This is a genomic window from Bacteroides sp. OF04-15BH, from assembly GCF_003477995.1.
GTDB lineage: Bacteria > Bacteroidota > Bacteroidia > Bacteroidales > Bacteroidaceae > Paraprevotella.
The window spans coordinates 115,343-173,013 of the sequence record NZ_QUEM01000002.1 but is presented as its reverse complement, the minus strand read 5'-3'; the positions used below and the strand labels follow the sequence as shown (position 1 = coordinate 173,013).

The following is a 57,671-nucleotide window of genomic DNA, read 5'->3' as shown; positions in this document are numbered from 1 at the left end:
ACCGGCCAAATGAACAGTCTGTCCCGGACGGTACAAAGAGCGGTCGGTATAGATTTCTCCCCAGGTTTCCGTGGTTTTCGGGGTGGCAAAGCGTTCTTTCCCCCTCGGGTCCAGCCAGATGGAATCACCTTGCCAGCAGGCATAGATCTTATATTGTTTAAAATCGGATATGTCCAAAGAGGCCCGTCCGTACGCATCGGTATAGGAGGTGATACGGAGCTGCCGGTCTTCCTCCAACGAAGGAGACATGACTTCTACCCGTGCCATCGGACGAGGGGCACCGCTGCGCGCATCGGTAACCAGCACATCAAGCATCCGGCCGTCCGGCTCCGCCAAAGAGAAAGCACGCAAAGTGGAAGACTGGAAGAAACGGCACTCCTCTTGTGTGCCCTCGGGAGAGCGGACCGTAAAATATAAGGCATAATAACCGATTTCGGGTACGGTCCAGGAAAGCGTATCACGCACATATTCATAAGGTGAAGGCTCTTCTTTCAAAACCAGCTTGCGTGTTTCCAGCAATTCTCCTTGCTTTTGCAGCATCTTTCCGACCTTTTCAAAAGGCTGACGGGTCAAAGTGTCCTGCAAACTTTGGGTAATCCGATAAATCCGGCACTCCACATCGCGGATATTGCGGTGTGCCAAAGTCCAGGAGATGGTATCACCGGGATAACCGGTCTCATCAACGACCCAACTCAGATAAGGCTGACTCAGGCTTTTCAACTCGTTCTTTAATGCAGAAATGCGTTTATAGCGCGGATAACGATCTAAGGCAGTCTGCAACAGGCGTACTTGCTCCGGAGTACTGAATCCCATCTGCGAAGCGCGCAGATAGGCTTCAGCCACAGAAGGGCGGTCGGCAAAACGCTGCATGATATCGGCATAAGCCCGATATTCCGCACTGGCGAAGAGCAAAGAATCGCGCTGCTCGGAAGATACGGCTCCCCAATTCTTCGGGGGCGTCATTTGAATAGAGTCCAGCAAGAAATATAATTCCGCATCCCGGTTTTTATGTTCCCGGTAAACAGACAATATCTTTCCGACCGACTCCTGTAACAGTGCCGGGTCCGCATTCAGGCTTTTCATGCCTGCCAGAGCACGGCACCCGATCAGATGGAGCAGGTCATGCCCGAACTGACGGTCGGTTTCTCCCGGAAGCACCAAAGGCATATAATCTTTCAAACGGACCTCACCCAATACCGAAACATCGGTCAGGGAGAGCGTATGGTAATAAAGCGCCCGTTTGCGATAATCCTCACGGCTCCAGTATTCTATCGGAAGACTGTCGCCCTCGGCCCAGGCACGCCATTGTCCACGGTACTGGTTATTCTGACAGACTTCCGCCGCAAAAGACGCATACACAGCCCGTTCGGCCGGCGTTTCTGCCTGAAGCACACGCCGTTCCAACTCTTGAAAATCAATATAAAAGCTGTCCGGAGAAATCTGTTGCCGGAAAGACGTTGCGGCCAGAAAGGCTGCCATCTCCTGATTCCGGTTATTCTCCCGCAAGGCTTTGACCTGAATCTTGTCCACAACCTTACCGGCAGAAGCCGAATAGCCCTGCTCCTGATAACGGAAAGCCTGCTTCCACAGCCTGTCGTAGCGGCGTGCCTCTACGGGCTGACACAAAAGGAATGACAGCAAAAGCGCTCCTGAACAAAAGCGCAGTCTGATATTTTTGTATGTTTTCATGGGCAAGAATTTTTATAATTACAAAAATACTCCTGAAAGAAACAAAGGTATCTTATTTTTTCTGCTAAATGCGGATTTTAATATTTTTTTATGAACAGGAAAAAGAAGGAGCCTACTTTAAAAAACAAAACCCAATGTAACTGTTTTTGATCTATCTGATAAGAGCCATACTTTCACCTTTTTCGGTTCTGTCTAAGAGAATGAATCTAAAATGATGAAAAACCGTTTCATGATTTACAGCACCGTAAGAAACCAAGAAGCAAGTTTCGAATACATCTGCATTACCAGCCCTAAGAAACATATAAACATGGGTCATGCAAACAAAAAACGTACACACCACATTTCTCCATTTGCCTATCAAACCACTCTTACATACAAGAAATAAAGGTGGTCCTTCAAGCAGATTCGCTTTGGACCACCTTTATTTCTTATGATAATCATTTCAACAACGGAACATCATAAGGCTAATTGCCCTCTCAGAATGTTCCTTTATCCAACTACTGAATAAACTTCTTATAAGCACGAAGATCGTGACGCAGACAGCTGATCAACTCCTGACTCTCCTGCAGGATATTCAAATAAACCAAGGCAACCTTGAGGTACTGGCTGTTTTCTGTCTGCAAGCGGTCAAACTGCTTTTTGCGGATTACGGAAAGCTTGTCTTTGTAATTCTCCGTTTCGAGCAGGAAAGCCTCAACAATCTCCAGGTTCTGCTCCTCGATGATAGCACCACCGCGGGCAATAAATTCCAGAACCTGCTGTTTTACCTGTTGCAATTCGGCAATGCACTCCTCGTTCAACGGATTGAAGTTATTGTCAACATGCTCCTGACACGGGTCGTTCATACGCTTCAAACAGTAAATCATCTGCTGGTCGCTGTTGGTACTCAAATGGAACCAGGTGTTCTTTTCCAAAGACAATTGTGTGTCGATTCTTCTCATACCAACCAGTTCTCTCTGACGCAGCTTCTTGATTATGCGCTTCTCCTGATCCAGTTTTCGGGATACCTTTCTCAAGGTTTTCAGGTTTTCGCCGGTGAATCCGTCAATCACACGTTCATAAGAGGTAGCCACAAAATCAAGCACTTCTTTCTGAGTGATGGATACATGTTTCTTGAGATAACCCCAGCACTCGGCCTTGTCGCGGGTTGCCATCATTTCTTGGAACACCACATCGCGTGCACCGCGTTCGTCCTTCTTTCCGGCACCGATGTTGTTCTTCAGCAATATATATATGGACAGGATAACAAAGGCAAACATCACAATCATACCACCATAATACATCAGGATGGTTACGAAAGCGCAGGAAATAAAGGCTACGGCTGCTGTCAGGAACCAACCACCAATCACATTGAGCACTCCGGTGATACGGAATACGGCACTCTCACGGCTCCAGGCTCTGTCGGCCAAAGAAGAACCCATGGCCACAATGAAGGTCACGTAAGTGGTTGACAAAGGTAATTTCAAGGAAGTACCCATGATAATCAGCAGACCGGCTACCACAAGATTAACCGAAGCACGTACCAGGTCAAAAGCGGCTCCATTCTCCAAAATGACTTCGTTCTTGTTAAAACGCTTGTCGCACCAGCTGCTCAATCCTTTCGGAGTGTAGTTGGAAAGGAACTCACCAATAGAGGTCGAACCGCGGACAATGCTACGGGCCACACGTGACGAACCGAACATTTCCTCACCCTCATCCTGACGAGACAGGTCAACCGAAGTTTTGATCACGTTGTGTGCTTTCTTTGAGAAAGCCAGAGCAAAGACCATGATGATACCGGCAATCAGAAGGAATACAAACGGAGTTTTGGCACTCTCGTTCAGAGAAGACATCATAAATGTGTCGGCGTTTCCGGCTCCGTTGGCCACAAAATCCTGAAAAGCGGAATAGGCAGCCAAAGGAACTCCGATAAAGTTCACCAAGTCATTGCCGGCAAAAGCCATAGCCAGGGCAAAAGTACCCATCAGGATGATAATCTTGAAGACATTAACCTTCAGGAAGTGCAGGATCTGCATCAGAATGGTAAATATAACCAGGCTGGCAATAAGGGCAGTAGAGATATTCTGATTGATGTATTCCAACCAGGGAGCACCTGCGAAAGCAGATCCCTTCAGACCTTTAACCAAAGTAAAATAAAGAATTGCCGTTACAGCTATACCGCCAAAAATACCGACGGTATAGTTCAGATTCTTGCGATAGTTGAAAGTAAAAATCAATCGGGATATCCACTGCACAATGACTCCGACCACAAAGGCGATAGCTACGGACAGGAAAATACCCAAAATCACGGAAAGTGCCTTTTCGGTGTTCATCAGTTCGGCAAATCCAAGGGTACCGGTTTCGTCGAAAGCAATCTTCAACAAAGCCAGAATAAAGGTACCTCCGAGGAGCTCAAACACCATGGATACGGTAGTTGATGTCGGCATTCCCAAAGAGTTAAAGATATCCAACAACACGACATCGGTCACCATGACTGCCAGGAAAATACACAGCAAATCATTGAAAGAGAACATCTGAGGCTGGAAAATACCGTGACGGGCGATGTCCATCATACCATTGCTGACTACAGCACCAATCAATACTCCGGCCGCTGCCACAATAAGAACGGTACGGAAGCGGGCCACTTTTGAACCGATTGCGGAGTTCAGAAAGTTCACCGCATCATTACTGACTCCGACTACCAGGTCGAAAATAGCCAGCACAAAAAGGAATAGAATTAATCCTAAATAAACTGTTTCCATAAAATATAATTGATTATTAATTTCAACTTTCAGCAAGCGCGAAAATAAAAATAGATTTTCAGTTTGACATTTCAATTGTGTTACAAAGGTGTTAAATCCGTTTTTTAGTATTATTTTTTGCCGGGAGTTCTACTGGTCATGCCGCATTTGTAACATCATCGTAACAACCGGGAACATTTCAGAAGCCTCTGTTTTGCCCTTGCCGGCGTAATTCCATTCCTGCTTTCTTTCGGTAAACAAACAGCCCCAAAGCACTGTCAGTACCTTGGGGCTGCTATCTTTTTATCCGCTTTTGCGGAAAATCATTTCCTTTTTTACTCTTTTACGGGAATCTGCTCCAGCAAGTGTTTCAGGAAAATCCAGAACTTCTCTACTGAAGGAATGTTACAACGCTCGTTTGGAGTATGCGGTGAACGGAGTGTCGGACCGAAGCTGATCAGTTCCATATTCGGATAAACCTGTCCGATGATACTGCACTCCAGACCGGCATGTACGACCTGCACAACCGGAGTCTCCTCAAATACTTTCTGATATACCTCTTTCATCACACTGGTGATCTGGGCATCGAAGTTTGGTTGCCATGCTCCGTAATGTCCGTCTGTTGTCACCTTCATACCGGCCATACCGAAGCAGCTTTCCATCATTGTGGTGATGTATTCCATCATACCTTCGTTTGAACTGCGGGCCAGAATCAGGATTTCGGCCTTGCCTTCACCGATCTTGATAATAGCCAGATTTGAAGAAGTCTCTACAATATGTGGAATAGACGGGATGTTTCTCAGCACTCCGTCGTGACATGCCAGAATTGCAGAAATCAGATTGTCCTGGATTTCCTCTGGAACCTCATGTGCCGGAAGTTCCACTTTCTCCACAGTCATCGTGATATCTTCCTCTACGCCCTGATATTCTGCCTGGAACAGACGCTCGCAGTAGGCTACCAGATCTGTCAGGTCGTCCAGATTCTCAGCCGGAATGGTCAGCACCACTTCACACTCGCGTGGAATGGCATTGCGCATGTTGCCACCAATCCATGAAGCCAGACGTGCGTCGTCATCGGCAATGGCCTGCTTTACGAAGCGCGCCATCAGCTTATTGGCATTTCCGCGTCCCTGGTTGATTTCCAGTCCGGAGTGACCGCCGCGCAGTCCCTTGAGCGATACCTTCACGGCAATATCCTCTGTATCTGTTTCTGCGGCATTGTATTGCAGCTGGGCAGTGATATTCACGCCACCGGCACTTCCTACCACAAATTCGCCCATAGTCTCGTTATCAATGTTCAGCAGGATGTCGCCGCTCAGCACATCATTTGCCAGATGGTTCACACCATACATGCAAGTTTCTTCGTCGGCAGTAATCAAGGCTTCCATCGGGCCATGCTTCAAATCCTCGTCCTCGAAGGCAGCCATAATCGCAGCCACGCCGATACCGTCGTCGGCTCCCAGAGTAGTACCCTTGGCACGTACCCATTCTCCGTCTACGTAAGTCTGAATCGGATCGTTTTCAAAATCGTGAACCGTGGTTTCCAGTTTCTGCGGCACCATATCCATGTGGGCCTGCAACACCACTTTCTTTCTGTTCTCCATACCCGGAGTGGCCGGTTTCTTGAAAACGATATTCTCACCACCGTCCTTAAATGCCTCTATATGATGCTCTGCAGCCCAGTCCAACAAAAAGGCCTGCACCTTTGCGAGATGTCCGGATGGACGTGGAACCTGAGTCAAAGCATAGAAATTCTTCCAAACAATTTGTGGATTTAGATTCTTGATTTCGCACATAGTTTTATTCGTTATTAGGGTTTAACAAAAATCATTTATGGATGGGACACGGCCTGTCTCGGTATCCTGCGGATGAACTGCAGGCGCACAATGGCATAAAGTCCCAGCACCAGCACCAGCAGTGTCTGCAAGGTATGCACGGTGAGTACAAACATCACTCCGTCTTGTGCCTGAACGCCATAGAGCAGCAACACGGTCTTTACAGCGAAATGCCACGGTCCGGCTCCGTTTGGTGTAGGCACCAGCACGGCAAAGCATCCTACGACAAAGGCCACCAGAGCGGCCGACATTCCCAAAGATGAGGTAGACTCAAAGCAAAAGAACGTGAAATAGAAATGCAGATAATAAGAAAGCCAGATGCCTATCGTATAAAATAGGAATAAAGGCACGCTTTTGATTTTGCGCAAGGAAATCAGTCCGTCGCGCAGATCGACAAACACATTCCGTGTTTTCTTAAACACCGACAGCCGCTTAACGAGCCATGCCAGCAACAGAATAAAAGCCAGCACGCACACGATGGTCACAATATATCCCGTGAGCGAAAAGCCTTGCAGCACACCGACCACACTCACCCCCGTCTGCCGGAAGAAGGTGACAAAGACAGGCATTTGAAACAGAATGGTAAAACCGGCGAGCAGCACCACAAACACGGAATCCACGATACGCTCCGTCACCACTGTGCCCAGAGATTTGGAAAAGGAAGTACCGTCGTAGCGGCTCAACACGCCGCAGCGCAACACCTCGCCGATGCGGGGGATAACCAGGCTGGCGGCATAAGAGAGATAGACAGAATTGATACAAACCGTGGTGCGGGGATGCTCCTGCACCGGCTCCAGCGCCTGTTTCCAGCGCAAGGCACGGAACACCTGTGCCGTCACTCCGAAAGGCATGGACAGGAGCATCCATGTCCAGTCTGTGTGATAAGTCAAGGCCTCAAAAAACTCATCCCAGTCAAAACCGCGGTACATCCACCATAAAATCAGTCCCGACAGAACCAGTGGGCCTACCACTTGAAATGCATAGTTTATGATCTTATTGTCTTTCAATGTAGTTTTCTTATTAATATTACTTAATATCCCCGAGATATTCATAAGCCACTGCAAAAATAAAGGCTTTGCGCTTGTTCTTTTTGCAGGGGATTATACTATCTTTGCATACACAAAAGTAGTATAAAAAAGCAACAATGAAGTCTGTAAAACCTAAAAAATTTTTGGGCCAACACTTTTTAAAGGATTTGAAAATAGCCCAGGACATTGCCGATACAGTAGACGCATGCCCCAATATTCCCGTTCTCGAGGTGGGTCCGGGTATGGGTGTCATGACTCAGTTTCTTATTCAGAAGGACCGTCCGGTCAAGGTGGTGGAAATTGATTATGAATCCGTTGCCTATCTGAAAGAGGCCTTTCCGGCTCTTCAGGGCAATATACTGGAGCAGGATTTTCTGAAAATGGACCTTCGGGAAGTGTTCGGAGGCTCTTCATTTGTACTTACAGGAAATTATCCCTACAATATCTCGAGTCAGATTTTCTTCAAGATGCTCGACTACAAGGAGCTGATACCCTGCTGCACCGGTATGATTCAGAAAGAGGTGGCCGAACGCATTGCCGCCGGTCCCGGAAGCAAGACTTACGGCATTCTGAGCGTACTGATCCAGGCCTGGTATCATGTGGACTATCTGTTTACCGTGCATGAACATGTCTTCAATCCCCCTCCCAAGGTGAAGAGTGCCGTCATCCGGATGACACGAAATGCCACCGAATCATTGGGCTGCGACGAAGCCTTGTTCAAGAAAATCGTAAAGACCTGCTTCAACCAGCGCCGAAAGACCTTGCGCAACTCCATCAAGCCTCTGTTTGCCGAGGCCGACCAGCGCAGGCAGCAAAAAGGCGAGGCCGTAAAAGACCACAGCGTCTTTTTACAGAATGAAATCTTCAACAAGCGTCCGGAACAGCTTTCCGTGACCGATTTCATTGCCTTGACCAATGCTGTGACCCAAGAATTGTCTTGATAAATTGAGCCTGTTTCTTTAGGATATAAGGAATCTTTTTGTATTTTTGCAAACGGAAAATTCTGGGTCATAACTTATGGACGATTATTACGCGACTTTTTTAAACATTTAGACCTATCGGAGTGCACTTCTGGACTCCGATAAGAAACTTTTTATTGGAGGAAGATGCATGCGAACATACTGGAATACGGCCAACGGCCTGAGAACGATGGAAAACTGGGAGCCTAACTGTTGGGTTCAAGTAACCTGCCCGACGCAGGATGATCTTGACTTTCTGGAAAAGGACCTGAAGATTCCGGATTATTTCCTGATGGACATCGCCGATACCGACGAGCGCGCCCGTTACGAATTTGATGAGGGCTGGATTCTTATTATTTTACGAATCCCTTATGTCAAGGAAGTACGCTCCCGAACCCCATATACCACCATCCCCCTGGGTATTATCATGAACAAGGAAGTGTGTATCACGGTTTGTAATTTTGAAACAAACATGATGATCGACTTCGTGAGCTACCAGCAAAAGCGCGGTGTCGGCTTTACCGACTCCGTAGACCTGGTGTTCCGTCTTTTCCTGTCTTCGGCAGTGTGGTATCTGAAACGGCTGAAGCAGATCAACACGCTTATTGAAAAAGCCAAACAGAATCTGGACCGCAATGTGGACAATGCCGACCTGATCAACCTTTCGCGTCTTCAGGACAGCCTGACCTATTTCATTACCTCCATCAGAGGTAACGAAACCCTGTTGTCGAAACTGAAATTCAAACTCCCCATCGACGAGCTGGACGCCGACCTGATTGAAGACGTCAATATCGAGATGAGTCAGGCGCGCGAAACCACTTCCATCTATGCCAACATCCTGGATTCCACGATGGATACCTATGCCAACCTGATTAACAACAACATGAGCAGCGTCATGAAGATGCTTACCTCTATTTCCATCATCCTGATGTTCCCGACCCTGGTAGCCAGCTTGTTTGGAATGAACCTGGTAAACGGCATGGAGCAGTCGCCTTGGGGATTTCCGTTGGCCATCGGCATCACGGTCATCGTGACAGCCTTGTTTATGTGGTTCTTCAGAAGAAAAACATGGATTTAAAGAGAAAAAAACAGAAAAATCTTAGGACTTAATTTCTTTTTTGTTTTAATTTGTAAAAAATATAGAGACTGAAAACCGAATCAGATACTAAAAGCAAGTAAAATGATGGACTCTCAAGAAACAACTTCCCTGGAAGGATTAGACAACGCATGTATTTCTGCCAAAGACGAAGCAGGAACAGAAACAGTGAAAAACGTCGTGCTGCAATCTAAAGGAGAAATATTGGAATACATAAAGAAACTGGCGCAAAGCAGTGACATCCCCGGCAAACAGGAACTGGACAGCCTCAAACAGAACTTCTACCGCATTCATAAGGCAGAGCTCAACGAAAAGAAGGCCGCTTTTGTAGAAGCCGGAGGAAACCCCGACGAATTTGTTCCGGAAGTGGATGCCGACGAGCAGACTTTCAAGGAGTGGATGCGCATCATCAAGGAAAAGCGTGCCGAGATCATGGCCGAGCAGGAACGCATCAAATCAGAAAATCTGCAGAAGAAATTCGATATCCTGGACAAGATCAAAGCCATGATTTCTTCGCCGGAAGAGGCCAACCAGCACTATAACGAGTTCAAGGAACTGCAAAACGAATGGAAAACCATCACCAATGTGCCGGCCGACAAGGTGAACGAACTTTGGAAAAACTATCAGTTATATACCGAGCAGTTCTACGACCTGCTCAAACTGAATCACGAATTCAGAGAATATGATTTCAAGAAGAATCTCGAAATCAAGACACGCTTGTGCGAGACTGCCGAGAAGCTGGCCGAGGAAGACGATGTGATTTCTGCCTTCCAACAGTTGCAGGCCCTGCATCAGGAATATAAGGAAACCGGTCCGGTTGCCAAGGAACTGCGCGAGGAAATCTGGAACCGCTTCAAGAACGCTTCAACCATTATCAACAAAAGACATCAACAGCATTTTGAGGATCTGAAGCAGAAAGAAGAAGAGAACCTGGCCAAGAAGACCGAACTGTGTGTCAAGATTGAAGAAATCGACCTGTCGAACCTGAAGACCTTTGCCGACTGGGAACAGGCTACTCAGGACATCATCAAGATACAGGCCGAATGGAAGGAAATCGGCTTCGCTCCGCAGAAGATGAATGTAAAAATCTTCGAGCGCTTCAGAGCTGCCTGCGACCGTTTCTTCGAACAGAAAGCCGCATTCTTCAAATATCTGAAAGAAAGCCAGAACAAGAATCTGGAACTGAAGAAGCAGTTGTGCGAAAAGGCTGAATCCTTAAAGGACAGCACCGACTGGAAGGCTACCGGCGATATTCTGACCAAGCTGCAGAAGGAGTGGAAAACCATCGGACCGGTACCTAAGAAGTACTCTGAGTCTTTGTGGAAACGCTTCATCGGTGCCTGCGACTATTTCTTCGAGCAGAAGGGCAAGGCTACTTCGTCTGTACAGAGCCAGGAAAATGAAAATCTGGAAAAGAAGAAGAGCATTATCGAACAGCTCAAGAACATTGCGGTAGAGGAAATCGACTCTTGCGCCGACACAGTACGCAAACTGGCCAAAGAGTGGAACGAAACCGGTCATGTGCCTTTCAAGGAAAAGGACAAGATCTATGCCGAATACCGCGAGCTGGCCGACAAACTGTTTGAAGCCATCAACAAGAGCAACGCCAAGCGCAGAATCAATAACTTCAGAAGCAACCTGAAGTCTTCTGCCGAGAAGGGCGGCAACACGCTGAACCGTGAACGCGACCGACTGATGCGTGCCTATGAGAATATGAAGAATGAAATCAAGACCTATGAGAACAATCTGGGCTTCCTTTCCTTCAATTCTAAAAAGGGCAACAGTCTGGTGAACGAGCTGAACAAGAAAGTGGAGAAACTGAAAGAAGAACTCGCTATTCTGAAAGAGAAGATCAAAGCCATCGACGAGGAAAAGAGCAAATAAGAATATAGCTTGATATTTCAGGAATAGGCTGCGCCGTCAGGGTGCAGCCTATTTTTGTATCTGCCGCGCCGAAATGACGCGAAAAAACCATCCTGATGATTTTTTCAAATCATCAAAATGAAATGATGCATTCATCGAAATGAATTATTAAAGAGCCGGAAAGCAAAAAGAATATGGGGCAGGCTCCCACCCGACAGCGGAAGCGCAGAAAGGAACAAAAACAAAAAAAGATCGCCGGAGCGATCTTCTTCTGTTGGGCTACCTGGATTCGAACCAAGAAAAACAGGACCAGAATCTGTTGTGTTACCATTACACCATAGCCCAAGAAAATAATAAATAATAGTAGAAAAAAGTTGGGCTACCTGGATTCGAACCAAGAAAAACAGGACCAGAATCTGTTGTGTTACCATTACACCATAGCCCATTATCTGTTTCTGGATGCAAAGGTACTACTATTTTTTGTAACTGCAAATTTTTGGGCAACTTTTTTCCAACTTTTTTTTCAGAGAAGCGATATTCATGATTTTTTTTTGCAAAAAAATCCAAAAGTGGAGATATTTTGGCGTGAATATATAGCCTAATGTGAGTTTATCTAGTATCTTTGTCGCGTTCTATTTTATAAATAGGTAAATAACATGTATAGATCACAAAACATTTTAGTAGACAAAATCATTGAAGGAATACAAGAGAAGAAAGGATATGACATCGCTGTAGTCAATCTGGAGAACATAGAAGAAACAATCTGCAATTATTTTATCATCTGTCAGGGTAACTCTCCGTCGCATGTAACCGCCATCACCGAATCTGTGGCAAAATTTGCCCGCGAGCAGGCCGGTGCCAAACCGTCGGCCGTGGACGGACTGCGCAATGCCCAGTGGGTGGCGATGGACTATACCGACGTTATCGTGCATATCTTTACTCCCGACGCACACGAGTTCTATGATCTGGAAAATCTGTGGACCGATGCCGACATCACAAAAATAGAAGACATTCAATAAAAAAAACACATTCACGTTTATGAAAGAAGACAACAAGAAAAGAAACATGCCCCGGTTCAACATCGGTTGGATCTACGGCATTATCATACTCATTCTGGCTTACCTGTTCATTATGGGTAATGACAGCAGCGCCTCGAAAAATGCCACGTACACCGAATTCAAGGAATACGTTACCCGCGGCTATGCCTCAAAAATCATCGCCAACAAGGACGAAGGAGTGCTGCGCATGTATGTGAAACCGGAATTCATCCGCGATATTTTCAAGACCGGTGTCAAGCAAACCGGCAAGAATCCTTATCTGGACATCACCTACCCTTCGGATGACAAACTGGAGGAATTTATCGACCAGCAGCAGCAAAGCGGACACTTCACCGGAAAGCTGGCCTACGAACACTCCAGCGGCTGGGTAGGAAGCCTGCTCTTCAATCTGCTGCCGTTTGTTCTGATCTTCGGCGTGTGGTTCCTGCTGATGCGCCGTTTGGGCGGAGGAGCAGGCAGTGGCGCCGGCAACGTGTTCAACGTAGGAAAGAGCAAAGCCAAACTGGTAGAGAAAGGCGAAGGCACACGCGTCACCTTCAAGGATGTGGCCGGACAGGCCAGCGCCAAGCAGGAGGTGCAGGAAATCGTGGAATTCCTGAAGAATCCGGGCAAGTTTACCGAGTTGGGTGGTAAGATTCCTAAGGGTGCCCTGCTCGTAGGCCCTCCGGGAACGGGTAAGACCCTTTTGGCCAAGGCTGTGGCCGGCGAGGCAGACGTACCGTTCTTCTCCATGTCGGGTTCCGACTTCGTGGAAATGTTCGTGGGTGTAGGTGCCAGTCGTGTGCGCGACCTGTTCCGACAGGCCAAGGAAAAATCGCCGTGTATCATCTTCATCGACGAGATCGACGCCGTGGGTAGAGCCCGCGGAAAGAATCCGGCCATGGGCGGTAACGACGAACGCGAAAACACCCTGAACCAGTTGCTCACCGAAATGGACGGTTTCGGAACCAACAGCGGTGTGATCATCCTGGCGGCCACCAACCGTGTGGATATTCTGGACAAGGCCCTGCTGCGTGCCGGACGATTCGACCGTCAGATTCACGTGGACCTGCCGGATCTGAACGAACGTAAGGAAGTATTCCAGGTACACCTCAAACCGGTCAAGATTGACGACACCGTGGATATCGACCTGCTGGCCCGCCAGACTCCGGGATTCTCGGGTGCCGACATCGCCAACGTATGTAACGAAGCAGCGCTGATCGCTGCACGCCATAACAAGAAATCTGTCAGCAAGGACGACTTCCTGAGCGCCGTGGACCGTATCATCGGCGGTCTGGAAAAGAAGACCAAGGTGATGACCAACGACGAGAAGCGCACCATCGCCCTGCATGAGGCAGGACACGCCACCATCTCCTGGTTCCTGCAATATGCCAATCCGCTGATCAAGGTGACCATCGTGCCGCGCGGACGCGCACTGGGCGCTGCCTGGTATCTGCCGGAAGAAAGACAGATTACTACCAAGGAACAGATGCTGGACGAGATGTGTGCCACTCTGGGCGGACGTGCCGCCGAGGAAGTTTTCGTGGGCCACATTTCTTCTGGAGCCCTGAACGACCTGGAGCGTGTCACCAAACAGGCTTACGGCATGATTGCTTATATGGGTATGAGCGACCGCCTGCCGAACTTGTGTTATTACAGCAATGACGAGTACAGCTTCAGCAAACCGTATTCCGACAAGACGGCCCAGCTGATCGACGAAGAGGTGAAGAACATGATTGCCGAGCAATATGAGCGCGCCAAGAACCTGTTGCTGGAACACAAGGAAGGACATGCACAGCTGGCTCAGCTGCTGGTAGAGAAAGAGGTGATCTTTGCCGAGGATGTGGAAAAGATCTTCGGAAAACGCCCGTGGACCAGCCGCACCGAAGAGCTGCTCACCCTGAATGCCGAACAGGAGCAGCAGGAGGCAGCAAAGGCTTCGGAAAGCGACAGCCCTGCAACGGAAACGGCAGAGGAACCTAAAGCCCTGCCCGCCGACACTGCGGAGCCTGCTGTTTCCGAAACACCGAAAACAGATAACGGTACAGAGGCAGAATCAACAGAAAACAAAGACAACCAATAAAAGGTTACAGCTCCACGCCGCCTGCGGGTGACGTGGAGCATAAAATTTAAACCATCATGACGGATAAAATAAAAAATCTAATATTGCGCACACTGACGGGCATCATCTTCGTGGCCGTTATTATCGGCGGCTTCCTCTACGGACCGCTCACATTCTGCCTGCTCTTTTGCATCATCACGGCTCTTTCTGTATGGGAATATACGCATATTGTGAATAAGCAGGAAAACGTAACCGTAAATGCTTTCATCAGTACTGCCGCCGCAGCTTATCTGTTTCTGGCCTTCTTCGGCTATTGCAGTAACATCACTCCACCGGCTGTATTCATCCCCTATCTGCTTTCCATCATTTATCTGCTCATCAGCGAGCTTTATCTCAAACGGAAATCGCCGATCAATAACTGGGCGTTCACCATGCTGGGACAGATGTATGTGGCGCTGCCTTTTGCCTTGTTGAGTGTGCTGGCCTTCACCACCCGCCCGGACATGCTGGCCACAGAAAGCATCACTTACAACGGATTCATTCCGCTGTCGGTTTTCATTTTCTTGTGGATGAGCGACACCGGTGCCTACTGCTTCGGCTCTCTGCTGGGCAAAAACAAACTGTTCCCCAGCATCTCTCCCAAAAAGTCCTGGGAGGGTTTCTTCGGAGGACTGGTCGTGGCTGTTGGCTGTTCGCAGCTGTTGGCCATGGACACCACACTGAACCGCTGGGAATGGTTGGGTCTGTCACTCGTGGTGGTATTCTTCGGCACTTGGGGTGATCTGGTGGAGAGTCTGCTGAAAAGACAGCTGGGCATCAAGGACAGCGGCAATATCCTGCCGGGACATGGAGGTATGCTGGACCGCTTTGACAGTTCTCTGCTGGCCATTCCGGCTGCGGTGATCTACCTCTACACCATCACCTTATTCTAAGAAAGGTATTAAAGTAAGGAGCTCTGCTCCCGAACCAAAGATTCCCGCTACATGGGGAATCGGAATAAAAAAGGAAAGGAAGCCTCGCATACTCCTTCATGGGGTTCTGCAAGGCTTCCTTTCCTTTTTTTCGTTCTGTAAGATCATTTCTTTTGCAGGAGCTGCACCATCTGCTCTGCGGCACGGTCGGGAGCTCCGGGCTCTCCCAAACGGGAAAGCATACGCTGGTATCCCTGAAGCTGGGCCTCGCGTCCGGCACCTCCTGGCAGAATGGCCTGTAACTCACGGCGAAGACGCTCGGGATTCATCTGGTCGGCAACCAGTTCGGGCACCACTTCCTCGGCGGTAATCAGATTCACCAGCGACACGAACGGCACCTTCAGGAATAGCTTGCGCAACACGGAAACGGCCTTTCCGCAAGCAGTATAATAGCAAACGACCTGAGGCACACGGAACAAGGCGGTCTCCAGAGTGGCCGTTCCGGAAGTGACCAATGCGGCCGCCGAATGCTGCAAAATGCGGTAAGTGCAACCGGAAAGGATATGCACCTGCTCCTTGTCGATAAACTGATGATAGTAAGACAGTTCTATATTGGGAGCACCGGCCAGCACAATCTGGTAATCGGCAGCATGCTCCCGGGCTATCTGTGCCATCATGGGCAGGTTATCCTTGATTTCCTGCTTGCGGCTGCCCGCCAGAAGAGCAATGATCGGACGGTTGTCCAATCCATGTTCCCGACGGAACCCTTCGGGATCGGACGGATGCTGCGCCAGAAACTCGTGCACCTCGTCGAGTGAGGGATTTCCCACATAATGAATGGGATAATGATGCTTCTGCTCAAAGAATTCAATCTCAAAAGGCAGAATGGAAAAGAGCTCGTCCACATCGCGACGGATATTCTTGATGCGGTGTTCCTTCCAGGCCCATATCTTGGGAGCGATATAATAATAAACGGGGATTTGGGTGTTTTTGCGCAAAAACTCCGCTATGGACAGATTAAAACCGGGATAATCAACCAGAATCACCACATCGGGCTGCCACTGCACAATATCCTGCTTGCACAAATCCATATTGCGGAATATCTGACGCAAATGAAGCAACACGGGGATAAAGCCCATATAAGCCGTGTCTTTGTAGTGACGCACCAGCGTTCCGCCCTGACGCTGCATCTCGTCGCCTCCGAAATAACGGAACGCTGCCGCAGCATCGTGCTGTTTCAACGCTTCCATCAGCTTCCCGGCATGCAGATCTCCACTGGCTTCGCCGGCAATCAGATAGTATTTCATGAAATCTCCTCCAATTTTGTTTTCATATTCTCCAGACAGTCATAGGCCGTGACATCCAGACGTATAGGAACCACGGATGCATACCCCTGCGACAAAGCCCAGACATCGGTATCCGTAGCATCGGGCTCCAGATTCTCATATTGGCCTGTCAGCCAATAAGCTGGTTTACCGGCAGGATGCGCGGCCGACTTCCACTCACAGTTCCAGCAGCCCCACCCCATGCGGCAGACGCGCAAACCGCGCAAATTCTTTCCGGCAGGGAAATTGACATTCAGACAGACACCCTGAGGCAGTCCTTCGGCCAGAATCTGGCTCACCAATGTTCTTATATAAGGTTGTAAAGCCGTGAAATCAGCATCCGCACAAGCGTCAGCCAAAGAAAAGCCGATGGAAGGAATTCCCTTCAGGCAGCCTTCAAACACCACTCCCATCGTACCGGAATAATGCACATTAACCGACGCATTGTCTCCGTGATTGATGCCGCTCAGCACCAGATCGGGGCGGCGCGGGAGCACGGTTTCAAATGCCAGTTTCACACAATCCACCGGAGTTCCGGAACAGGAATAGATGCTTACACCCGGCTCTTCGGACACCTTTTTGTAGGTTACCGGGACGATGGAAGTAATCGCCGCAGCCGAACCCGAGCGCGGACCGTCGGGAGCCATAACCACCACATCGGCCATATCCCTGACCCAAGCCACCAGTTCGTTCAATCCTTTGGCATGCACGCCGTCATCGTTCGAGATAAAAATTAAAGGTCTCATTATTATTGTAATAAAATTATATGCTACAAAAATACGAAAAAAGGTTTAAAAAGGCTCTTTATCAAAGAAATAATGCATATATTTGCATTTATTCATGTAGCTTAAGTTATCAACAATAAGCGTGAGTTATCAACAATTTTCAGAAACTCACTCACGATTATTAGGAGAAGAATAAGATTATCCGTTACTTTGTAGCATCAAAGATACATAGAAATGGGAAAGATTATCGCTTTAGCAAATCAGAAAGGTGGTGTGGGCAAAACCACTACCTCTATGAATTTAGCAGCTTCTTTGGCTACTTTGGAAAAGAAGGTTCTTTTGGTTGATGCCGATCCGCAAGCAAATGCCTCATCTGGTCTGGGTGTAGACGTTTCGGAGATTGACTGTTCCATCTATGAATGCATCATAGAACAGGCGGATGTTCGCGAGGCTATCTACACCACCGACATCGACGGACTGGATATTATTCCGTCACACATCGACCTGGTGGGAGCCGAAATCGAAATGCTCAACCTGAACAACAGGGAGAAAGTGCTGATGCACTTGTTGCAGCCCCTGAAATCGGAATACGACTATATATTGATAGACTGTTCACCGTCACTGGGACTCATCACGGTAAATGCGCTCACGGCTGCCGACTCCGTCATTATTCCCGTACAGTGTGAATACTTTGCCCTGGAGGGTATCAGCAAGCTGCTGAATACCATCAAAATCATCAAGTCGAAACTGAATCCGGCATTGGAAATCGAAGGATTCCTGCTCACCATGTACGATAGCCGTCTGCGACTGGCAAACCAAATCTACGATGAAGTGAAGCGCCATTTTCAGGAACTGGTGTTCAAAACCGTAATCCAGCGCAATGTGAAACTTAGCGAGGCACCAAGCCACGGAGTGCCGGCCATTCTGTATGACGCAGAATCTACCGGAGCCAAAAACCACTTGTCGCTCGCCAAAGAAATCATCGAAAAAAACTAAAACTGAAAAAGACACATGGCAGTACATAAAAAATATCCGGCACTGGGACGCGGACTCGATGCCCTGATCTCAACTCGTGAGGTACAGACCGACGGTTCGTCGTCCATCAACGAAATAGAGCTGGATAAGATAAAAGCCAATCCCAACCAACCCAGAAAGGAGTTCAATGAGGACAGCCTGAGAGAACTGGCCGAATCCATTGCCGAAATTGGGGTTATACAGCCGATCACCGTGCGACAAACCGGTGAAGACACTTACGAAATCATCGCCGGAGAACGCCGCTGCAAAGCATCGGCTCTGGCAGGAAGAAGAACCATTCCGGCTTACATCCGTACAGCCGACGACGAAAATATGATGGAAATGGCGCTGATCGAAAACATACAGCGCGAAGACCTGAACGCCGTGGAAGTGGCCCTGGCCTACCAGCATCTGCTGGACACTTACGGACTGACACAGGAGCGCCTGAGTGAACGCATCGGAAAAAACCGAAGCACTATCACCAACTACCTGCGTCTCCTCAAGCTGCCCGCTCCTATCCAGATGGCTCTTCAAAACAAAACGATCGACATGGGACATGCCAGAGCACTGCTTGCCCTGGAAAATACCGCCGATCAGATAAAAATCTTCAAACAGATTGAAACAGAACATCTGTCGGTGAGAAAAGTGGAGGAAATGGTGCGCAACCTGCAATATGGCATGGAAACAGCACCCAAAGCACAGCCTGCCGCCAAAGCCGCACTGCCAGAGGAATTCCATTTGCTGAAGGACAGCCTGAGCCAATTCTTCCAGACAAAAGTGCAACTCACTTGCTCGGACAAGGGAAAAGGCAAAATCAGCATCCCGTTCTCCAGCGAAGAGGAACTTGAACGCATTATTGAATTGTTTGATCGCTTGAAAAGTTGAAAACTAAAAACATAGCATATAAACTGGTCATTATCCTGTTGTGCCTTTTCTATGGGCCCAATGGGATTTCTTCGCTTGCAGCGCAGGAGGCTGATTCGACCCGCATCAATCCGATTGCCCCACTGGATTCCATCAGAACGGATTCCGTGAAGGGTGAAACCATTGTGGCGGACTCTTTAGTAGCCGACTCAATAGAACAGGCCAATCTGAAAAACCTGGAAAAACTGGAAGCAGTGACCGATACGAGTCTTCTCGTCAAAAAAAACGACTCGATAGCCGTACAGAAACCCATGGTCAAGTTCGTACCCAACCCGACACGGGCCCTGTGGCTTTCGCTGATTATCCCCGGCGCCGGACAGGTATATAACCGCAAATACTGGAAAATACCGATTGTGTACGGTGGATTTCTGGGATGTGTCTATGCTCTGACCTGGAACGGACAGATGTATAAGGACTACTCACAGGCTTATCTGGACATTATGGACAATGATCCGAATACGGACAGCTATCTGGACATGTTGCCGATCAACTACGATATCACCGGTAAGGAAGAACGTTTTAAGGAAATCTTCAAGAATAAGAAGAACTTTTACCGGAAATATCGCGACCTGAGTATTTTCTGCATGGTGGGCGTGTACCTGCTTTCTGTGGTCGATGCTTATGTAGATGCGGAACTGTCTTCGTTTGATATCTCTAAAGACTTAGGACTCAAGATTGAGCCTACGATCATGAACAACGGACATCTGTTGAAGAACCAGACAAGTGTGGGACTACAATGCCGTTTAAATTTTTAAATAAGAATATGAAGAAAAGAATAGGAACTTTATGCCTCTCATTATGCCTTGCAGCAGTCTCTATGTATGCACAGGACAATATTACCGTGCATGATGACGAGACCGATCAGGACGAGGTAATTGATCTGCCGGAAGGTATGACCTCCGACATTGACAGCCTGCTTCACGAATGGAATGTCAAGAATTACCTTTCACCCGACGAAAACTGCGAGTCAAGCAACGAGAATCCGGAGTATAGCAAAGAGACCTATATCAACAGACTATCACGTTTGCCGAATGTCATTGAAATGCCTTACAATGAGGTTGTAAGAAAATTCATTGACCACTACTGTACCAAATTGCGGCGCTCAGTATCCTATATGCTGGGGGCTTCAAACTTTTATACACCAATCTTCGAAGAGGCATTGGAGAGCTATCAGCTGCCTCTGGAGTTGAAATATCTGCCGGTTATCGAATCGGCCCTGAATCCGCAGGCTGTATCCAAAGCCGGAGCGGTGGGTTTGTGGCAGTTCATGATTACCACCGGAAAGAAATACGGACTGGAAGTGAACAGTCTTATTGACGAACGGCGCGACCCGATCAAGTCGTCATACGCCGCAGCCCGTTATCTGCGCGATTTGTATAACATATATAATGACTGGCCGCTCGCCATCGCAGCCTACAACTGTGGTCCCGGCAATGTAAACAAAGCCATCAAACGTGCCGGCGACTCCAAGGACTATTGGGAGATATATCCTTATCTGCCTCAGGAAACCCGCGGATATGTCCCCGCATTCATTGCAGCCAACTATGTAATGAATTACTATTGTGAACACAACATCTGCCCGGTAAAGACCAAATTACCGGCAAGCTCTGATACCTTGCAAATCGGCAAACCGCTGCATTTCGAGCAGATTGTAGCGATGTGCAACGTATCCATGGACGAAGTTAAGGCACTTAACCCTCAATACCGTACGGGGCTTATTCCCGGCAATGACCATGAAGAACAGATTCTGCGCCTCCCTACGCACAGCGTCAGCGCCTTTATCAGCGCCGGTGACTCAATCTACCGTTACAATTCTGACGAGCTGTTTACCAACCGCAAGGAAACGGAAGTCAAGAAGGTTGCTTCTACCAAACCGAAAACATCTTATTCAAGAAGCAGCAAAAAGTCTTCCAGAAGCCGTGCCAAGTATGCAACCATCCGCAAGGGAGATACTTTGTCAGAAATTGCCGCGCGTAACCATACAACTGTCAGCAAGTTGCGCAAGCTGAATGGAATTAAGGGCAACAACATACGTGCCGGAAAGAAAATTCGAGTAAAATAACTTGAGAACAAAGGAGGTCAAGATGGAGGAAAGCAAATACAAAGAAATAGAAGACGAGAAACTCGTCCAAGATGCATTCCAGCATTTGGTGGATACCTATCTGGCATCTCGTCACAGAAAGAAAGTAGAGATCATCACCAAAGCCTTTAATTTTGCCAAGCAGGCCCACAAGGGAGTGAGACGACTGTCGGGAGAACCGTATATCATGCACCCGATTGCCGTGGCCCAGATTGCCTGCGAGGAAATCGGACTGGGGTCTACTTCCATCTGCGCCGCTCTGCTGCACGATGTTGTAGAGGACACAGACTACACGGTTGAAGATATCTCAAACATCTTCGGTCCCAAGATCGCACTTATTGTCGACGGACTGACCAAAATCTCAGGAGGTATCTTCGGAAACCAGGCTTCGGCACAAGCCGAATCCTTCAAAAAGCTCCTGCTTACGATGAGCGATGATATCCGTGTGATTCTGATCAAGATTTCAGACCGCCTGCATAACATGCGTACCTTAGGCTCGCAGTTGCCCAACAAGCAATATAAAATTGCAGGAGAGACTCTGTATATCTATGCTCCATTGGCCAATCGCCTCGGACTGAACAAGATCAAAGAGGAGTTGGAAGACCTCAGCTTCAAATACGAACACCCGGAAGAATATGCTGCCATTAAGGAAAAACTGGCACAGACACAAGCACACCGGGACAGTGTGTTCGAGGAATTTACCCTTCCGATCCGTAAGGAACTGGACCGCATGGGCATCAAATATGAAATCAAGGCCCGCATCAAGACCCCATATTCCATTTGGTGCAAGATGCAGAACAAGCATATCTCTTTTGAGGAGATATACGACATTCTGGCCGTACGCATTATCTTTGAACCCAAATCCCTGGAGGATGAAGTCAACGAATGCTTCCAGATTTATGTTTATGCCAGCAAAATCTACCGCCCGCATCCGGAGCGTCTGAGAGACTGGCTGAACCATCCGAAAGCCAATGGCTATCAAGCTCTTCACGTCACCCTGATGAGCAATGCCGGACAATGGATTGAAGTGCAGATCCGCTCTACCCGTATGGACGAAATGGCCGAGCAGGGATTTGCCGCACACTGGAAATACAAGGAAGGAACCAAGACAACCGCCGACAGCGAAAACGAGCTGGAAAAATGGCTGAAGACCATTAAGGAAATTCTGGATGACCCGCAGCCTAATGCCCTTGATTTCCTGGATGCCATCAAGCTGAACCTGTACGCATCGGAAATCTTCGTCGTCACTCCGAAGGGAGAATTCAAAACCATGCCGGCCGACTGTACGGCTTTGGACTTTGCCTTCAGCATCCACACTTTCCTGGGCAGCCATTGTATCGGCGCCAAGGTGAATCATAAACTGGTGCCCCTCAGCTACAAGCTGAAGAGCGGTGACCAGGTGGAGATTCTGACTTCAAAATCGCAGCATGTGCAGAAAGAGTGGATTAATTTTGCCACTACTGCCAAGGCCAAAGGAAAGATTCAGGCAATTCTGCGCCGCGAAGACCGCGAAAACCAGAAACAGGGCGAGGATATCCTTGTCAAATTTCTGGGAGAACACGATCTGGAGGCCAACAGCATGAACGTGGACAAGCTCTGCGATTTGCATAATATCAAATTACGCGAAGAATTGTACATTGCCATCGGCACCGGAAAAGTGATTCTGGGCGAAGATGACCTCAATGTGCTGCGCACCAAGATCAGCGGAACCCGAAGCTGGACCAAGTACATTCCGTTCCTGAACTTCACCAGCAGTCACGAAAGCAACACATCGCACAAAGATGACAAGAAGGAGAACGGACAGATTGAGCAGAAGATCGACAAGAAGAAACCGGTGATTCTCAACGAGGAGAACATCAAGCGCTTCATCATTGCCGAGTGCTGCCACCCGATTCCCGGCGACGACGTTCTGGGTTATCTGGACGAGAACAACAACATTGTCATCCACAAAAGACAGTGCCCGGTTGCCGCCAAACTGAAGACCAGCGACGGAAATCATATTCTGGCCACGCGATGGGACACCCACAAGACCATGTTCTTCCCGGTTACCATCCACATCAGGGGCATAGACCGTGTGGGTATTCTGACCAAAGTAACCCAGTTGCTTTCGGAACAGCTGCACCTGAACATCACGCACATCGACATGACCTGCAAAGACGGTATCTTCGACGGCGAACTGGAATTCGGCGTGCACGACGTGGAAGACCTGAATATGATCTGCAAGACCCTCAAGGAATTTGAACCGATTGAGGAAGTGAGCCGAATCAGCTGATTTGCAAAGACATCCCCTTTCGGCGCTCCGGCAAAAACGGAACGCCAGAAGGAAAGTAAAACCATAAAAAAGAGTCATTTCAAAACCACGGTAATTCATGTTTTGAAATGACTCTTTTCTTTTTATCCGGCGAGAGCATCCTTGCGCCCGATCCGCTTTTTCTTCAATGCCAACGGAACGCACCCTTCTAAACCAGTGTGTCCAGCCCCTTGCGGAGCGCCACCAGTTCCTCGCGCAACTGTTGCAGGCGGTCTATCACTTCCGTCACATTCTGGGCACCTTCCTTATTCTTTTTGATAATCTCGCGCGCAGCGGCAATCTTCAGTCCGCGCACCTTGACCAGATTATGCACCAGGCGCACCGCTTCGATATCCTCCTGCGTGTACTGCCGCACATTTCTGCCGGCTTTTTTGGGGGCGATTGTCGGAAATTCCTTCTCCCAATAACGCAGCAAAGTTTCCGTAACGTCAAACATTTCCGCCACCTCGCTAATCGAATAATAAAGCTTAAGTTTTTTATTGGGATTCAATGCCATATTTATCCTCGTTCCTATAAATCGTTTTCAATTCTTTTCCTTGCAAAAGTAAGCAAAACAAGCTATCTTTGCAACAGAATGTATAAGAATATTAAACACTTTAAGACAAAAATAAGATGACTGCAAATGAAATTCGCGACTCGTTCAAGAAATTCTTCGAGTCAAAAGGACACCTCATTGTCCCATCAGCACCAATGGTCATTAAGGATGACCCGACACTGATGTTTACCAATGCTGGTATGAACCAGTTTAAAGATATCATTTTGGGTAACCGCCCGGCAGTAAGCAAGCGATGCACCGACTCTCAGAAGTGTCTTCGCGTGAGCGGAAAGCACAACGACCTGGAGGAAGTGGGTCACGACACTTATCACCACACCATGTTCGAGATGCTGGGTAACTGGAGCTTCGGCGACTACTTCAAGAAAGAAGCGATTGAGTGGGCTTGGGAGTATCTGGTTGATGTGCTGAAAATCGACAAGACCAATCTTTATGCCACCGTATTTGAGGGAGCGCAGGAAGAAGGCCTGGAAAGAGACAATGAAGCGGCAGCCATCTGGGCACAGTTCCTGCCGGAAGATCATATCCTGAACGGAAACAAGCACGACAATTTCTGGGAAATGGGAGCTACTGGTCCTTGTGGTCCTTGCTCTGAGATCCACATCGACTTGCGTCCGGAAGAGGAAAAAGCCAAAGTTCCGGGAAGAGAACTCGTAAACAAAGACAATCCGCTGGTGATTGAAATCTGGAACCTGGTGTTCATGCAGTACAACCGCAAGGCTGACCAGTCACTCGAGCCGCTGCCTGCCAAGGTTATCGACACCGGTATGGGCTTTGAGCGTCTGTGTGCCGTAATGCAGGGCAAGCGTTCCAACTACGACACCGACGTGTTCCAGCCTATCATCAAAGTAATCGGAGAGTTGTCAGGATGCCAGTATGGCGAGGACCCGAAAAAGGATGTTGCCATGCGCGTTGTGGCCGACCACTTGCGTACCATCGCCTTCTCTATCGCCGACGGTCAGTTGCCAAGCAATGCCAAGGCCGGTTATGTAATCCGTCGTATCCTGCGCCGCGCCGTACGCTACGGCTACACTTTCCTCGGACAGAAGGAAGCCTTCATGTATAAACTGCTTCCGGTGCTGATTCAGGAAATGGGAGGCACTTATCCGGAACTGGAAGCTCAGAAGGTTCTGATCTCCAAGGTGATGAAAGAGGAAGAGGATTCCTTCCTCCGCACTCTGGAAACCGGTATCCGTTTGCTGGACCGCGTGATGGAAGAGACCAAGGCTGCCGGCAGCAATACCATCAACGGTGTGCAGGCATTTACTCTGTTCGACACTTACGGATTCCCGCTCGACCTGACCGAACTGATCTGCCGCGAGAATGGCATGACAGTAGACGAAGAGGCCTTCAACGCAGAAATGCAGAAGCAGAAAGAGCGTGCCCGCAACGCGGCTTCCGTAGAAACCGGCGACTGGGTAGTGCTGAAGGAAGGCGAAACAGAATTCGTAGGTTGGGACTACACCGAATATGAATGTCAGATTCTGAAATACCGTCAGGTAACCCAGAAGAAGCAGACTCTGTTCCAGATTGTGCTCGACAAGACTCCGTTCTATGCCGAGATGGGTGGACAGGTTGGTGACCGCGGTGTGCTCTGTTCAGAATTCGAGACTATTGAAATCATCGATACCAAGCGCGAGAACAACTTGCCGATCCACTTGTGCAAGCAGTTGCCTCAGCATCCGGAAGCTCCGTTCATGGCATGTGTAGATGTTGACCTGCGCAATGCGAGCGCTGCCAACCACACAGCTACTCACCTGCTCGACCAGGCACTGCGCGAGGTGCTGGGCACTCATGTAGAGCAGAAGGGTTCTCTGGTTACTCCGGAATACCTGCGTTTTGACTTCTCTCACTTCCAGAAAGTGACCGACGAGGAGTTGCGCGAGGTGGAAAGAAAGGTTAATGCCAAGATCCGTGCCAACATTCCGTTGCAGGATCACCGCGATATGCCGATTGAAGAGGCTAAGGAACTGGGTGCTATCGCCCTGTTCGGTGAGAAATACGGCGACAAGGTGCGCGTGGTTCAGTTTGCCGACAGCGTAGAGTTCTGCGGCGGTTGCCACGTAAGTGCTACCGGAAAGATCGGTATGGTGAAAATCATGAGCGAAAGCTCTGTTGCCGCCGGTATCAGACGTATCGAGGCCATCACCGGAGAAAAGGTTGAGAATATGCTTTACACCATCGAGGATACTCTGGCCGAGCTGAAGGGTATGTTCAACAACGCACCGGATGTGAAGGCTGCTGTCATCAAGGCTATCGAAGAAAACAGCGCCCTGAAGAAGCAGATGGACGACATGGTACGCGAAAAGGCTGCTCAGGCAAAACAGCAGCTGATTCAGAACTCTACTCTGGCCAACGGCATGCACATCTTCAAGGGAATCCTTCCTCTGCCGGCTGATGCCATCAAGGATATCGCCTTCCAGTTGCGTGCCGAGCAGGAGAATGCCTTGGTAGTTATCGGTAGTGTATTCGACAACAAGCCAATGCTTACTGCTGCTGCATCCGACTCTTTGGTTAAGGAGCAGGGTGTTCATGTAGGCAAGGCTATCCGCGAAGCTGCCAAACTGATTCAGGGTGGCGGTGGCGGTCAGCCTCACTTTGCAACTGCCGGCGGTAAGAATGCCGACGGATTGAGCGCAGCCGTAGACAAACTGATCGAACTGGTTTGCTAAAAATCAAGATATAATCCTCAGGGAGAAAAAGAGAGGGGCCCTGCCGCATGCGGCAGGGCCCCTCTTGTTATTTCAGCACTTCGTACAGACTTTGAAAAATCATCAGGATGACTTTTCAAAAACATCGAAATGAATGCAACCATTCATTGGGATGAAATTCAACACCGGTCACTCTTCTTCAATCATGCGGAACAGACGCGGCGACATGCCGGTTACATTCTTGAAGAAACGCCCGAACTTGCTCTGGTCCACAAAACCCTGTTCCTGACTCACTTCCTTGATACTCTTATTGGTGAAATAAAGCATCTTTTTGGCTTCGGTAATCAAAGGTTCGTCAATCCAATAGGTAAAGTGGCAACCGCTCACCTCTTTGATTACGGCCGAAAGATATTTCGGGGTCAGGTCCAGCTCCTCGGCATAGAACACCAGCTTGCGCTCGTCCAGAAAATGCTTCTCCACCAGTTTCATAAAATCGTAGAACACCTGTTCCTTACGCGTCGGCACCAGCAGGGCCTTGGGATTGTTCACCCAATAGAGTTCCATATCTCGGAGCAGCATCATCTCCAGGATGCGCTGCACCATGCTTTGGTCAAAAGCGTTGGCCGACAAGGCTCGCTGTTTCAAGGAACGATAGAACCCCTGCTGCGCGATATGATGCTCCTCAGAACACAGGGTCTTGTAATATTTGTTGATACGGTCATGCGGACCCAGATTAAAACCGACCTCATCAAACAGGCGTTGCACCATATTTCCGCCTACCACAATGCAATAATATCTTAAATCCTCGGAATGGTCAATCGTCCGGATAAAGCATCCCTGCATCAGTACCAGAAAGTCCTTCGGACCGAGTTCCACCTCATGTCCGTTGATGTCCAAATGACAAGAACCGGACAGGATATGCACGCAATACATTTCTGTGGCTGAGGTCATTCTGCGGAGTTTGTTCCAATTGTCCGTAATATTTCGTTCTGAATTGTCCGCAATGGAGAAATCGTCGTTTATCGTGTAGCGAAAGTAAGCCATCAAACACCTATTGTTTTGAAAATCATTATCATGAGCCCCGAAATAGAATCCGGAAACGGAAATGCAAAGATAATGATTTTATAGAAAAAAACGAGTGAGTGATGCCATATTGTAGACACATTTTTTGCCCTACTGAAGCTGGTTCTTGGGCCAGTTGACCAGATACACGCGTTCGCGGGCTCGCGTCAGGGCCGTATAGAGCCAGCGGGTATATTCCTCGACCGACTGGTCCTCACCCACATAGCCCTGGTCGATAAACACACGCTCCCACTGTCCGCCCTGTGCCTTGTGGCAGGTCATGGCATAGGCAAACTTCACCTGAAGGGCATTGAAAAGCTGGTCGGACTTGATTTTCTTCAGGCGTTCCTTTTTGTTTGTCACCTCGGGATAGTCTTCCCAGACGGAATGAAAAAGATGGTCGGATTCAGTACGTGTCAGAGCCGCAGCCTCACTGGTCAGTGTGTTCAGAATAACGGTGGCTTCAAGTTCAATCTGTCCGTAATCCGGAAACTCCAGAAGCACATCAGCAAAATCAAATCCATAAATATTCCGCTGATGCCGCACCTTGCGCACCGTGGCCACATCGCCATTGGCAATAAAGTCCAGTCCGGAAGTTTTCCGGGTGTCTTCATCCACCCAGAAATAGTTGTTCTTGGCCACCAGCAGACGGTCGCCACTTGTCAATAATTCCTCACGGCCCAGGATACGCCCGCGGATGCCCTGATTGTAAATATTTGCGCGCTTGTTGGAACGGGTCACCACAATGGTTTCCTCGATGCCGCACTGATAGTAGGCCTGCTCCAGTTCTTCAATCAGCGTTTCGCCGGAGATGGACACGATGTCCGGAAATCCGCTCACCCGCAACTGGGGCAAGGCCGACTCTCCCTCCGAAAAAAGAAAGCGGCGCAAGGCACTGGCATTCCACAAAATGCCGGACTCGGACATCTGGCGGTGCACTCCGGTCAGCCGGGCGGGAACAACCGTCAGTCCATATCCTTCCAGACGCGGCACAGATAGGGCCGGACTGTCCAGCACACCCACCGGCGGCAGCTGGGCATCATCTCCAATCAGCACCAGCCGGCATCCCTTGCCCGAATAGACAAAACGCATCAGGTCGTCGAGCAGATGCCCTGTTCCGAACGAGGCTCCTTCCCCGCTCTCGGCATTGGAAATCATGGAAGCCTCATCCACAAAAAACACGGCATTCTGATAAAGATTGACGTTCAGCGAAAAGCCGTCCATCGTGCCGTCGAACGCCTTCTGCCGGTAGATGCGGCGGTGAATGGTATAGGCCGCACAGCCCGATGCCTTGGAAAAGACCTTTGCCGCCCTGCCGGTAGGTGCCAGAAGCACCACCTTCTGCTTAAAATCCTGCAATGCCCGGATGACGGTTCCAATCAGTGTGGTCTTTCCGGTACCGGCATATCCCTTGAGCAGAAACAGGCTGTTTGACTCCGCACCCAGAAGAAAATCCACCAGCAAATGCAACACTTCGCTCTGCTCAGATGTCAACGAGAATGATATTTTATCTTTAATGTAGCATTCCAAATCCCTATTTATCATATTTCAACATAAAAAAATGAGAGAAAAGTCGAATATTAAATTTATTTATTCTATTTTTGCGATGCGAATGTAATAAATAAAAGTATAAATAATCATGAAAAAAGTAATTAATCTTGTTTTAGGTCTCTGTGCCCTTGCACTGCTTTACCTCTGCTACAGCAGTATTATGGAGCCTATAAACTTCAACAAAGAAAAAGAAATGCGTGAAGCTGCTGTAAAAGAACGTCTTATCCAGATCAGAGATGTTGAAGAGCAGTACCGTTTGCAAAAAGGCGAATTCTGTGACAGTTTCCCTGAACTGATTGCCTTTATCAAGGACGGTAGAGTGCCTTTCATCAACAAGGTGGGCGAACTTACCGACGAGCAGATGGAAAAGGGTCTGACTGAAGCAAAAGCTGCCGCTATCGTAAACAGCGGAGACGCTGCTGCCATCGCAGCCAACGGTTTGCAGAACTTCCGTCGTGACACAGTCTGGACCGCACTGGCCGACACTCTCTTCGGAAAAGGCTTCGTAGCAGATTCTATCCAATACATTCCTTACAGCAACGGTAAGAAATTCGAATTGGAAAAGAGCGTTGTTACCAACAAGTCAGGTACAGTACAGAACGTAATGGAATGCCGCGCTACTTATGATGATTATCTGCAGGGCCTGAGCGCTCGTGAAGTAGCCAACCTGAAAGACTTTGCCGACAAGACAGAGCGCTATCCGGGTTTGAAGATTGGTGACCTCTACACAGCAAACAACAATGCAGGAAACTGGGAATAAATCAAACAATCCATATAGCCTATCCATCCGTTTTCACACGGATGGATTTTCTTTTTTTATCTGTAACCCCCAATCGGACAAGAACTTTCTGAGAAAAGATTTTGCGGTCACAGAAAAGGATTCCCTGCCTTCTGCCCTATCGCAGGCACTCGAGGAATATGCCCCGCTGCAGGAACGGAAATACACCATCGTATCGGCTCTGTTCCACGGTCCGGTGAGCCGGGTGCCTTTGGAACTGTTCCATAAAGAACGGCGACAGGCTCTCTTCGAACTCGTATGCCCGCTGCCGCCGGAACACAATATCCATTACAATATCCTGCCTCACCTGGAAGTGGCCGACTTGTTTGCCATCCCGCAAGCCCTGGAACAGATTCTGCTGAGGCATTTCCCCACCATACATTTCTACGCGCGTAACTCCATGATTCTGGAGCGTTCGGTAGCACGCACGGCATTGGAGCAGCCGGCTGCACTGCATGTTTATCTCAACGGCAAAAGTCTGTTCCTGTTCCGCTATCGGGACAAGAAGCTTGAATTTGCCAACGAATATGCCGTATCGGCCGCACAGGATGCCCTGTACTACATTCTGAATGTGTGGAAAATGCTGGGCATGAACGCCCAGACTGATACCTGCGTGGTGATACAGCCGGAAAACGGACCGCAACAAACGGTGGAGGAACTGGCACACTATCTGCGGAACATTCAGGTAGCAGACATGAAGGCCTGGTTCGGACAAGCTCCCCTGGCCTCAATCAAGAACATACCATTTGACATCTTATCATTACTACTAAACGGTTTCTAGCAATGAGAATCATAACAGGAATATACAAAGGACGCCATTTTGACGTGCCGAGAAACTTTAAGGCACGCCCCACGACTGATTTTGCCAAAGAGAATCTGTTTAATGTGCTGAACGGATACTTGGATTTTGAAGAAACAAACCGGGCACTGGACCTGTTTTCCGGCACCGGAAGCATCACTTATGAACTGCTGTCAAGAGGATGCCAGCACGTGACTTCAATCGAAAAGGACCCGATGCACTATAAATTTATCCTGAAGGTTCTGAAAGACCTGAAAGCGGAAAACTGCCAGCCTTGCTGCCTGGATGTGTTCCGATATCTGAATCTCTGCAAGGAATCGTTCGACTTCATCTTTGCCGATCCTCCCTATGCCCTGAAGGAACTGGACAAGCTGCCGGATCTTGTCTTTGAGAAAAAGCTGCTTGCACCCGACGGACTGTTTGTGCTGGAACACGGAAAAGACAAGAATTTCAGCGACCATCCTTGCTTTGTGGAACACCGCACTTATGGCAGTGTAAACTTCTCTTTCTTTAAAGCAAAGGAGACAACAAACGAATAAACGACTCACCCAGATGCCGCCACTTGGACCGCTCTTCCCAGGAATGCAGGTTCAACAGGCGGCATTTGATTTGGTCCTCCAAAAAGATCCGCTTCATCACCAACGCCATCTTGCGGTCGAAAATAAAGGCGTTTACCTCAAAATTATGCTCCAGACTGCGGAAATCCATATTTGTAGAACCGCACGAACTCAACGAGTCATCACTCACCCAGGTTTTAGCATGCAGGAAGGTATCCTGATACAGATACACACGCACTCCGGCCTTCATCACATCCATCAGATAAGAACGTGAAGCCCAGGTGAGCAACTTCGTATCTGCCCGTTCGGGAATCATCAGACGCACATCCACGCCCGACAGGGATGCGGTCTGCATGGCATAAAGCAAACGGTCGGTGGGCATAAAGTAAGGACTCTGGATGAAACAGTATTTCTTGGCCCGGAGCAGAGCCAGCACCATTCCCTGCATGATGTCCTGCCAGGTATTCATGGGCATGGAAGTAACAATCTGCACCAAAGCAGACTTGCCCGATCTCATCATCGCATCGCCCACATAACCTGTAAACTGAAATTCAGAGGGGTAATAGCAGGCATCGGTGATCAGTTCTTCCTGAGCAACATACCAGTCGGCCAGAAACGCACGTTGCAGTCCGCACACGGCACTGCCTTCTATCCGCAAATGACTGTCCCGCCAGGCCAGTCTGTTTCCCTGATTATAAAAGTAGCGGTCTGCCAGATTCATACCGCCCACATAACCTATCCCGCCGTCAATCACAACGATTTTGCGATGATTCCGAAAGTTCACCTTACTGGTAAATTTCGGGAAACGCACCGGCATGAAGACCGCCACCTCAATGCCCTTGGACTTCATGCGCTCAAAAAATGCATTACGCACCTTCCAACAGCCCACATCATCATAGACCACACGTACCTTGACACCCTCGGCCACCTTTCGGGCCAGTTCATCCAAAACAAGGTTTCCCACACGGTCGTCTTCCCAGATATAGAACTCCAGATGAATGTGATGCCGTGCCCTGCGGATATCTTCAATCAGAGCCGACAACAGGTCCTGCCCGCGCACATACAGATTCAGCTGATTCTCGGGATAAGGGAAAGCCATGCTCTGCCGGCGGAACAGATTGATGAGCTGACGGTGCTCCTCGGGAATATCGGGCACCTGCATCCGGAAATAACGATAGGCTGAGCGGCGGGCCAGCTGTATGGCACAGGTCCTGCTGATCAGTACATTCTTCTTATGGTTGCGCCCGAAAAAGAAATAAATGATCAGGCCCAGAACAGGCAAAGAAGACACAACCAGAATCCATGCAATCGTTTTGACCGGTTGCCGATTGTCCAGTACAATCACCAAAACGGTGCTGCATACAATCAGTAAATAGATGACCGTAAAAGTTACATATAGAAATGTTGCCAGCTCCATAAACTTGTGTTTTACCTAGGAAAAGGCAAACTTACAAAAAAAGCCCCACTAAAGAAAAATAATCCCCAAAAAATCCGGCCCGATTCTGAACAGGATTTTTTGGGGATTATCATCGGTTATCAAAACTATCTAGGACCACCGAAACCTAATGGTGCCGGACCTCTGTGTCCGCCAGGACCTCCACCGGGGCCCATAGGCATTCCGGCACGTCCTTCCTTACCTCCCATCAGGTTCAGACGGTAAATGAAGTGAACCATCACATAGCTGTTGATGGCGTTGGTCCAGGAATCCCGGCGCTCCAAAGCCGACAGCGTACGGCTGATGTTGCTTCTCTGGCGCAGGATATCATACCACTGCACACTCACGGTTGCGGCATTTCCTTTCAGGAAGCTCTGTGACAGCTGAGCGTTCCAGATCAGTTCGTTGGTATTCATGGAAGCATCGTTGTAACCACGACGACTCTCTTCGGTCAGGTCTGTAGACAGACTCATGTTCCAAGGCATGTTGATAATGGCGCTTGCTCCATAAGAGAAGGTGTAGGTATCCAAATTGGCGTTCTCCTGAATATCATTGCGGGCATGCTGGTAGTTGATGTTTCCGTTTACTCCCAGATCCAACAGGTCATTTCTGAAATTCAGATTCAGGCGTTCACCCAGATTCCATGAGCGGGTAATGCTCTTTTGCGTCTGCTTCAGGATTTCATCGGCAGTGATTGTGGCATACACGTCCTTAAAGTCGGCATTTGAACTGACGTAACCCACCTCATTGTTATAACGTACATTGGTAAAGGTGCTGATGTTGAAGTATTTCTTCTCACCCAAAGCGGTGTTGAACATCACCATACCGCTGGTATTCCAGTTACCGTTGATATTCATCGGCATGGACAGCGTCTTACCGGTAGCCTCATCATACAACATCGCTGTGCTGATGCTGTTGTTTACCATCTGTGCATTCATGTGGAACACCCATCCGCGCTGCAAATCCGGAATGTAGTTGTTGTAGAACATAAAGAAGGTATTTGTCCATGATGGCTTCAAGCCCGGATTACCACGTGAGATAGACAGCGGATTGGAATCGTCCACCACATCCAGCAAATTGGTCATGGAAGGCTGTCCGGCACGACCAGAATAACGGAAGCGCACCATACTGGTCTTGGAAATCTTATATCTCAAGTCCACACGGGGTGCCCAGTTGAAAACCTGTCGTACGACACTGGTATCCATATCACCCTTCTGGTAATCCATATAAGTCTTCTGAGGCTGGAAGGAAACTCCGGCATTCAACTTAAATTCACCCAGACGATAGCGGAACATCGCATTAGCCTCCTGATTGTACTCTGTGTAAGTAGCATACTGACTGTTGCGATAGTTTTTGCACAGCTCCAGAAAATCTTCGCCGGGAACAAATGTCAACGGGAATCCGTCGGCCTGATACTTCAGGAACTGCTCAAACTGCTCATCGCCATCGGCAGCCTTTGCCAGCAGAGAGTCCAGAGAATACATGGTGCGGTCTGAATCCGAATAACGGTACTGGAACTTATAGCTGAACTGCAAGTTGGCTCCTGTAAAGATCGGCTCGCTGTAACTCAGGTCAGCACTGTAGTTATAGGACTTGGAAGGATTCAGATTATATTGATGATTATAATCTTCGCGGGCATCCTGCAAATAGTAATTGGTTCTGGACTTGCTGAAAGATGTGCTCTCAGAATCGGAATAACCACCGTTCAATCTCAAGGTGATATTTCTGCCGGTGCTGTTCAAACGACGGTTGATCATCAACATTCCGTCGAACGATCTGCTGTCCGAATTGGAACTTCCTTCATTCTTGTTCTGGTTCACCACCGCAGAATCAGCAAAGAGCTTGCTCAAATCATCCTTCAGCGGGTTGGTAACATACGCATAAGGATCCTGATTGAAGGTCAAAGACAGGCTGTTGCTGTTGCTGTAATTCTTGGAATAAGAGAAGTTCGGACGGAACATGATTCGGGTCATGGTATCCGGACTCCACTGCAAACGGAGATTGGCGTTGATATTGGTTGCTCCGCTTAAAGAGCGGTCCTCGCTGTTTCCAAAAGAACTGGAACTGCCAGAAGACAGGAATCTTTCAGAGTTTACCGTTGACCAGTTGTCCGTATTTCTAAAAGAATAGCGCACATTACCGTTGATCTCAAAGGCACCGGCTTCGCGGTCTTTCTTTCCATTTTCCCAGGCAAAGTTCAAACCCACCATCTTACTGGTGACCTGACCACTGTTACCTCCACCAAAACCGCGGAATCCGCCACCCGGGAATCCCTGATCATTGGTGTTGTTGATAGAACCAATCAAAGACATCTGCAGGCGGTCCGTGAAACGGTTGACCATCACCTTACCGGTATAACGGTTCTCTGTACCATATCCCAAATCCGTATTGGTCATCCATCCCTGATTCATTCCCTTCTTGATGGAAAGGTCGAGCACCGTTTCCTCCTCACCGTCGTCAATACCGGTCATCTTGGAGTAATCGCTCTGCTTGTCGTAAGCTTTGATCTTATCAATGATGTTGGTAGGCAGGTTCTTCATGGCCATCTTGGTGTCATTGTCGAAGAACTCTTTTCCGTCCACCATGATCTTCTTCACTTCTTTTCCGTTAATCTTGATGGTACCGTCCTCCTCGACTTCCGCACCGGGCAGTTTCTTCACCAGCTCTTCCAGGGCAGAACCCTCGGGCACTCGGTATGCCGAGCTGTTATAGACAAAGGTGTCTTCCTTCATTTCCACCTTCGACAGGCGGGCGGTTACCTCTGCTCCTTTCAGCAAAACCGAATTCACTCTCAAAGTGATCTGGCCCAAAGCAACTTTAGGTGTTTGTGTTGTCAGTGTCAAATTCTTGTAGACAGTCCGGTATCCCATAAAGGATACACGCAAGATGTACGAACCGCTTTTGGCCGACAGCCTAAATTTACCATTCATGTCTGTATTCACACCCGTAGCCAACGTGCTGTCGGCTTTCAATAATGCCACCGAAGCCGAAGCCATCGGTTCGTTCAGTTCTCCATCCATAATGGTTCCGCTCACAGCAATCTTTTGTGCGGACACCTGAAAAGCAATCCATGCCAGAAGGAGAAACATACCCAGTTTCTTCATAATTTTGTCGCTATTTTTAATTCTATTCTTTGCCCGTTATGACATGGCAAAACGCACAAAGTTTAAAACAGAATGTGTCATTTAACAAAAAAAAACGAACGAACTAAAATAAAATGTTCCGCTTCCCTAGCAATATTGTTTATCTTTGCTATCCGAAACAAGTTTGAATCATTCGTTATGAAAAAGCAAGATGTTATCATTTCCAGGAACCTGGAGCAAAGCCTCGAGGAGGCCATTGCCCGGTGTCCACACGACCGTCTGTTCATCCTGACAGACGAAACCACACAAACACAATGCTGGCCCGTCATCAGCAACTTCACCTGCCTTCAGGAGGCTCAACATATCACCATCCGTCCAACAGACGATCATAAGGATCTGGAAAGTCTGGCTCATGTATGGAGCGAGCTGGGCCGGTTGGGCGGAACGCGCCATTCTCTGCTGATCAACCTCGGTGGCGGTATGGTTACCGACCTGGGCGGTTTTGCCGCTTCGACATTCAAGCGGGGCATTGCCTACATCAATATCCCGACAACACTGCTCGCTATGGTCGATGCTTCGGTGGGGGGAAAGACCGGCATCAACTTCAACGGTCTGAAAAATGAAGTCGGCGTGTTCAATCCGGCATCAACTGTCATTCTGGACACCGAGTTTCTGAAAACCCTCGACCGCGCGAATCTCTGCTCCGGCTATGCCGAAATGCTCAAACATGGCCTGATCAGCAACGAAGAGAACTGGAACGAACTGCTTCGGTTTGACTTGGACAACGTGGATTACAAGAAACTGCAAGACATGGTGGCCACCAGCGTAGCCATCAAGGAGCGTGTTGTGGAAGAGGATCCGTTTGAACAGGGCATCCGCAAGGCCCTGAATCTGGGACACACCGCCGGCCATGCTCTGGAGAGTCTGGCCATGAAAGAAGAACGCACCGTGCTGCACGGTTATGCCGTGGCCTGGGGACTGGTTTGCGAACTGTATCTGAGCACACTCAAGGCCGGTTTCCCGAAAGAGAAGATGCGTCAGGCCATTTATTATATCAAGGAGTACTACGGTACATTCCCTTTTACGTGCAAGGAATATGATCAGATATATGAGCTGATGACCCACGACAAAAAGAATACTTCGGGCCATATCAATTTCACCCTGCTGGGAGAAGTCGGAGATATCCGGATCAACCAGACGGCCGAAAAAGAAGACATCTTCCAGATGCTCGATTTCTATCGTGAAGTAATGGGATGCTAACCCACAAAAATAATATGCCAGATCTGTCACAGACCCGGCATATTTCATTAAAAACCAATAAAAGTACTAATTTATGAATAAGAAAATTAGCTCAATCCACCACCCAAGGCATGATATAAAGTAATCACTCCCTGAATTTCATCATATTTATCTTCTGCCCCCGTCAGCTCGGCCTGCAACAGATTCTGTTGTGCAATCAGCACCTCCAGATAGTTCACTTGCCCGTGTTTCATCAGCAGACGGGTGTTCCACACGGCAGCCCTCAACAGTGAAATCTGCTCGCGATCCACATCAATCCGTTCGCGAGCCGTCTGCCATTGCATCAACGCATCGTTCACTTCGATACCGGCATCCAGCAGACTTTGCCGAAAGAGCAGCAGCGCTTCTTCCTGTTGTGCCTGCGCTATTTTCAGATTCGCCCGGTTCTGCCCTTTCTGGAACAAAGGCTGTACCAAAGAACCCAACGCATTCAGCAACCAGCTTCCGGGATTGGTAATAGCAAGCCCCGAACCGTTGGTCCAGCCCAGACTGCCGCTCAACGTCAGTTGGGGATAGAAATCTGCCCGCACCGCATTGGTGGCATAATAAGCCTGCATCAGACTATATTCCGCTTCGCGCACATCGGGCCGGTTGGCCAAGGTTTTCAACGGAATACCCAACGACAATTTCTCCGGAAAATTCTGTTCATCCAGTTTTCCCCGCTCTATGGTCTGGGGCGTAATTCCCAGCAATCCGCAAAGAGCATGCTCCTGTTCGGCAATCTGCCTTTTCAGAGTCTTCATATTTCCTTCCACGCTCAACTGATTGGCCTTTGCCTGAAGAACAGCCGCTTCATTCGTTTTTCCGGCAGTCTTCAGGGCCGCCAGCGTACGTACATTCTCCTTCATGGTAATCAGCGTGTACTGGCTGATACGCAGCTGTTCATCCAACATCAGCAGCGTGTAATACGCATTGGCAATTCCGGAGATGACCTGAATCTGTACCGCCTGCCGGTAAGCATCACTTTGCAATAAGGCCGCCTGCGCTCCCCGCTTCTCATTAGTCAGTCTGCCAAACAGGTCCACTTCCCACGCTGCCGAAGGACCTATGGAATAGCCTTTGGCGGCTGCAGCACTTCCTTTCTTACTTACACTACCCTCTACACTCAAATCCAATGAAGGAAGAAACGCCTGTCGTGAAGCCTGCAATGCCGCCTCGGCCTGTTTCGTACGCAGATGCGCCACATTCAGATCCGCATTGTTTTTCAGTCCGGTTTCAATCCATTGCTGCAACTGAGGGTCGGTGAAAAAACTTTTCCACGATTGGGCGGCCACAGACACCGAATCGGCATATAAAGAGTCACAAGGCAACGGACGGTAAAGCGAATCGGCAAAACTGATATCCGGCCGGCTATATGGCGTATACAGTCCGCAACTGCTCACCAGAGTCATCGCACCCGCGGCGCATACTATTGATAAAATATTCTTTTTCTTCATAGGTCATTTCTTTACTCGTTTCGGCATCACTCTTTCTTCGATATACTGGAAAATGACAAACAGCACCGGCACAATAAACAGCAGTGCCACTGTACCGACCAGCATCCCCCCCACGGTTCCCACTCCGATGGAGATGTTTCCGTTGGCTCCTACTCCGGTTGCAAACATCATAGGCAGCATACCGAAGATCATGGTCAGCGAAGTCATCAAGATCGGACGCAGACGGGCTTTGGCGGCAGATATGGCCGAAGCTACAATCGTCATGCCGTGCTTGCGGCGCTCCGAAGCATACTCCGTCAGCAAAATCGCGGTTTTGGCCAGCAATCCGATCAGCATCAGCAAACCGATCTGCAGGTAGATATTGTTCTCCAGTCCAAACATGCGGGCAAAAAGGAAGCTACCGGCCAGACCAAACGGCACGGAAAGCATCACGACCACCGGTATGAGCAAACTCTCATAAAGCGCACACAGAATCAGATAGATGAATACGATGCAGATCACGAAGATAACCACGGTAGAAGTTCCCGTTGAGGCTTCCTCACGCGACATACCGCCGAACTCGAATCCGTAGCCCACCGGCAATACTTCGGCTGCCACTTCCCGGATGGCTTCGATGGCCTGACCGGAACTGTATCCTGCGGCCGGTGTTCCATTTACCTGTATGGCCGGGAACAGATTGAAACGGGAAAGTGACTGGGCTCCATACACACGTGTCAGAGTGAGATACTGACTGATCGGTGTCATCTCGTCTTTATCATTACGCACGAACATATTGTTCAGTGATTCCGTATCGAGTCGGAACTCCGGAGAAGCCTGAATCATCACACGATAGAGTTTCGAAAAACGGTTCATGTTTGACGCATAGTTTCCGCCCACATATCCCGAAAGCACACTCAATACATCATTAGGTGACACACCGTTCTTCTTGCATCGGGCCGCATCCACTTCAACCAGGAACTGCGGATATTTGGTATCGAAGGAAGTCTGCGCACGTGAAATCTCCGGGCGTTCGTTCAGTCGGGCAATCAGTTCGTTGGTCAGCTTTTGCAGATCCTCAACCGTACCACCCTTCTGATCCTGCACGTAGAGTTCGAAACCGTCACTCGCTCCATATCCCGGAATCATACCACGCGAGAAGACCATGATCTTGACCGAGGTAATATCTTCTGTGCGACGGTAGATTTCTTCGGTCACCGAACTGATGTCGTCTCCCTTACCGGTTCTCTCTTCCCACGGCTTGAGTTTGATGACAAACATACCGCTGGTTGAACCCTGTCCACTCAACATTCCGGCACCGGTGGTCTTGGAATAGATCTCAATTTGCGGAATATCTTTGATGCGACGGTCTATTTCATCCATCACCTTGCGGGTTTCGTCCAGATTGGTTCCCGGAGGTGTCTGCACATCAATATTCAAACTACCCTGGTCTTCCTTAGGTACCAGACCGGTCTTTGTAGTCTGCATCAGATAATACAGTCCGCCTACAGCTGCCACCAGCAAAACGCCCACCAGCCATTTGCGACGAAAGAAGAAGAACACACCGCGCGTATAACGCTTCACCAACCGATGGAACGCCGCCTCGAAGGCAAAGTGAAAACGGGAAGAGAAACTCATCTTCTTTCCCTGTTCGCCACCCTCTCCGTGAGGGGTCATAATCAGCGCGCACAGCGCCGGGCTCAGGGTCATGGCATTCAAAAGCGAGATACCTACCGCCACAGCCATCGTCAGTCCGAACTGCGTATAGAAGGTTCCCGTCGTACCGCCCATGAAGCTAACCGGAATAAACACCGCCATAAAGACGATGGTTGTTGTCAGCAAAGCGCTGGCAATACCGTCCATGGCATCAATTGTCGCCTCGTAGGGCGACTGGTATCCTTCATCGAATTTGGCCTGCACCGCCTCGACCACCACGATGGCATCATCCACTACAGTTCCGATAACCAACACAAGGGCAAACAGCGTAATCAGGTTCAAGCTGAAGCCGGCAATCTGCAAAAAGGCAAAAGTTCCGACCAGGGATACAATGATAGACAAGGTAGGAATCAACGTAGAGCGCATGCTCTGCAAGAAGATATACACGATGAGCACCACCAGAATAATGGCCTCAATCAATGTCTTGACCACATTTTGAATGGAAGCGTCCAGGAAGTCCTTGGTACTCATCAGGTCTACGATTTCAATACCTTCGGGCAGGTCTTTTGAAATTTCGGCCACCACCCGGTCCACTTCCTCAATAATTTCATTGGCATTGGAACCGGAAGTCTGCGAAATCATACAGGTCACACCCGGCTGTCCGTTCACCGAACCGATGTAGTCATAGCTCTTGGAACCCAGTTCCACCGTAGCCACATCCTTGAGGCGCAGTACCGTACCGTCTCCCAGAGCACGGATGACCAGGTTCTCATAGTCTACCGGATTTTCATAACGTCCGCGATATTTCAATACATAGCGGAACGTATTTCCCGATTCCGCACCCAGCGTACCTGTAGGCGACTCCAGATTCTGCTCGTCCAGCACGGCAGCCACATCCGACGGCATCAGGTTATATTGCGCCATCTTGCCTGGGTCCATCCAGATACGCAACGAATAGTCCGAACCTTTGGTATCGATTTCTCCCACACCGGCAATACGCAACAATCGCGGTTCGATATTGATTTTGGAATAATTGGCCAGGAACTTGTCATCAAACCGTCCGTCGGGAGAATAAATGGCCAGCGTCTTGATCTTACTGGTCTGACGCTTGCTCACCGTCACACCCGACTTGGTCACTTCGGCCGGCAACAGTCCCTGTGCCGAAGCGATACGGTTTTGCACGTTCACCATGGCCATATCACCGTCGGTTCCCTGCCGGAAGTAAATCTGAATGTTGGCCGATCCGGTATTGGTAGCCGTAGACACCATATACATCATGTTCTCCACACCGTTGATGGCCTCCTCCAGCGGTACGATGACACTCTTCTGCACTGTTTCGGCATTGGCACCGGTATAGCTGGCCGAAACACTCACCGTAGGCGGAGCGATTTCCGGAAACTGTTCCACCGGAAGCTGCGACAGACTGATGATACCCACAATGACAATAGCCACGGAGATCACACAGGCAAAAATCGGTCGCTCTATAAATGTTCTGATCTTCATATCTATTTCTTGTTTTCGTCCTTCGTTTCTGTCTTCTCTCCCTGACGGGCACGCACTACAGTACCCTCACGCACCAATCCGGCGCCTTCGGAGATAATGCTGTCGCCCACATTCAATCCCGATTCTACAATATACTCACTTCCGTTGTTCTGGTCGCGCACGGTAATTTCCTGCGAAGTGGCCACTCCGTTCACCACCTTGTAAACCAAAATGCGGTCCTGCAGTTCAAACGTAGCCGCCTGTGGTATCACAATGCAATCTTCCACGAACGAAGGAATCACCACCGTACCGCTACCGCCCTCGCGCAACAGGCGGTCGGGGTTCGGGAATACGGCACGCAGACTCACTGCTCCGGTCGTATTGCCTATCGTTCCGCTCACCGCGTCAATGCGGCCCTTGTGCGCATAAATGTTTCCGTTGCTCATCTGCAGCTCCACTTCCGGCATCTGGCGGATGGCTCCCTGCAGCGAGCCGTATTTCTGGATAAGGTTCTGCACCTGGCGTTCGGCCATAGAGAAATAAACATACACCTCGCTGTCATCCGAAACAGTGACCAGCGGCTCGTCAATCGTGCTGCTTACCAGCGATCCCACACGATAAGGAATCATGCTGGCCACTCCGTTCACCGGCGAACGCACCTCGGTAAACGACAGATTGTTGCGTGCGCTCACCTCTTCGGCCTTGGCCAAAGCCAACTGCGCCTGTGCCGCTTTCAGCTCGTTCTGCGCGGTAGTAATATCAAACTCCGAAACCACATTATGCTGATGCAGTTCCTTGTTACTCTCCAAAACGAGCTTAGCGGTCGACAAGTTCGCCTCCGCCGTCTGCACATTAGCCACCGCAATCTCGTGAGCAGCCTTATAAGCCGTCTGATCAATGACAAACAGCAACTCCCCTTTCTTCACGGCGTCGCCTTCATTAATCAGAATCCGGGTGATCATACCGCCTACCTGCGGTCGCACCTCCACCGTCTGGCGCCCTTTGATCGTCGCCGCATAACCCGTTTTGAGTGTTCTGTCGCTCTTTTGTGTTACCATTACCGGATAAGTTCCTTCCTTGCCTGCCGCCTTCTTCTCCTGGTTACAGGATGCCAACAGCAATCCCGCAGTGAGGAACAATGCAAATTCTTTCTTCATCGCGTATCAATTATATCGTTTTTCGTATTTGAGATTGATTCTACGCTGCAAAAAAAAGAAAAAACGGAACACAGCTCCAGCATCTGTTCATACACGACCGTTTTGTGTTGATAAACGACAAACACCCCGCTTGAAGGTGTCATGGAAAAAGTCTACCTTTGCCCTTGTAAACAAACCTAACGAACAGAAGCATGGACCGAAAAAGCATCACCCGTTATATCGACCTTATCTTTTGTGTGATTTTCCTCCCCCTGGTCATCACACTCATTCCTGTGGACCGCTGGCTCATCAAATACACCTGGTTTGCCATTTCGCTGATAGTGTTTCTCTATCTGCTCTACTTTATTTACCGCCGGATCAAGGTGCCGCGCATGTTCATGCAAGGGCAATACGGCCGCCTCACCCTCTGGCTGGTGATCATTATCAGCTGTACGCTTCTGATTTCCCATTTCCCTTTTCCGGACAATATGGGACAGGAATTTACCCCTCGCGAAATGATGCGACTGAAGCATCTTCGGTGGCAAACGGTGTGGCTGCTCTTTCTGGTGGTGAGCGGGTTCAGCCTGACCATAGAGCTTACCTTTGAACTTTTTGACCAGATCATTTTCCGAAAAGATCTGGAAGCCGAAAAGAACCGGGCCGAACTGTCATTATATAAAGCACAGATCAACCCGCATTTTCTGTTCAACTCCCTGAATACCCTCTACGGCCTCATCGTCAGCAAATCCGACCAGACGGAACAGGTTTTCGTGAAATTCACCAGTCTGTTGCAATATATGTATTCGCACACCACGAACGATCTGATTGATGCCACTCAGGAAATCGAATACATCAACCATTATCTTGACTTGCAGAGCATGCGCTACAATCATCACACGCGCATAGACTGGGACTATTCTCTCGACGACGAAACCACTCAGATTCCTCCCATGATTCTGATCACGTTTGTGGAGAATGCCTGCAAATACGGCTCTTCGCCCAGCAAGGACTGCACCATCCGCATCCGGCTGAATATCCGCAGTGGCGTGCTGGACTTCCGCACCGAGAATGCCGTGATGAAGAAAAAAGACCCGCAGAAGAAAGGCATCGGCATTGAAAACTGCCGCCGGCGCCTGTCCCTGCTCTACCCGGAGCGTTTTCTGCTCTCCACGCACGAAGAAAACGGAATGTTCAAAACTCATCTAATCATCCAACTGTCATGAACGAAATTATCTGCATCGCTATCGATGACGAGCCCATGGCCCTTTCGGTCATCCAACAGTTCTGCCAGCGTTCGGGCGGCATCCGCCTGCACTGTTTCAGCGATCCGCATCTGGGCCTACAAGCCATTGAGGACCTTCATCCGCAACTGGTGTTTCTGGACATTGAGATGGACGAAATCAACGGTCTGGACATTGCGCGACGGCTGCCCAAAGGCTGCTGCCTCATCTTCACCACCGCCTATATGGAATATGCGCTCGACGGCTTTGAACTCGATGCCGTGGACTTCCTGCACAAGCCCTTTGCCTACGAACGTTTTGAAAAGGCCGTACAGAAAGCCCTCCGCCGCCTGTCCTTTTTCCAAAGAGAAGAACAGCCCTCCGGTTGTCTGGTGGTGAAACAGGAGTACAACAACATCTCCATTCCGCTGACCGAAATCCTTTATGTGGAAGCCATGGAAAACTATTCCAAGATATTCCGCACCGAGAAGCATTATGTGCTCACCCGCATGAATCTGAAAAGCATTCAGAGTCTGCTGCCGGAATCGGGCTTTCTGCGCATTCACCGTTCGTATCTGATTGCCACCGACAAGGTGGTGCGCTTCACCCGGCGTGAGGTGACTCTCTGTCAGGAAACCACCCTCCCTGTAGGACGGCAATATGCCCAAAGCGTGTTCTCCGAACTGCAGAAAAGCCAAAAACACTAGGAATATTTTCTTTCTCCACGCCCCATTTTTTCGGAGAAAAAGGATCTTTTTATAAAAGAATTCGCTACATTTGCAAAGCAATGCGGTAGTAACTCAGTGGTAGAGCGTTGGCTTCCCAAGCCAAAAGTCGCGGGTTCGAATCCCGTCTACCGCTCATCGGAAAATGCAACCTGTTGTCCTTCTTCAGGTTGCATTTCGCATTTCTGAAAACTTAAACTTACTGACCATGAAACTGCTTAAAACCATCACAACTTTAGCCCTCTGCTTCCTTGCATACAGTCCGCTAAACGCGCAACAACCCGACTACAAACTCGTATGGAAAGAGAATTTCCGCGGACGGAGCATCAACGAAAAATATTGGAGCAAGATTCCGAGAGGAGGCTCCGACTGGAACCGTCACATGTCGGCACACCCCAGTCTGTATGAAGTGAAACAAGGCACCGCCCGCCTTTACGGCAGGGTAAACGAGGGCATTGCCCCCGAAGACACGGCACGCTATATCACCGGAGGCATCTTTACCAAAGGCAAAAAGACACTCACTTACGGCAAGGTGGAAATCAAAGCCCGCCTGCAAGGGGCACGAGGAGCATGGCCGGCCATCTGGATGTTGCCGGAAAACGGCAAATGGCCCGACGGCGGAGAAATTGACATCATGGAGCGGTTGAATCACGACAGCATCGCCTATCAGACCGTACATTCCTATTATACCTTCGTACTGAAGGAGAAAAAGAATCCGCGTCCGGGAGGCATCGGCCGGATTGATCCGGATGGTTATAACATATATGCTGTGGAGATTCTGCCGGACAGCATCGTGTTCTCCATCAACGGCCGCCATACGCTCACCTATCCGCGCATTGAAACGGACAAAAAGGGGCAATATCCTTTCGGCACTCCTTACTATCTGCTCATCGACATGCAGATTGAAGGCAGCTGGGTGGGCAAGGCCAATCCGGCAGAATACCCCGTACGCATGGAGGTGGACTGGGTGAAATTCTATGAGCTGAAGGAGTAAGAAAAAACAGCCTGTCCAAAGCGTTCCCCAAAAACAACGGAACCACATAAAAAAATCATCCCGACCAAATTTTCAAAACATTTCGATGTTTTTGGAAAATGATCGGGATGATTTTTATTACACAACCACGCCTCTGCGTTCTGCATGAAAAAGAAAACATGAAAAACACTATCTGATGTTCTTCTGATAGGCTTTAGGTGTACATCCGACTTTTTTCTTGAAATATCTCCCGAAAAAAGACGGATTCGGAAAATGTAACATTTCACTGATTTGCTGTATCGTATAACAATGACTTTTGATGAGGGCCTTAGCCTCAAGAATGACATACTCGGAAATCCATTCCCCGGCCAACCGCCCACTCGCTTTCTGCACGGTCTGTGAAAGATATTTCGGTGTGATGCAAAGACGATCGGCATAATAAGCTACACTGCGTTCCTTCTGATAATTCCGCTGCACTTCACGAATAAACTGCATGTATATTTCATGCTGCCGATTATTTTGGATATACGCCGGAACCTGTTGCAATGTCTCTAATAACTTATGCAGAATGGTATACATCAAAGCCCGGACATATCCTTGAAGAATTTCTTTTCGAAACGGATTATCGTTTTCAATGATCTTCTTTTTCATCAACTCATAAACCATACGTATTTCTTTCAGGCTTTCACCCGAGAGATGTTTTACTGGATTTTCATAAAGCATCTGCTGCATCTTCATGGCCACCTCCAGATGATCGTTCATATGGAAAAGCTCATTACTGAAAGCGATCACGGCCACTTGCAAATCCGGACTGGAATGCAGGAATTCGCCGATAGCCCCCTTCTGTACCGTTATCAGATCATTGGAATAAGCCCAAAGCTCCTCCAGATTTATACGATAATGCATAGAACCGGAGAAAACAATGATAACTACCGTAAACGACAGCTTTACCGGATATTGGGTAAAAAACAGAGATTCATCGTCAGATGTACTCGCAAAATTAAAGTTATCTATAAGTATCAGTTCATTGTTCAAATGCACCGCCTCTTTCAAAACAGAAAGATTTATCAGATTCAGATGCTGAAATGCAGATGTTGTTTTCTTGGAATGGTTCATACTTTTCTGAATTTATCCTTTAGAACAAAAATAGGCCTTTTTTCTGAATATTCTAAAAACAATCCATCCTTTTGGACAGTTTATACACCTATTGGGAAATGCTTTATCTGAAGAGATTCAGCAAATTTGCAGATGTAAAAAATTAAAGTTTCAGTTATGAAGATAAGAAAAGACTTTATTCCGTGCGCGGCACTAATTGCATTCACACTACTAACCGCCTGTAAAAAAACGGAACAACCCGAAACACAACGACGCAGCGTGCTGCTTACCCAACCGACACACGCAGAAAAGACCACCGTAAAGACATATTCCGGACGGGTATACGAAGCCCAAACCATAAACCTGGGCTTTAAAGTGGCCGGACAAATCAGTAAGATCTATGTTCAGGAAGGCGACTTCGTACGCCAGGGACAATTGGTTGCCCAACTGGACGATAAGGATTATCGTCTGGGAGTTGAGGCATTGCAAATCCAATATGACCAGGTCAAGGACGAAGTGAACAGAAGCAGAATCTTATTCGAGCAGCATAGTCTTTCTGCCAATGATTATGAAAAGGCCGAAGCCGGGCTACGGCAATTAAAAGTACAGTTGCAAAGCAAGCGGAACCAGATAGCCTATACCCGCTTATATGCGCCGACGGACGGATATGTACAGTCGGTAAATTTCTCACCGGCCGAAATGGTCGATGCGGGAACGGCCGTACTGTCGCTGATGAATACTTCGCAAATGGAAGTGGTCACGGATATTCCCGCAGAAACTTATCTCATGCGTGATCAAGTGACAGAATATTCCTGCCATCTGGACGGAACAGAGCAGAGTCACGAATGGCCGATGAGATTACTAAGCCTTTTGCCTCAGGCCGACGGCAACCAACTGTACCGGTTGCGTCTGGCTTTCGACCGTAAACCCGAGCAGACCATTACCGCGGGGATGAATATTGAAGTACGTCTTCGCATTGCAGCGTCCTCCGATCAGGAAAACAGACTGACCCTACCGTTAAGCGCCATATTCCGTAATGGAAAGCAAATTTGTGTTTGGGTGTTGCGACCAGACTCAACCGTAGAGCAACGACCAATAACCGTCGCTGACGAAATACGGGGCGACCGGGTTATCGTAACCGAAGGACTGAAAGGCAACGAACAGATTGTGCGTGCCGGTGTACACACACTGCAACCGGGTGAAAAAGTAAAAGTATTGGAAAAACCGAGCGAAACAAATGTTGGAGGACTGCTATAATGAACATGAAGGTAACCGAATATTTCATGAAACGACCCATGTTGTTCTGGTCGTTCATGACGGCCATTCTCATTGCCGGAATACTGTCATTTCTACAGATGCCCAAATTGGAAGATCCGGCAGTATCGGCCAAACAGGCTATGGTCGTGGTGTCGTATCCTGGAGCCAGTGCGCACGAAATAGAACAGAAGGTAGCGTTGATGATGGAAGATGAGCTCCGTGCCCTGCCAAATGTAAACAAGGTAAAAACAGAATGTCAGAACAGCATGGCCCTGTTTACCGTAGAATTTCAGATGACAGTGCTGAACAAGGACCTGGAACAGCACTTCGACCTGCTAAGACGCAAGGTCAGCGATGCTTCCATCCGGCTGCCACAAGGATGCTCCGATCCTATAGTCATCGATGATATGATGGACGTATACGGTATCTTCTATGCGTTTACAGCCGACGGATACAGCTATCCGGAAATGTATCGGTACGCCAAATATCTGCGCCGGGAACTGCAACAGGTAAAAGGGGTGAAACGAATCAATATAGCCGGAAACCGCGACGAGGTAATTAACATCACACTGTCCAAAGAACAGATATCCCGTAACGGCTTGCTTCCGACTCAAATCATGGCCGTACTCCAGTCGGTAGGCTCGACAGTAAATGCGGGAAAATACAATCAAGGAACGGAACGCATTGCCTTATACGTGGATGATGCCGTGAAGAACGAAGAAGATATACGCAATCTGTTGGTGCAGACTTCCGGCGGAAAGACTGTGCGACTGGGAGATATTGCCCGGGTAGAACGCGGTTTCTCGGAACCGCAACGCAACGGTTTCTTCGTAGAAGGCAAACCGACCCTGGCCATTTGCATCGCTCTGGAATCATCGGCCATTGTACCCGATGTCGGCAAGGCAGTAGACGCCCGACTGGCAGAAGCCATGAAAAACGTACCGGCCGGAATGCAGACCGAAAAGATCTTTTTCCAACCCGACAAAGTGGACGACGCGATTTCATCCTTTATGTGGAATCTTCTGGAATCGGTGCTGATTGTCGTGCTGGTACTGATTTTCACAATGGGATTCCGCAGCGGACTGATTATCGGCTTCGGGCTGATACTTACGGTAGCCGTATCTTTCCCCATCCTGCTGATGTGTGGCACCACCTTGCAACGCATATCCTTAGGAGCCTTCATTGTGGCCATGGGTATGCTGGTTGACAATGCTGTAGTAATTATGGACGGCATTCTGATTGACAAGAAAAGAGGCATGAGTCCGAAAACCTACTTCTATCGCATTGGAAAGAACACGGCCTGGCCTCTGCTGGGCGCCACCATCATTGCCGCCTCAACCTTCCTGTGTGTCTACCTGTCGCCCGATTCGGCCGGAGAATACTCCGGCGACCTGTTTCTGGTGCTCTGCGTAAGCCTGTTGGCCAGCTGGGCGCTGGCTCTGGTTCAGGTGCCCGTTTGTGCCCGGGCATGGCTGCCTGTACGTGAAAAGAAAGCCATAACGGAACAGACATCGGTCATGAACTCTCCGATGCACGCCTTTATCCGCCGAAGCATTTCCTTCCTGATCGGACATAAACGGAGTACTATCATCGTGGCTTTCGCCGTTCTGCTGCTATGCTTCTTCGGAATGACCCGTGTCAAGAATCTCTTCTTCTCTGACTTTGATTACAAGCAATATGTGGTTGAATGCTTTTTCCCGGCAGATACCAATGCCGACGAAGTGCGCGACCGCCTGCTGGAAATGAGTGCCAAACTGTCTGAACGGTCCGATGTGGAACGGGTATCAGTGAGTCAGGGAAGCGCACCGGCGCATTACTGCCTGGTACGTCCGATGACCAACGGCGGCGACTGCTATGGAGAACTGATTGTAGACTGCAAGGACTATGACACGGTACTCAAACAGATTCCCGAAGTGCGCCGCATGCTTCGGGAGCAATATCCCGACGCCTATATCCGTCTGCGTAAATACAATTTCTCCATCGCCACCTCGCATACCGTAGAGGTGGAGTTTTCCGGCCCGGATCCGGCAGTATTACGACAGCTGAGCCGGCAGGCCGAGGACATCATGCGACGCTGCCCTTACGTAGACCGCTACTCGGTACAGAACAACTGGAAACCTTCGGGAAAGGCACTCGTGGCACAGTATGTACCCGAAGACGCGTTGCGCGCCGGAGTGGGACGCGGTGATGTGGCCAATGCCCTGATGGCAGCCACGGACGGCATGACGGTCGGAGTTCTTCAGGAACAGGACAGACCCGTACTGATCAATCTGCAGATGCGCAACGCGGACGGAAGCCGTATCCGGAATCTGAACGATATCCCGGTGTGGAGCACAATGAATATGCACCTGCCGGAAGACAAACTGACATCAGCTCTGGCCGGTGGAGGAAATCTGGAAGAAATCCAGGACGGTATGTTTCGGGCCATACCGCTGAGCCAGGTATCGCCCGGCATCAAGTTGCAATGGGATGAAGATGTCGTACTGCGTCTCAACGGACAACGGGTAATCGAGGCAGAATGCGACCCGAACCCCGATATGGACGAAGCTACCCCGGCAAAGGTCGTATCGGAAATTCAGAAAGACATAGAGGCCATTCATCTGCCCGACGGTTATCACATGCGCTGGGTAGGCGAAGGAGAAGTACAGGGTGAAGCTATCGGCAACCTGATGAAATTCGTGCCCATCACCATCTTTTTGATTCTGGCCATTCTATTGCTATTGTTCAACAGCTGGCGCAAGGTGATCCTGATTCTGATCTGCTTCCCGTTCGTGTTCTGCGGCATTGTGCCTTCATTGCTGGCAACAGGACAGCCCATGACCTTCATGGCTATTATCGGTATGATGGGACTTATCGGCATGATGGTTAAAAACGCCATTGTGCTGGTTGACGAAATCGGACGCTTGCAGAAAGAAGAGAATTTATCACCCTATAAAGCCGTGATAGAAGCTACGGTGTCACGCGTACGCCCGGTACTCATGGCATCACTGACCACCATTGTGGGTATGATTCCCCTACTTTCCGACCCGATGTACAGTTCCATGTCCATCACCATTATGGGAGGACTGGCAGTCGGCACGCTCATAACCCTTATTTTGCTTCCCATATTCTATACGGTACTTTTCCGCATTCAAAAAACTGAATAAGAACAATGATTATGAACAGCATATATCTAAAAAAAACAGCACTGCTACTCACGGCAGTGCTGACCTTCTGTCCCTGTTTGCAGGCACAGGAAATCCTCTCTCTGTCGCTGGACGATTGCCGGAAACAGGCTTTGCAGCAAAGTGAAACCCTGCAACAGGCCGGCAACAAACTGCAGCAGGCAGAATTAGACCAAAAGATCGCTGCTGCAGCTTATCTTCCGAAACTGGATGGCTCGGCTACCGGTACCTATATATTTCCGGATATGGACATGATGGGCATGAAACTGCAGATGCGCGGCATGTATATGGCCGGCATCAGCCTGACCCAGCCTCTGTATGCCGGAGGCAAGATACGAACCGGACAACGGTTGGCGCGGATTGGCGAACAGGCTGCCCGGGAACAGGTTCGTTTGACACAAGCTGAAGTTATTCTTGAAGCGGAAAACGCGTATTGGACACTCATTGCCGTTAAAAGCAAGGTTCGTATGTTAGAAGCATATCATGCGCAGATGGATTCTTTATATCGCCAGGTGGAAACTTCGGTTCAGGCAGGATTTGCCACCGATGATGCCCTGCTGCGCATCGAATCGGAACGGAGCGAAATCAGTTATCAACTGCAGAAAGCACGGGGAGGAGCCAATCTGTGCCGCCTGTCCTTATGCCGCCTGCTCGGTCTGAACCCGGATATACAGATAGAACCAGCCGATACCGCCATTCACATTTCAGCTCCCGAAAAACTGCATGCCGACATCAGTAACCGTCCGGAGCTGCATCTGCTACAACAACAGGCAAAGGCCGCCCACGAACAAATACAGATGAAACGCGCAGACATGCTTCCTACCGTGGGCCTGGTTGCCGGTTACACTTATTACGGAAATATCAAGATGAAAGGAAGTGTCGCCACGGCCAATGGGGTAATGCCCTACACGGAAGAATTTCGTGACGGTCTGGGAGCTCTGATGCTCTCGGTTCAAGTGCCGCTTTTTGAATGGGGCGCCAAACTGAAGAAAGTGAAAAAAGCACAATTAGAGGCTGAACATGCCAATCTGGAAATGCAGAAAAACAAACGTCTGCTGGAACTGGAAGTGCAACAGACCCTGCAAAACCTGAACGACGGTTACCGGTTAGTCCAAACCGCGGAACTGGCCCTGAAACGAGCAAAAGAGAATCTTCGTGTAACCGAAAACCGTTATTCAGTTTCAATGGCCATACTGACAGATTTACTGGATGCCGAATCACAAAAACAACAGGCAGAGAGCAATCTGATCGAGGCCAAAACACAATATAAAATCTATGAGGCTGACTATAAACGGGCTATCGGCGCTCTGTAAGCTACAATAAAAAGAATAGAACTAAAACAGGCAGTGTCTAAGCTTAGACACTGCCTGTTTTAGTTCTGTCGGGATGACTGGATTCGAACCAGCGACCACTCGCCCCCCAGACGAGTACTCTAACCGGACTGAGCTACATCCCGTTTTGCGAGTGCAAAAATATATATTCTGTTTGAATTATGCAAATAAATTCCTACTTTTGTATGCGTAAACAGATCGTTATATTCGAAGTATCAATCATGCAATATCAGATAACAGCACCACAAACACTTACCGGCACCATAACCCTGCCGGCCAGCAAAAGCATCAGTAACCGGGCGCTCATCATCAGCGCTTTAGGACACAATAACCAGACACCGCAGAATATCTCAGTATGCGACGATACGGACGTCATGGTACGGGCTCTGAAAGAGATGCCGCAAACCATTGATATCGGTGCCGCAGGCACAGCCATGCGCTTCCTCACGGCCTACCTGGCCGTTACCCCGGGACAGCATATCATTACGGGTACCGAGCGCATGAAGCACCGCCCTATCGGCATTCTGGTAGATGCCTTGCGCACTTTGGGCGCAAAAATCAGCTATGTGGAGCAGGAAGGTTTTCCACCGCTCGACATTCAGGGAGCACCGTTTGAGGGTGGCAGCATCGCACTGCCGGGCAACGTGAGTTCACAGTATATCTCGGCCCTGCTGATGATCGGTCCCACCATGCAGCGTGGCTTACAGCTTCACTTGCAGGGCGACATCATTTCCCGCCCGTATATCGATCTGACATTGAAAATGATGCGTGACTTCGGTGCCGACGCCCGCTGGACGGGAGCGCAGGAAATCACCGTAGCACCGCAGCCGTACCGCTCTACGGACTATCTCATTGAGAACGACTGGAGCGCCGCTTCCTACTGGTATCAGATGGTGGCACTGAGCCGCGACCCACAGGCAGAAATCCTGCTGCCGGGCCTGTTTGCCGACAGCGCGCAGGGCGACTCGCATGTGGCCGAACTGTTCCGCACCTTGGGAGTGGGCACAGAATTCCGCACGTTGGCCGACGGCAGCACAGCCGTGCGTCTCTTCAAACAAGGAGAGCCGGCAACACGCATGGAGCACAACTTCATCAATCAGCCGGATTTGGCACAGACGTTCGTAGTGACTTGTTCCCTGCTGGGCATCCCGTTCCACTTCAAGGGCTTGCAGAGTCTGAAGATCAAGGAAACGGACCGTATTACGGCACTGATCCACGAGATGGGCAAATTGGGCTTTGTCATCAGGCAGGCACACGACTCGGAGATGTTCTGGAACGGCGAACGTTGCCCGAAGGACGAGCAGAGCGGCATTGACACGTACGAGGACCACCGCATGGCGATGGCCTTTGCCCCGGCAGCTCTGGTCCTGCCGGAAGTGCGGATCAACAATCCACACGTAGTGAGCAAATCTTATCCCCAGTATTGGAACACCCTGCAACAGGCAGGTTTTAAAATAACAGAAGCATGTTTATAGTTTATTGTTTGATTGCCCTGGCGGCCCTGACCGTTATCGCTTTGATAGCCGGTTTCTTCCACAATCTTTATCTGCGCCGCAAAGTGGAGCGCGGAGAACTGGACAAGATGCCCGAAGTGAAGCAGGTGGATCAGGAGTGCTGCGGACAGCATGAGGTGTGTGAGAAGGAAAGTCTGCTGGCAGCTGTCAGCAAACAGATTGAATATTACAACGATGAGGAGCTGGACCGCTTCCGCGGACGCGAAGGCGACCAGTATGAAGAAACGGAGGTGGAGGAATTCCGCGAAGTGCTCTACACAATGAAGGACGACGAAGTGGCCGGATGGGTACGCAGCCTTCAGTTGCGCGGTGTGGAGCTGCCGGACGTGCTCAAGGACGAAGTGTTCCTCATCGTGGGCGAAAGACGCATGTCATAATGGAAATACTGCAATATACATTTTTTCAGAATGCCCTGCTGGGCAGTCTGCTGGCCAGTATTCTGTGTGGCATGATCGGCACGTACATCGTTACCCGCCGCCTGGTGTTTATCAGCGGCGGCATCACGCACGCTTCGTTTGGCGGTGTGGGCCTGGGGGTTTATTTCGGTTTTCCGCCCCTGCTGGCTGCGGCTGTCTTTGCCGTACTGTCGGCATTCGGCGTGCAGTGGTTCCGCAAGCAGCGCGACATGCGTGAAGATTCGGCCATCGCCATATTCTGGACCTTGGGTATGAGCGTCGGCATCATTTGCAGTTTCCTGTCTCCGGGATTCATGCCCGACCTCTCGTCATTTCTCTTCGGCAATATCCTGACGATCACCACGGCCGACCTGTGGGCGCTGGGAGTGCTCACCGTCATCGTGGCCGTTTTCTTCGCCCTGTTTCTGCGAAGCATCGTAGCCATCTCTTTCGACAGCGAGTTCGCCCGTTCGCGTCATCTGCCGGTCACGCTCTTTGAATACACCCTCATGGCACTCATCGCCCTGACCATCGTGGCCACACTGCGCATGGTGGGCATCGTGCTGGTGATGTCGCTGCTGACCATTCCGCCTACCACGGCCAATATTTTCACGCACAGCTACCGCAACATCATTTTATTGTCTATGTTCATCGGCAGCCTGAGCTGTCTGGGAGGACTGTTCCTCTCCTACCAGTATAACATACCGTCGGGAGCGTCGATCATCTTCGTATCCATCCTGATTTATATGGTCTGCAAGGCCGCATCGGCATTAATTCTCCGGAAAAAGGCAATAAATCCCTGATTTTTGGGTTTTCATTAAAAAGCAATATCAATTCTCTTGAAAAAAACAGCATTACATATCGTCTTTGTCGCTGCGGTTCTGGCACTGGCAGCCTGCTCCACGAAGAAAAACACTTCGGGAACTCGCTTCTACCATGCCATGACGGCGCGGTTCAACACGTTCTACAACGGCAACGAGGCCTACAAGTCGGGCGTTCTGGAGCAGGAGAAAGCGCATGTGGACAACTATAATGAGCTGCTCCCCATGTTCATTTCGCGCAACAAGAAAACGAGTACCACCGGCGAGGGTAGCTTCAAAACGGCCATCGAGAAATGCGAGAAAGCCATCAAGCAGCACTCCATCAAGGCGCGGCCGGCCACCAATGTAAACAAAAAGAAGACAGCGGCCGACAAGGCTTACCTGGCGCGCAAGGAGTTCAACCCTTTCCTGAAACATGCGTGGATGCTTATGGGCAAGGCGCAGTTCCGCCAGGGACAGTTCATCGAGGCGGCTTCTACCTTTCAGTATATCACCCAGATCTATGCCACACAGCCCGAGGTGCTGGCCGATGCCTATGCGTGGTTGGCGCGCTGCTACGTGCAACTGGACTGGCCTTATGATGCCGAAAATCTGTTTACACGCATCCAGCGGGATTCACTGGCCAAATACGGCACCCGGGAGCGCGATGCGTCGTATGCCGATTATCTGATCCAGACGCACCAGTATAAGGAAACGGTGCCTTATCTGATTTCGGCCATCAAAAATGAAAAGAGCAAGAAACAGAAGGCCCGTCTGAACTACCTGCTGGCTCAGGTTTATGAACTGAACGGCGAACCGGAACTGGCTTATAATGCCTTGCGCAAGGTGATCCGCAGCAACCCGCCTTATGAGCTGGAGCTGAGCGCACGGGTGAAGCAGAGCGAAGTGTCGCCGAAAGGACAGTACCAGCAAATGGTGAAAAAACTGCGCCGCATGGCGAAAAGCCAGAAAAACAAGGATTATCTGGACCAGATTTATTACGCGCTGGGTAATGTGTATCTCTCGGTACAGGATACCGTGCACTGTATCAGCGCCTATGAGCAGGGCGCACAGAAGAGTACCCGCAACGGGGTGGCCAAGGCCAATGTATTGCTGCATCTGGCACAGCTGTACTGGGAGATGGAAGATTATGTCGAAGCGCAACGCTGCTATGCCGACCTGATCGGTATTCTGGACAAGGAGCATCAGGATTTTGCCGAAAGTGAGCGACGGGCCAAGATATTGGAGGCTCTGGCTCCGCACGTGGCGGCCGTAGAGCTTCAGGACAGTCTGCAGGAGCTGGCACGCATGCCGGAAAAGGAACGCAACGCGGCCATCGACCGGGTGATTGAAGCGCTGATTAAGAAAGAAAAGGAAGAGGCCAAAGAGCAGGCGCAACAGAATGCAGCCAATAACCAGCCGGCAACAGGAGCCACCGGCAACACGCAGCAGACCACCGGTCCGACCGGCAATCAGACGGATATCGGCGGCATGGGTGCTGATCGTGGCAGCTGGTATTTCTACAACCCGATGCTGGTGCAGCAGGGTAAGAGCCAGTTCCAGAGAACCTGGGGACGCCGCAAACTGGAAGACAACTGGCGACGCAGCGACAAATCTACTTCCAACAATAATGAATTTGAAGAGTATAACTACGACGAGGATACGGCACAGAATGATTCGGTAACTACGGACAGTATTGCTACGGAAACGGCTCCGGAGGAACTGAACGACTCGGCAGCCAACGATCCGCACAAGCGCGAATTCTATCTGAAACAGATTCCGTTCACTCCGGAACAGATAGCGGCTTCGGATGCCATCATCGGCGACGGTCTGTATCAGGCGGGTGTCATCGAAATGGTGGATCTGAACAATTATCCGCTGGCACAGCGCACCTTGCTGCGGGCACTGAATGATTATCCGGATTATGTGGAAATGGATATGCTGTATTATCAGCTCTTCCTGCTCTACCGCCGCATGAACCGCCCCGAAGAAGCGGAAGTGTATCGCCAGAAGCTCATTGCCGAATATCCGCAAAACCGCTTTGCGCAGACGCTGGCCAACCCGAACTACGAGCTTTTCGCACGCGAAGGACGGGCATTGGAAGACTCGCTTTATGCTGCGACCTACGGTCTGTATGAGGCTAACAACTATGCTGCCGTGCTGG

General features: G+C 49.5%; 41 protein-coding genes and 4 tRNA genes (2 of these 45 running past the window's edge). 27 read left to right on the top strand and 18 right to left on the bottom strand.

Features of this window, described 5'->3' with window-relative positions; translation table 11 throughout:
- From DXA74_RS01680 to DXA74_RS01665, 4 genes are all read right to left on the bottom strand, one after another.
- On the bottom strand, nt 1-1,689 hold the 5' portion of the coding sequence (locus DXA74_RS01680; protein ID WP_118525088.1) for an MG2 domain-containing protein. Its footprint begins 3,951 nt before the window's first position; 1,689 of the gene's 5,640 nt are visible here — the first part of the coding sequence; the start codon lies at nt 1,687-1,689; the stop codon falls past the left edge of the window.
- Nucleotides 1,690-2,186: 497 nt separating this feature from the next.
- Nucleotides 2,187-4,430, bottom strand: a complete 2,244-nt coding sequence (locus tag DXA74_RS01675) for an inorganic phosphate transporter (RefSeq protein WP_118525087.1) — start codon at nt 4,428-4,430, stop codon at nt 2,187-2,189.
- Between the two features lie 314 nt (nt 4,431-4,744).
- On the bottom strand, nt 4,745-6,205 hold the full coding sequence (locus DXA74_RS01670) for an aminoacyl-histidine dipeptidase (RefSeq protein ID WP_118525086.1): 1,461 nt from the start codon (nt 6,203-6,205) through the stop codon (nt 4,745-4,747).
- Nucleotides 6,206-6,240: 35 nt separating this feature from the next.
- The gene (locus DXA74_RS01665; protein ID WP_233550408.1) at nt 6,241-7,251 is read right to left on the bottom strand and encodes a lysylphosphatidylglycerol synthase transmembrane domain-containing protein; all 1,011 of its coding nucleotides are present in this window, start codon (nt 7,249-7,251) and stop codon (nt 6,241-6,243) included.
- A 137-nt stretch (nt 7,252-7,388) separates the two neighbouring features.
- Here DXA74_RS01665 and rsmA point away from each other — a divergent pair, with 137 nt between their 5' ends.
- The 3 genes from rsmA to DXA74_RS01650 all read left to right on the top strand — a co-directional run bounded on the left by rsmA (nt 7,389) and on the right by DXA74_RS01650 (nt 11,211).
- Nucleotides 7,389-8,213: a 16S rRNA (adenine(1518)-N(6)/adenine(1519)-N(6))-dimethyltransferase RsmA gene (gene rsmA, locus DXA74_RS01660; protein WP_118525084.1), complete on the top strand. Its 825-nt coding sequence runs from the start codon at nt 7,389-7,391 to the stop codon at nt 8,211-8,213.
- 169 nt (nt 8,214-8,382) lie between these two features.
- Entirely contained in the window at nt 8,383-9,309 is a 927-nt protein-coding gene (locus tag DXA74_RS01655; protein ID WP_118525083.1) for a magnesium transporter CorA family protein, read from the top strand.
- 105 nt (nt 9,310-9,414) lie between these two features.
- Nucleotides 9,415-11,211 (top strand): DUF349 domain-containing protein, encoded by a 1,797-nt coding sequence (locus DXA74_RS01650; RefSeq protein ID WP_370448479.1) that lies wholly within the window; start codon nt 9,415-9,417, stop codon nt 11,209-11,211.
- 253 nt (nt 11,212-11,464) lie between these two features.
- On the opposite strand, the gene DXA74_RS01645 is transcribed toward DXA74_RS01650, so the two are convergent.
- Nucleotides 11,465-11,535: transfer RNA gene (locus DXA74_RS01645), tRNA-Gln, on the bottom strand.
- Between the two features lie 29 nt (nt 11,536-11,564).
- Nucleotides 11,565-11,635 (bottom strand) — tRNA-Gln (locus DXA74_RS01640).
- 211 nt (nt 11,636-11,846) lie between these two features.
- Between DXA74_RS01640 and rsfS the strand changes: the two genes are divergently transcribed.
- Genes rsfS through DXA74_RS01620 form a run of 3 tightly spaced genes read left to right on the top strand, consistent with a single transcriptional unit; the run spans nt 11,847 to nt 15,221 of the window.
- Nucleotides 11,847-12,209, top strand: coding sequence for a ribosome silencing factor (rsfS, locus tag DXA74_RS01630; RefSeq protein WP_118525080.1), 363 nt, complete (start codon nt 11,847-11,849; stop codon nt 12,207-12,209).
- 46 nt (nt 12,210-12,255) lie between these two features.
- On the top strand, nt 12,256-14,310 hold the full coding sequence (gene ftsH / locus DXA74_RS01625) for an ATP-dependent zinc metalloprotease FtsH (RefSeq protein ID WP_370448477.1): 2,055 nt from the start codon (nt 12,256-12,258) through the stop codon (nt 14,308-14,310).
- A 56-nt stretch (nt 14,311-14,366) separates the two neighbouring features.
- Nucleotides 14,367-15,221 carry a phosphatidate cytidylyltransferase gene (locus DXA74_RS01620; RefSeq protein ID WP_118525078.1) on the top strand — a complete coding sequence of 285 codons (855 nt, stop codon included), beginning with the start codon at nt 14,367-14,369 and terminating at the stop codon, nt 15,219-15,221.
- Between the two features lie 143 nt (nt 15,222-15,364).
- On the opposite strand, the gene lpxB is transcribed toward DXA74_RS01620, so the two are convergent.
- Complete coding sequence (gene lpxB, locus DXA74_RS01615; RefSeq protein ID WP_118525077.1) at nt 15,365-16,507, bottom strand: lipid-A-disaccharide synthase; 1,143 nt, start codon at nt 16,505-16,507, stop codon at nt 15,365-15,367.
- The gene (gene surE / locus DXA74_RS01610; protein WP_118525076.1) at nt 16,504-17,271 is read right to left on the bottom strand and encodes a 5'/3'-nucleotidase SurE; all 768 of its coding nucleotides are present in this window, start codon (nt 17,269-17,271) and stop codon (nt 16,504-16,506) included. Before surE ends, lpxB begins: the two co-directional genes overlap by 4 nt.
- A gap of 213 nt (nt 17,272-17,484) precedes the next feature.
- Here surE and DXA74_RS01605 point away from each other — a divergent pair, with 213 nt between their 5' ends.
- From DXA74_RS01605 to DXA74_RS01585, 5 genes are read left to right on the top strand one after another with little or no spacing between them, the layout of a single operon-like run.
- Complete coding sequence (locus tag DXA74_RS01605; protein ID WP_118525075.1) at nt 17,485-18,246, top strand: ParA family protein; 762 nt, start codon at nt 17,485-17,487, stop codon at nt 18,244-18,246.
- A 15-nt stretch (nt 18,247-18,261) separates the two neighbouring features.
- On the top strand, nt 18,262-19,149 hold the full coding sequence (locus tag DXA74_RS01600; protein ID WP_118525074.1) for a ParB/RepB/Spo0J family partition protein: 888 nt from the start codon (nt 18,262-18,264) through the stop codon (nt 19,147-19,149).
- On the top strand, nt 19,146-19,943 hold the full coding sequence (locus tag DXA74_RS16410; RefSeq protein ID WP_199666053.1) for a DUF5683 domain-containing protein: 798 nt from the start codon (nt 19,146-19,148) through the stop codon (nt 19,941-19,943). The genes DXA74_RS01600 and DXA74_RS16410 overlap by 4 nt, the downstream gene beginning before the upstream one ends.
- An 8-nt stretch (nt 19,944-19,951) precedes the next feature.
- Nucleotides 19,952-21,250, top strand: a complete 1,299-nt coding sequence (locus DXA74_RS01590; protein ID WP_118525135.1) for a lytic transglycosylase domain-containing protein — start codon at nt 19,952-19,954, stop codon at nt 21,248-21,250.
- 22 nt (nt 21,251-21,272) lie between these two features.
- Nucleotides 21,273-23,540 (top strand): bifunctional (p)ppGpp synthetase/guanosine-3',5'-bis(diphosphate) 3'-pyrophosphohydrolase, encoded by a 2,268-nt coding sequence (locus DXA74_RS01585; RefSeq protein WP_118525134.1) that lies wholly within the window; start codon nt 21,273-21,275, stop codon nt 23,538-23,540.
- A gap of 187 nt (nt 23,541-23,727) precedes the next feature.
- Here DXA74_RS01585 and DXA74_RS01580 read toward each other — a convergent pair whose 3' ends face one another.
- The gene (locus DXA74_RS01580) at nt 23,728-24,075 is read right to left on the bottom strand and encodes a MerR family transcriptional regulator (protein ID WP_118525073.1); all 348 of its coding nucleotides are present in this window, start codon (nt 24,073-24,075) and stop codon (nt 23,728-23,730) included.
- Nucleotides 24,076-24,191: 116 nt separating this feature from the next.
- Between DXA74_RS01580 and alaS the strand changes: the two genes are divergently transcribed.
- On the top strand, nt 24,192-26,804 hold the full coding sequence (gene alaS, locus DXA74_RS01575; protein ID WP_118525072.1) for an alanine--tRNA ligase: 2,613 nt from the start codon (nt 24,192-24,194) through the stop codon (nt 26,802-26,804).
- A gap of 168 nt (nt 26,805-26,972) precedes the next feature.
- Here alaS and DXA74_RS01570 read toward each other — a convergent pair whose 3' ends face one another.
- Complete coding sequence (locus DXA74_RS01570; RefSeq protein ID WP_118525071.1) at nt 26,973-27,827, bottom strand: AraC family transcriptional regulator; 855 nt, start codon at nt 27,825-27,827, stop codon at nt 26,973-26,975.
- 129 nt (nt 27,828-27,956) lie between these two features.
- Nucleotides 27,957-29,390, bottom strand: coding sequence for an ATP-dependent RecD-like DNA helicase (locus DXA74_RS01565; RefSeq protein WP_118525070.1), 1,434 nt, complete (start codon nt 29,388-29,390; stop codon nt 27,957-27,959).
- 94 nt (nt 29,391-29,484) lie between these two features.
- On the opposite strand from DXA74_RS01565, the gene DXA74_RS01560 reads away from it, so the two are divergent.
- Genes DXA74_RS01560 through DXA74_RS01550 form a run of 3 tightly spaced genes read left to right on the top strand, consistent with a single transcriptional unit; the run spans nt 29,485 to nt 31,512 of the window.
- The gene (locus DXA74_RS01560; RefSeq protein ID WP_118525069.1) at nt 29,485-30,156 is read left to right on the top strand and encodes a hypothetical protein; all 672 of its coding nucleotides are present in this window, start codon (nt 29,485-29,487) and stop codon (nt 30,154-30,156) included.
- A complete protein-coding gene (locus tag DXA74_RS01555) occupies nt 30,137-30,955 on the top strand; it encodes a DUF3822 family protein (protein WP_118525068.1) in 819 nt (272 codons plus the stop codon). Before DXA74_RS01560 ends, DXA74_RS01555 begins: the two co-directional genes overlap by 20 nt.
- A gap of 2 nt (nt 30,956-30,957) precedes the next feature.
- Nucleotides 30,958-31,512, top strand: a complete 555-nt coding sequence (locus DXA74_RS01550; protein WP_118525067.1) for an RsmD family RNA methyltransferase — start codon at nt 30,958-30,960, stop codon at nt 31,510-31,512.
- Here the strand turns inward: DXA74_RS01550 and cls are convergent.
- Both cls and DXA74_RS01540 read right to left on the bottom strand, forming a co-directional pair.
- The gene (gene cls / locus DXA74_RS01545; RefSeq protein WP_118525066.1) at nt 31,484-32,947 is read right to left on the bottom strand and encodes a cardiolipin synthase; all 1,464 of its coding nucleotides are present in this window, start codon (nt 32,945-32,947) and stop codon (nt 31,484-31,486) included. The genes DXA74_RS01550 and cls overlap by 29 nt on opposite strands.
- Before the next feature lie 125 nt (nt 32,948-33,072).
- On the bottom strand, nt 33,073-36,069 hold the full coding sequence (locus tag DXA74_RS01540) for a TonB-dependent receptor domain-containing protein (RefSeq protein ID WP_118525065.1): 2,997 nt from the start codon (nt 36,067-36,069) through the stop codon (nt 33,073-33,075).
- Between the two features lie 177 nt (nt 36,070-36,246).
- Between DXA74_RS01540 and aroB the strand changes: the two genes are divergently transcribed.
- Nucleotides 36,247-37,308: a 3-dehydroquinate synthase gene (gene aroB, locus DXA74_RS01535; RefSeq protein ID WP_118525064.1), complete on the top strand. Its 1,062-nt coding sequence runs from the start codon at nt 36,247-36,249 to the stop codon at nt 37,306-37,308.
- Between the two features lie 86 nt (nt 37,309-37,394).
- Here the strand turns inward: aroB and DXA74_RS01530 are convergent, their stop codons facing one another.
- Genes DXA74_RS01530 through DXA74_RS01520 form a run of 3 tightly spaced genes read right to left on the bottom strand, consistent with a single transcriptional unit; the run spans nt 37,395 to nt 43,054 of the window.
- On the bottom strand, nt 37,395-38,783 hold the full coding sequence (locus tag DXA74_RS01530; RefSeq protein ID WP_118525063.1) for a TolC family protein: 1,389 nt from the start codon (nt 38,781-38,783) through the stop codon (nt 37,395-37,397).
- Between the two features lie 3 nt (nt 38,784-38,786).
- Nucleotides 38,787-41,918, bottom strand: a complete 3,132-nt coding sequence (locus DXA74_RS01525) for an efflux RND transporter permease subunit (RefSeq protein WP_118525062.1) — start codon at nt 41,916-41,918, stop codon at nt 38,787-38,789.
- 2 nt (nt 41,919-41,920) lie between these two features.
- Nucleotides 41,921-43,054, bottom strand: coding sequence for an efflux RND transporter periplasmic adaptor subunit (locus DXA74_RS01520; protein WP_118525061.1), 1,134 nt, complete (start codon nt 43,052-43,054; stop codon nt 41,921-41,923).
- A gap of 191 nt (nt 43,055-43,245) precedes the next feature.
- Between DXA74_RS01520 and DXA74_RS01515 the strand changes: the two genes are divergently transcribed.
- From DXA74_RS01515 to DXA74_RS01500, 4 genes are all read left to right on the top strand, one after another.
- On the top strand, nt 43,246-44,256 hold the full coding sequence (locus tag DXA74_RS01515) for a sensor histidine kinase (protein ID WP_118525060.1): 1,011 nt from the start codon (nt 43,246-43,248) through the stop codon (nt 44,254-44,256).
- Nucleotides 44,253-44,960 carry a LytTR family DNA-binding domain-containing protein gene (locus DXA74_RS01510; protein ID WP_118525059.1) on the top strand — a complete coding sequence of 236 codons (708 nt, stop codon included), beginning with the start codon at nt 44,253-44,255 and terminating at the stop codon, nt 44,958-44,960. Before DXA74_RS01515 ends, DXA74_RS01510 begins: the two co-directional genes overlap by 4 nt.
- Nucleotides 44,961-45,042: 82 nt before the next feature.
- A tRNA-Gly gene (locus DXA74_RS01505) sits at nt 45,043-45,114 on the top strand.
- A gap of 72 nt (nt 45,115-45,186) precedes the next feature.
- Nucleotides 45,187-45,972: a glycoside hydrolase family 16 protein gene (locus DXA74_RS01500; protein ID WP_118525058.1), complete on the top strand. Its 786-nt coding sequence runs from the start codon at nt 45,187-45,189 to the stop codon at nt 45,970-45,972.
- A gap of 168 nt (nt 45,973-46,140) precedes the next feature.
- Here the strand turns inward: DXA74_RS01500 and DXA74_RS01495 are convergent, their stop codons facing one another.
- Complete coding sequence (locus DXA74_RS01495; RefSeq protein ID WP_118525057.1) at nt 46,141-47,067, bottom strand: AraC family transcriptional regulator; 927 nt, start codon at nt 47,065-47,067, stop codon at nt 46,141-46,143.
- 156 nt (nt 47,068-47,223) lie between these two features.
- Between DXA74_RS01495 and DXA74_RS01490 the strand changes: the two genes are divergently transcribed.
- The 3 genes from DXA74_RS01490 to DXA74_RS01480 are packed head-to-tail and all read left to right on the top strand — an operon-like array spanning nt 47,224 to nt 52,780.
- Nucleotides 47,224-48,303 (top strand): efflux RND transporter periplasmic adaptor subunit, encoded by a 1,080-nt coding sequence (locus tag DXA74_RS01490; protein WP_118525056.1) that lies wholly within the window; start codon nt 47,224-47,226, stop codon nt 48,301-48,303.
- Nucleotides 48,304-48,329: 26 nt separating this feature from the next.
- Entirely contained in the window at nt 48,330-51,449 is a 3,120-nt protein-coding gene (locus tag DXA74_RS01485) for an efflux RND transporter permease subunit (protein WP_233550407.1), read from the top strand.
- An 11-nt stretch (nt 51,450-51,460) separates the two neighbouring features.
- Nucleotides 51,461-52,780, top strand: a complete 1,320-nt coding sequence (locus DXA74_RS01480; RefSeq protein WP_118525132.1) for a TolC family protein — start codon at nt 51,461-51,463, stop codon at nt 52,778-52,780.
- A gap of 68 nt (nt 52,781-52,848) precedes the next feature.
- On the opposite strand, the gene DXA74_RS01475 is transcribed toward DXA74_RS01480, so the two are convergent.
- Nucleotides 52,849-52,923 (bottom strand) — tRNA-Pro (locus tag DXA74_RS01475).
- A 96-nt stretch (nt 52,924-53,019) separates the two neighbouring features.
- On the opposite strand from DXA74_RS01475, the gene DXA74_RS01470 reads away from it, so the two are divergent.
- The 4 genes in view from DXA74_RS01470 to DXA74_RS01455 are tightly spaced (at most 36 nt apart) and all read left to right on the top strand, a layout consistent with a single transcriptional unit that may run on beyond the window.
- Nucleotides 53,020-54,273 carry a 3-phosphoshikimate 1-carboxyvinyltransferase gene (locus DXA74_RS01470; protein ID WP_118525131.1) on the top strand — a complete coding sequence of 418 codons (1,254 nt, stop codon included), beginning with the start codon at nt 53,020-53,022 and terminating at the stop codon, nt 54,271-54,273.
- On the top strand, nt 54,264-54,689 hold the full coding sequence (locus DXA74_RS01465) for a phospholipase (protein WP_118525055.1): 426 nt from the start codon (nt 54,264-54,266) through the stop codon (nt 54,687-54,689). Before DXA74_RS01470 ends, DXA74_RS01465 begins: the two co-directional genes overlap by 10 nt.
- Nucleotides 54,689-55,510: a metal ABC transporter permease gene (locus DXA74_RS01460; protein WP_118525054.1), complete on the top strand. Its 822-nt coding sequence runs from the start codon at nt 54,689-54,691 to the stop codon at nt 55,508-55,510. Before DXA74_RS01465 ends, DXA74_RS01460 begins: the two co-directional genes overlap by 1 nt.
- A 36-nt stretch (nt 55,511-55,546) precedes the next feature.
- Nucleotides 55,547-57,671, top strand: partial view of a lipopolysaccharide assembly protein LapB gene (locus DXA74_RS01455; RefSeq protein WP_233550406.1) — the 5' portion only. The gene runs 779 nt beyond the window's last position; only the first 2,125 of its 2,904 coding nucleotides appear in the window; its start codon is at nt 55,547-55,549; its stop codon lies off the right edge, out of view.

What these genes read in the sequence shown, in the direction of transcription:
- DXA74_RS01675 (WP_118525087.1), bottom strand. Translation starts at nt 4,430, where the DNA reads ATGGAAACAGTTTATTTAGGATTAATTCTATTCCTTTTTGTGCTGGCT.
- DXA74_RS01670 (WP_118525086.1), bottom strand. Translation starts at nt 6,205, where the DNA reads ATGTGCGAAATCAAGAATCTAAATCCACAAATTGTTTGGAAGAATTTC.
- rsmA (WP_118525084.1), top strand. Translation starts at nt 7,389, where the DNA reads ATGAAGTCTGTAAAACCTAAAAAATTTTTGGGCCAACACTTTTTAAAG.
- DXA74_RS01655 (WP_118525083.1), top strand. Translation starts at nt 8,383, where the DNA reads ATGCGAACATACTGGAATACGGCCAACGGCCTGAGAACGATGGAAAAC.
- DXA74_RS01650 (WP_370448479.1), top strand. Translation starts at nt 9,415, where the DNA reads ATGGACTCTCAAGAAACAACTTCCCTGGAAGGATTAGACAACGCATGT.
- rsfS (WP_118525080.1), top strand. Translation starts at nt 11,847, where the DNA reads ATGTATAGATCACAAAACATTTTAGTAGACAAAATCATTGAAGGAATA.
- ftsH (WP_370448477.1), top strand. Translation starts at nt 12,256, where the DNA reads ATGCCCCGGTTCAACATCGGTTGGATCTACGGCATTATCATACTCATT.
- DXA74_RS01620 (WP_118525078.1), top strand. Translation starts at nt 14,367, where the DNA reads ATGACGGATAAAATAAAAAATCTAATATTGCGCACACTGACGGGCATC.
- lpxB (WP_118525077.1), bottom strand. Translation starts at nt 16,507, where the DNA reads ATGAAATACTATCTGATTGCCGGCGAAGCCAGTGGAGATCTGCATGCC.
- surE (WP_118525076.1), bottom strand. Translation starts at nt 17,271, where the DNA reads ATGAGACCTTTAATTTTTATCTCGAACGATGACGGCGTGCATGCCAAA.
- DXA74_RS01605 (WP_118525075.1), top strand. Translation starts at nt 17,485, where the DNA reads ATGGGAAAGATTATCGCTTTAGCAAATCAGAAAGGTGGTGTGGGCAAA.
- DXA74_RS01600 (WP_118525074.1), top strand. Translation starts at nt 18,262, where the DNA reads ATGGCAGTACATAAAAAATATCCGGCACTGGGACGCGGACTCGATGCC.
- DXA74_RS01590 (WP_118525135.1), top strand. Translation starts at nt 19,952, where the DNA reads ATGAAGAAAAGAATAGGAACTTTATGCCTCTCATTATGCCTTGCAGCA.
- DXA74_RS01585 (WP_118525134.1), top strand. Translation starts at nt 21,273, where the DNA reads ATGGAGGAAAGCAAATACAAAGAAATAGAAGACGAGAAACTCGTCCAA.
- DXA74_RS01580 (WP_118525073.1), bottom strand. Translation starts at nt 24,075, where the DNA reads ATGGCATTGAATCCCAATAAAAAACTTAAGCTTTATTATTCGATTAGC.
- alaS (WP_118525072.1), top strand. Translation starts at nt 24,192, where the DNA reads ATGACTGCAAATGAAATTCGCGACTCGTTCAAGAAATTCTTCGAGTCA.
- DXA74_RS01570 (WP_118525071.1), bottom strand. Translation starts at nt 27,827, where the DNA reads ATGGCTTACTTTCGCTACACGATAAACGACGATTTCTCCATTGCGGAC.
- DXA74_RS01565 (WP_118525070.1), bottom strand. Translation starts at nt 29,390, where the DNA reads ATGATAAATAGGGATTTGGAATGCTACATTAAAGATAAAATATCATTC.
- DXA74_RS01560 (WP_118525069.1), top strand. Translation starts at nt 29,485, where the DNA reads ATGAAAAAAGTAATTAATCTTGTTTTAGGTCTCTGTGCCCTTGCACTG.
- DXA74_RS01555 (WP_118525068.1), top strand. Translation starts at nt 30,137, where the DNA reads ATGCAGGAAACTGGGAATAAATCAAACAATCCATATAGCCTATCCATC.
- DXA74_RS01550 (WP_118525067.1), top strand. Translation starts at nt 30,958, where the DNA reads ATGAGAATCATAACAGGAATATACAAAGGACGCCATTTTGACGTGCCG.
- cls (WP_118525066.1), bottom strand. Translation starts at nt 32,947, where the DNA reads ATGGAGCTGGCAACATTTCTATATGTAACTTTTACGGTCATCTATTTA.
- DXA74_RS01540 (WP_118525065.1), bottom strand. Translation starts at nt 36,069, where the DNA reads ATGAAGAAACTGGGTATGTTTCTCCTTCTGGCATGGATTGCTTTTCAG.
- aroB (WP_118525064.1), top strand. Translation starts at nt 36,247, where the DNA reads ATGAAAAAGCAAGATGTTATCATTTCCAGGAACCTGGAGCAAAGCCTC.
- DXA74_RS01530 (WP_118525063.1), bottom strand. Translation starts at nt 38,783, where the DNA reads ATGAAGAAAAAGAATATTTTATCAATAGTATGCGCCGCGGGTGCGATG.
- DXA74_RS01525 (WP_118525062.1), bottom strand. Translation starts at nt 41,918, where the DNA reads ATGAAGATCAGAACATTTATAGAGCGACCGATTTTTGCCTGTGTGATC.
- DXA74_RS01520 (WP_118525061.1), bottom strand. Translation starts at nt 43,054, where the DNA reads ATGAAGAAAGAATTTGCATTGTTCCTCACTGCGGGATTGCTGTTGGCA.
- DXA74_RS01515 (WP_118525060.1), top strand. Translation starts at nt 43,246, where the DNA reads ATGGACCGAAAAAGCATCACCCGTTATATCGACCTTATCTTTTGTGTG.
- DXA74_RS01510 (WP_118525059.1), top strand. Translation starts at nt 44,253, where the DNA reads ATGAACGAAATTATCTGCATCGCTATCGATGACGAGCCCATGGCCCTT.
- DXA74_RS01500 (WP_118525058.1), top strand. Translation starts at nt 45,187, where the DNA reads ATGAAACTGCTTAAAACCATCACAACTTTAGCCCTCTGCTTCCTTGCA.
- DXA74_RS01495 (WP_118525057.1), bottom strand. Translation starts at nt 47,067, where the DNA reads ATGAACCATTCCAAGAAAACAACATCTGCATTTCAGCATCTGAATCTG.
- DXA74_RS01490 (WP_118525056.1), top strand. Translation starts at nt 47,224, where the DNA reads ATGAAGATAAGAAAAGACTTTATTCCGTGCGCGGCACTAATTGCATTC.
- DXA74_RS01485 (WP_233550407.1), top strand. Translation starts at nt 48,330, where the DNA reads ATGAAACGACCCATGTTGTTCTGGTCGTTCATGACGGCCATTCTCATT.
- DXA74_RS01480 (WP_118525132.1), top strand. Translation starts at nt 51,461, where the DNA reads ATGAACAGCATATATCTAAAAAAAACAGCACTGCTACTCACGGCAGTG.
- DXA74_RS01470 (WP_118525131.1), top strand. Translation starts at nt 53,020, where the DNA reads ATGCAATATCAGATAACAGCACCACAAACACTTACCGGCACCATAACC.
- DXA74_RS01465 (WP_118525055.1), top strand. Translation starts at nt 54,264, where the DNA reads ATGTTTATAGTTTATTGTTTGATTGCCCTGGCGGCCCTGACCGTTATC.
- DXA74_RS01460 (WP_118525054.1), top strand. Translation starts at nt 54,689, where the DNA reads ATGGAAATACTGCAATATACATTTTTTCAGAATGCCCTGCTGGGCAGT.